This is a genomic window from Streptomyces sp. NPDC107517, from assembly GCF_055582645.1.
Genome location: NZ_JBVJPM010000008.1, coordinates 113770 through 158504 on the forward strand (window position 1 = coordinate 113770; position 44735 = coordinate 158504).

The following is a 44735-nucleotide window of genomic DNA, read 5'->3' on the forward strand; positions in this document are numbered from 1 at the left end:
GCGCGGTCTGCCGGTAGATCTCCACTTCGAGGGTGGAGAAGGTCGGCCCGCCGAGGATCTGGACCACGCCGAACGACGTGAACGTGAAGAGGAAGACCATCAGCGCGGCGGCCGCGACGGCCGGTCCGAGCGCGGGCAGCGTCACCTTCCGCCAGGCCGTCCAGCGGGAGGCGCCCAGCATCCGCGCGGCCTCCTCCTGCCGCGGGTCGAGCTGCGACCACAGTCCGCCGACGGTGCGGACGACCACGGCGTAGTTGAAGAAGACATGGGCGAGCAGGATGGCCCACACGGTGGTGTCGAGGCGTACGCCCCACAGGCTGTCGAGCAGCCCGCCGCGGCCGAGCAGCGCCAGGAACGCCGTGCCGACGACGACGGTCGGCAGCACGAACGGCACCGTGACGGCGGCCTTCAGGACCTGCTTGCCCCTGAACTCGAAGCGCGCGAAGACGTACGCGCCGGGGAGCGCGATCAGCAGCGTGAGCGCCGTCGACGCGAGCGCCTGCCAGGTCGTGAACCACAGGACATGCCGGATGTCGGGCTGCCCCAGCACATCGGCGATCCGCCCCACCTGCCAGTGGCCGCCCGCCTTCAGGCCGCGGGAGACGATCGCCGCGACCGGATAGGCGAAGAACAGCACGAAGAACGCGACGGGCACGGCCATCAGGCCGAGCCGCACCGCGCGCCCGCGCCCCTCGAGGGACTTCACCGAGGACTTCACCGAGGTCTTTGCCGGGGGCTTTACCGGTTTCTCCACCGCAGGCCCCGCGGGCGGCGTCACTTCAGTACGAGTGAGGTCCACGACTTGACCCAGGCGTCACGGTTGTCGGCGATCTTCTTCGGCGCCATGGTCTTCGGGGCGTCGACCTTGACGTCGTACTTCGCGTAGTCGGCGGGCAGGGCTGCGTCCTTCGTCACCGGGTCCACGAACATGTTCAGCGGCATGTCCTGCTGGAACTCCTTCGTGATCAAGAAGTCGAGGAGCGCCTTGCCGCCCTTCTCGTTCTTCGCGTTGCTCAGCAGGCCGGCGAACTCGGTCTGGCGGAAGCAGGTGCCGGTCGCGACCCCGGTCGGGGCGGTCTTCGGCTGCGGGTCCGAGTAGATCGCCTCGGCCGGCGGCGACGACGCGTACGACACGACGAGCGGCCGGTCACCGCCCGCCTTCCGGCCGCCGGCGGAGCCCGAGAACTCCTCGTTGTACGCCTGCTCCCAGCCGTCGACGACCTTCACGCCGTTGGCCTTGAGCTTCTTCCAGTAACCCTGCCAGCCCTCGTCGCCGTACTGGGCGGCGCTGCCGAGCAGGAAGCCGAGGCCGGGCGACGACGTCGACACGTTCTCCGTGACGAGCAGGTTCTTGTACGCGGGCTTCGCGAGGTCGTCGAACGAGGCCGGCGGCGTCAGCTTGTGATCGGCGAAGTACTTCTTGTCGTAGTTGACGCAGATGTCGCCGGTGTCGATCGGGGTGACGCGGTGCTTGTCCCCGTCGAGCTGGTACTCGGGGCGGACCCGGTCCAGGCCCGTGGCCTTGTACGGCTGGAAGAGACCGTTGCCGAGGGCTCGCGACAGGAGCGTGTTGTCGACGCCGAAGAGGACGTCGCCCTGCGGATTGTCCTTGGACAGGATGGCCTTGTTGACGGCCTCGCCCGCGTCACCGTCCTTCAGGACCGTGACCTTGTAGCCGGAGCTCTTCTCGAAGTCCTTGAGCACGCTCTTAGAGACGGCCCACGAGTCGTGGCTGACGAGAGTGACGGTCTTGGAGTCCGCAGAGTCCTTGCCGGACCCGGATCCCCCGCACGCGGAGAGTGTGACGAGTCCGAGACCGGCCGCCACGGCGACGGCCGTGGCCTTGATGGTGGTGCTCACTTAAGTTCCCTCCTGGGTGACCAGGAAGAGACGCGGCCCTGCCCGGGATCGCGGACGATTCCGGGCAGGGCACAACAGCTTGAGTGATGACCGAACTTCCTACCCAGAATGACCTGGGCAAGGTTCAGAGGGTCTGCGGCCGATGCCGCACTCTCAGCGCTGTGGCGCTCCCCTGTCGGAATATGAAGATGTAAGTACGCCGGTCAGGTTACCGCTCGGTGGCGGCGAGCTGACCGCACGCCCCGTCGATCTCCTGGCCACGGGTGTCGCGGACGGTGACCGGGACGCCATGAGCCGCGATGGCCTCGACGAAGGCCTTCTCGTCCTCGGGGCGCGAGGCCGTCCACTTCGAGCCCGGCGTCGGGTTCAGCGGGATCAGGTTGACGTGGACGCGCTTGCCCTTGAGCAGGCGGCCGAGCCGGTCACCACGCCAGGCCTGGTCGTTGATGTCCCGGATGAGCGCGTACTCGATGGAGATGCGGCGGCCCGACTTCTCCGAGTACTCCCACGCCGCGTCGAGGACCTCGCGGACCTTCCAGCGCGTGTTGACCGGGACGAGGGTGTCGCGCAGCTCGTCGTCGGGGGCGTGCAGCGAGACGGCGAGACGGCACTTGAAGCCCTCGTCGGCGAACCGGTGCATGGCGGGGACCAGACCGACGGTCGAGACGGTGATCCCGCGCTGCGAGAGGCCGACGCCGTCGGGCTCGGGGTCGGTGAGCGCGCGGATGGCGCCGACGACCCGCTTGTAGTTGGCCAGGGGCTCGCCCATGCCCATGAAGACGATGTTGCTCAGGCGGGCCGGACCGCCCGGGATCTCGCCGTCGCGCAGCGCGCGCATGCCGTCGACGATCTGGTGCACGATCTCGCCCGTCGACAGGTTCCGGTCGAGGCCGGCCTGTCCCGTGGCGCAGAACGGGCAGTTCATTCCGCAGCCCGCCTGCGAGCTGATGCACATGGTGACCCGGTCCGGGTAGCGCATCAGGACGGACTCGACGAGCGTGCCGTCGAAGAGCCGCCACAGGGTCTTGCGGGTGGTGTCCTGGTCCGTCGACAGATGCCGGACGACCGTCATCAGCTCCGGAAGCAGCGCCTCCTGCAGCTTGCCGCGCGAGCCGGCGGGGATGTCGGTCCACTCCGCGGGGTCGTGCGCGAACCGCGAGAAGTAGTGCTGCGACAGCTGCTTGGCGCGGAACGGCTTCTCACCGATCGCGGCAACGGCCTCCTTCCGCTCGGCGGGCGAGAGGTCGGCGAGGTGCCGCGGCGGCTTCTTGGCTCCGCGCGGGGCGACGAAAGTGAGTTCTCCGGGCTTAGGCATATCTCCTCCAGTGTCGCAGATCCATTTGCGTGACCTGGGGCACATGAAGTGCGGGGTGGTCGTCGCCGGCCGCCGCTGACCGCCGTAGGCCACCCTCGGACGTCCGCGGCCCACAGAAGGCCCGGCCTCTCGCCTCGGGGCTCTCCTCTCTCGCGGCTCGCGGCTCGCGGCTCGCGGCTCGCGGCTCGTGGCTCGTGGCCACGCAAGTTGGCGCGCTACTGGCCACCTCGCACCTGAGGCCTCCCGCACACAGCGAGGCGGAACCATGAGGGCTGCTGGCCGACTCAGTGGACGGTGACCGAACGGCAGATCCACCGTCACCGTGCCGCCGGCGGGACGAGGCCCCTAGCCCCCGGCCGGCTTCCGGCCTTCCGCCACAGGGACGGCTCGAGTGGCCGGCTACGGCACACAGGCCCGCCGGAGTCCGGTGAGTCCACTTGCCCAAGAAATCGAACACGCGCTCTAATTTGAGCCATGGACCACCCCATCCCTGATGACGTTCTGAACACACAGCGCGAGTGGGCCGCTACGTACGAACGGCTCGCCGGGCAACCGGGCCGCACCGCACTGCGACGCCGCTTGTACCGCCTGTCTGTGCGACTGGCGGCCTACCCCCTCAGCCCCGCGGAGCGCGTGGAACTGCGGCGGCAGGCCCGACGCGAGGAGGGCCCGTCGTGATCGACCATCCGACCGGGCGGCACGGACCGTGAGTCAGCGCCTCGGACACACCGACCCGGCACTGACGCCACGGGCGCACGCGCACCTCATGCCGCCGAGCCATGAACGTACGACGAAGGCCATTGACCAGTTGTTCCTGCCGCCCCGCGTGAGCCCGACCGCCCAGAGGCAGGCCCCGTAGCGCAGAAACAGCCCCCGGTCAGCGCCGAACGCGCAGGTCGGGGGCCATTTCGGATCCCCGCCGGATCACCGCCAGATCCCTGTCGGATCACCGCAAGTTCTCCGGCCCGAGGCATGACCCTTCCAGTGGCGCAGACATACGACAACGGGCCCGCCGCCCCATGGACAACGAGCCCGTCACCTGAATCCGCGCAGGTCAGCCGGGATGGTCGGGCCGGTCAGCCGGCTCCGACGAAGATCACCAGGAGCAGCCAGACCACCGGCGCCGTCGGGAGCAGCGAGTCGAGGCGGTCCATGATCCCGCCGTGCCCGGGAAGGAGCGTGCCCATGTCCTTGATGCCCAGGTCGCGCTTGATCATCGACTCGCCGAGGTCGCCGAGCGTGGCGCTGGCCGCGACCGCGAGCCCGAGCAGGAGACCCTGCCACCAGGCACCGCCGTCGATCAGGAACTGCATGCACAGCGCGCCGGCGGCCATCGCGAACGTCACCGCTCCGACCAGCCCCTCGCGGGTCTTGCCGGGGCTGATGCGCGGGGCGAGCTTGTGCTTGCCGAAACGCCAGCCGATCGCGTACGCGCCGGTGTCGCTGACGACCGTCAGCAGCAGGAACGTCAGAACGCGCCGCGGCCCGTCGTCCGCGGTGAGCATCATCGCCACGAAGGTCGCGAGGAACGGCACGTAGAACGCTGCGAAGACACCGGCCGTGACGTCCCTGAGGTAGCCCTCGGGGGGCTCCGTCATGCGCCAGACCAGGACCGCGAGCGCGGTGAGCGCCATCGCCACCCAGGCGCCCTCGGTGCCACGGACGTATCCGGCGACGACCATCGCCGCGCCGCCGATCGCGAGCGGCACGAGGGGCGCCTTGATGCCCTTGCGCTCGTCGAGCCGCGAGGTGAGCTCCCAGAGCCCGACGACGACGGCCACCGCTATCACGCCGATGAACACGGCCTTGACGATGAAGAGCGACGCGACGATCACCGCGCCGAGCCCCACCCCGACTCCTATGGCGGCCCCGAGGTCACGGCCCGCGCTCTTCTTCGGCGGTGCGGGGGCGGGCTGTGCGGCGCTAGGCATGGGCTCCTGCCGGCTCTCGTGCTGCGCCTCGTGCGGCGTCACATACGGCGTCTGGTGCTGCGTCGGGCGGTGCGGGCGGTGCTGCGGTTCGTGCTGTGTCTGGTGCTGCGGTTCGTGCCGCCCCGCGCGAGGGTCCTCGTGCCGGCTTCCGCTCTGAGACTCGTCGCGGAACAGGGGACCGCTCGGCCGAGCAGCCCCCCGATCGCCGTCCTGGTCACGACCACCGGCGGGTACCTCGGGCATTTCGGGCACGATGGGCATGGGCCGAGTCTCCTCAACCGCATGCTGTTCGTACGCGGGACCCGCCGGGGAAGCCCCCTGGGAGGGCCCCTGGTCGGGCAGCCCCCAGTACCCGGCTCCGGTCGGCGCTCCCCAGGAAGAGTCGTTCACGGAATTCCTCAGACCTCGAGCAGCTCGGCTTCCTTGTGCTTGAGCAGCTCGTCCACCTGGGCGACGTACTTCGCGGTGGTGTCGTCGAGCTCCTTCTCGGCGCGGCGGCCCTCGTCCTCGCCGACCTCGCCGTCCTTGACCAACTTGTCGATCGTCTCCTTGGCCTTGCGGCGGATGGAGCGGATCGAGATCTTGGAGTCCTCGGCCTTGGTCTTGGCGACCTTGATGTACTCCTTGCGGCGGTCCTGGGTCAGCTCCGGGAACGTCACACGAATGATGTTGCCGTCGTTGCTCGGGTTGACGCCGAGGTCCGAGTCGCGGATCGCCTGCTCGATGTTGCGCAGCGCGCTCTTGTCGAACGGGGTCACCACGGCCATCCGCGGCTCCGGCACGGAGAACGAGGCCAGCTGGTTGATCGGGGTCAGCGCACCGTAGTAATCCGCCACGATCTTGTTGAACATCGCCGGGTGCGCACGGCCGGTGCGGATCGCGGCGAAGTCCTCCTTGGCGACCACGACGGCCTTCTCCATCTTCTCCTCGGCCTCGAGGAGGGTCTCTTCGATCACCACTTGCTCCTGCGTGTCTTGAGTGAGGCCCGGCATGCGCCCAGGGCGGCCGGCTGCGTCGTGTGTCTTTCCTGCACGGTGTCCGACCGGCAGGACATTGTCCATCCCCTGGCGGGGGTCGTGTCAGGCCCGCGTTCCGTGGTCGCCCACGAGCGTGCCGATCTTCTCACCCTTGACCGCTCGCGCGATATTGCCCTCGGCGAGCAGTTCGAAGACGAGGATGGGCAGCTTGTTGTCGCGGCACAGGGTGATCGCGGTCATGTCCGCGACCTTGAGGTCGCGGGTGATGACCTCGCCGTAGCTGAGCGCGTCGAACTTCACGGCCTCGGGGTTGGTCTTCGGGTCGGAGTCGTAGACCCCGTCCACCCCGTTCTTGCCCATGAGCAGCGCCTCGGCGTCGATCTCCAGGGCACGCTGGGCGGCGGTCGTGTCGGTGGAGAAGTACGGCATGCCCATACCGGCGCCGAAGATGACGACGCGGCCCTTCTCCAGGTGGCGCACGGCGCGCAGCGGGATGTACGGCTCGGCGACCTGCCCCATGGTGATGGCGGTCTGCACACGGCTGTCGATGCCCTCCTTCTCCAGGAAGTCCTGGAGCGCGAGGCAGTTCATGACGGTGCCGAGCATGCCCATGTAGTCGGAGCGGGCCCGGTCCATGCCGCGCTGCTGGAGCTCGGCGCCGCGGAAGAAGTTGCCGCCGCCGATGACGACGGCGATCTGCGCGCCGTCGCGCACGACGGCCGCGATCTCACGGGCGATCTTGTGCACCACGTCGGGGTCGACGCCCAGACCCCCGCCACCGGCGAACGCCTCGCCGGACAGCTTCAGCAAAAAGCGCCCCGCGCCTTTGCCGTCGTCGCTCTTGTCGCCCTTGTCGGCCTTGGTGGTGGTCATGGTGATCTCGCCTCTTTACTTGGCACACATACAAAGAAGGCCATTGCCGGTGGGGTGTTGTTCGCATCCCATACTCGGCAATGGCCTCCTCGTCACATCTGCGGTCGCCCGGCGCGTACGCGCGTGGCGGCGTACGCGGGAGACTGCTGTCGACCCTACTGGGATCTCGTCGACCCTAGCGGTGTCTTCCGGCTGTCGCGGTACGGACTCAGATGCCGACCTTGATGCGCGAGAAGCGCTTCAGGGTGACACCGGCCTCGTCCAGGACCTTCTGCACGGACTTCTTGTTGTCCAGCGCGTACGGCTGGCCGAGGAGGGTGGCCTCCTTGAAGAAGCCGTTGACGCGACCCTCGACGATCTTCGGGAGAGCGGCCTCGGGCTTGCCCTCGGCGCGCGTGGTCTCCTCGGCGACGCGACGCTCGGACTCGACGACCTCGGCCGGAACGTCCTCACGGGAGAGGTACTTCGGCGCGAAGGCGGCGATGTGCTGCGCGATGCCCTTGGCGAGGTCGGCGTCGGCCTTGTCCAGCTCGACCAGAACACCGATCTGCGGGGGCAGGTCGGGCATGGTGCGGTGCATGTACGCGGTGACGTAGGCGCCGGAGAACTGCGCGAAACGGTCGAGGACGATCTTCTCGCCGAGGTTGGCGTTGGCCTCGTCGACGTACGCCTGGACGGTCTTGCCGGGCTCGATCTCGGACGCGAGGAGCGCCGCGATGTCGGCCGGGTTCGTCTTGGCGGCGTGGGCGGCGAGGGAGTTCGCGACGGCCTGGAACTTCTCACCCTTGGCGACGAAGTCCGTCTCGCACTTCAGCTCGAGGATGACACCGGAGGTGTTGTCGTCGGCGATGAGGGACACGACAGCGCCGTTCTCGGCGGAGCGGCCCTCGCGCTTGGCGACGCCCTTCTGGCCCTTGATGCGCAGGGCCTCGACGGCCTTGTCGACGCTGCCGTCGGCCTCGTCGAGCGCCTTCTTGCAGTCCATCATGCCGGCGCCCGTGAGCTCGCGGAGCTTCTTGACGTCAGCGGCGGTGTAGTTCGCCATGATCTGAAATTCTCTCTCGAAGTCTGAAAGATCTACGGGTGGACGGCGGGGGCCGAGTCGGCCCCCGCCGTCAACTACCGAACCGGTGAGGTTCAGGCCTGCTCGGCGTCCGCGGCCGGAGCCTCGGTGGCGACCTCGGTGACAACCTCGGCCTCGGCGTCGGCGACCTTCTCGGTCTCGGCGGAGGTCTGGACCTCAGCCTCGGCGGCCGGCTTCTCGTCGGCCTTCTTCTCGCCCTCGAGCAGGTCGCGCTCCCACTCGGCGAGCGGCTCGCCCGCGGCCTTCTCGCCCGGCTTCTGGTCGCCAGTGGCGGCACCGGAGCGGGCGATGAGGCCCTCGGCGACGGCGTCGGCGATCACGCGGGTGAGCAGGGTGACGGAGCGGATCGCGTCGTCGTTGCCCGGGATCTTGTAGTCGACCTCGTCGGGGTCGCAGTTGGTGTCGAGGATGGCGACGACCGGGATGTTGAGCTTCCGGGCCTCACCGACCGCGATGTGCTCCTTCTTGGTGTCCACGATCCAGACGGCGCTGGGCACCTTGGACATCTCGCGGATACCGCCGAGGGTCTTCTCCAGCTTGGCCTTCTCGCGGGAGAGGACGAGCAGCTCCTTCTTGGTGAGGCCGGACGCGGCCACATCCTCGAAGTCGATCTGCTCAAGCTCCTTGAGGCGCTGCAGACGCTTGTAGACGGTCGAGAAGTTGGTGAGCATGCCGCCCAGCCAGCGCTGGTTGACGTAGGGCATGCCGACGCGGGTCGCCTGCTCGGCGATCGCCTCCTGCGCCTGCTTCTTCGTACCGACGAACATGACCGTGCCGCCGTGGGCGACGGTCTCCTTGACGAACTCGTAGGCGCGGTCGATGTACGACAGCGACTGGAGCAGGTCGATGATGTAGATGCCGTTGCGCTCGGTGAAGATGAAGCGCTTCATCTTCGGGTTCCAGCGACGGGTCTGGTGACCGAAGTGGACGCCGCTTTCCAGCAGCTCCCGCATCGTGACGACGGCCATGGCCGTACTCCTTGGGTTCTCGGTTGCCGCGACCGCAGGATTGCTGTCGCGCCTGACGCCCCGCGCGCTGTGCCACGAGGGACCGAGGAGCGCGGACACCGTCACGAATGACCTGGTGTTGGGGCGTGCGAAGTCGATCGGGTGACCCCGATCGCCATCAGAAGTGTACGGGACCCGCGAGGTGCCGGGTGACGTCGCTGTCCACAACCGGTCGGTAGTCCACAGTTCCGGTCCATGATCCCCGCGGATCGCGTCGGGACGGGACCGTTCGGTGCATGCGACTGATGCTGATGTTGACGATGACCGCGGCGCTGGCGGGCCTCGTGCCGCCCCCGCCGGTACCGGCCGTGGGCGCCGCCTGGCCGGTGGGGACGCGGCCCCCGATCCTACGGGGCTGGGCCCCGCCGGCGACGGAGTACGGGGCGGGCCACCGCGGCGTGGACCTGGCCGCGCCGGTCGGCGCCCCGGTCAGAGCGGTGGCGCGGGGCCGGGTGTCGTTCGCGGGCCGCGTGGCGGGCAGAGGGGTGGTGGCGGTGGAACTGTCAGGAACGGGCGATCCGCCCCTACGGACTACGTACGAACCGGTGACGCCATCGGTGAAGAAGGGCGCCCGGGTGGCACCGGGCGAGGTACTGGGCGCACTGGAACCCGCGACAGACCATTGCGGCCCGACGCCCTGCCTGCACTGGGGCCTGCTACGGGGTGACACCTACCTCGACCCGCTGTCCCTGCTGCCACCCCGGCTGTTGCGCCGGTGTCCGTCGCGCCTGCTGCCGGTGCCGGGGGCGGGTGGCGCGGGGGCGGGGACGGGTGGCGCGCCCTGGGCCGACCCGCCGTTGCTGGTCCCGCTGTTGCCGGTTCGGTCGGCCGTTCGTACAGGTGCCGTTCCGGCCGGCGCGTCGAGGACCTTCTCGCCGCTGCTGAGCGGGGCGACGCCCGGCGTCGGTACGGCGATGGGTGCCGTGCCGGGGCCGGTCCCGCCTGCGCTGGTCCGCCGGCCCCTGGGGCTCGCGCCCTGGATCAGCCGCTGACGCCCCGCAGGGCCATGCTCACGGCCGCTTCGGTGATGGCCGAGGGGTCTTCCGCCGCGCCCAGTTCGATGCGCCGGACCGCCGCGTCCACCACCCCCTGAAGGAGCATCGCCGCGAGGCGCGGTTCCGCGTGGCCCATGTCGGCGAGCGCCTCGACGATCATCGCGACCAGCCCGCCGTGGGCGGCGCGGATCTTCTCGCGCGCCCCTGAGTCGAGTTCGCTCGCCGAGATGGCCACGACGGCGCGGTGCCGGCGGTCACCCACCAGCGAGAGCTGCTCCCGCACATACGCCTCGACCTTGCCCTCGGGGGTCCCGGCGCGCTCCATCGCCGTGGAGACGTCCGCCGCCCAGACGGGGAAGTCGACCTCGCAGAGCTCTTCGACGACCGCGGCCCGCGACCGGAAGTACTCGTACACGGAGGACCGGGCGAGCCCGGTGCGCTCGGCGAGCGCGGGGAAGGTCAGCGCCTCCGTCCCGCCCTCGGACAACAGGGAGCGCGCCGCGTCCAGAAGGGCGCCGCGCTGCATCGACCGGTGCTCGGCCACTGAGGCCGCTCGAATCCTTGGCACGTCACCACTTTACGGACGGGAGGCGCGCCGCGGGAGTCGTCCTGCCCCCACGCACGGCCCGGCAGGGACGATTCCGCATCGTCAGCGCCGGAAGCCGGCCAGCTTCGCGCGGAGCTGGAGGACGGACTTGGTGTGGATCTGGCTGACGCGACTCTCGGTCACGCCGAGCACATTGCCGATCTCCGCGAGGGTGAGGCCCTCGTAGTAGTAGAGCGTCACGACGGTCTTCTCGCGCTCCGGCAGCGTGTTGATCGCTCGCGCCAGATACCGCCGCAGCTCCCGGTCCTCGGCCACTTCGACCGGGTTGTCGGCGGCGTGGTCCTCGAGCGTGTCCATCAGGCTGAGCCGGTCGCCGCTCTCGCCACCTGCGTGCAGCAGCTCTTCCAGGGCCACCACGTTGGCGAGGGACAACTGGCTGAAGACCGCATGCAGTTCCTCGACCCTGATGCCGAGCTCCGCGGCCACCTCGGTCTCCGACGGAGTCCGCCGCAACTGCGCCTCGAGCGTGGCGTAGGCCCGCTCGACGTTGCGCGCCTTCTGCCGCACGGAGCGCGGGATCCAGTCGAGCGCCCTGAGCTCGTCGATCATGGCGCCGCGGATCCGGGTGATCGCGTACGTCTCGAACTTGATCTCGCGCTCGATGTCGAATTTCTCGATCGCGTCGATCAGTCCGAAGACCCCCGAGGACACGAAGTCGGCCTGTTCGACATTGGGCGGCAGCCCGACGCTGACGCGGCCCGCGACGTACTTGACCAGCGGCGAGTAGTGCAGGATGAGCTGCTCGCGCAATCGCCCGTCGCCCGTCGTCTTGTACGACCTCCACAGCTCCTCGAGCGACGAGGGAGCCGGAGGCCGCACGCTGCCACGGGCAGCGGGGGGAACCGCAGCCCGGTCAGACCCGGAGGTGTGCTGGGGCATTCGTCGCCTTGTGCCGTTCTGCCGTGAACTGGGGATTTGTGCGCCTGGCGCCGGACTGATGACAAAGATCCCAAGTTACCTGTCTGATGCTCGGTTGCCGATCTGATCGTGGTTGTTCTTCGTTGCCGGGCTGATTCCGGATTGAACCGAACGAGCCGGAATCCTGGTGAGCGTAGCGTGACTGGAGTGTCGCAGTGTGCGAAGACTATTGGATCGCACGTGCGCGGATGCGTTCCGTTGGGCGACTTGCGGGGTCACACCCGTCGCTGTACGTGACCGGGCTGAAACGCCAACGCCCCGTAATGCCAAGGGGTTCGGCCGTCATCCGGACGGCGCAACACCCTCCGTCACCGATCATCTCCTTCCGGCAAGACAGGCCGGATCGCCTGGCGTGTCAACTGCCAGCCATCGCTGTGTCGTTCGACGAACCCCAGTGAGCGCAGTTCGTACAACCTCCCGATCGCGTCGTCGACTCCGGTGCCCGCGGCCCGGGCGATGTCCCCCGCCCCGACCGTTCCGCCGGCGGGCAGCGCCGCCAGTACCGCCGCGGCACCCGGCGCGAGCAGGTCGTGCGGCAGTACGGGTCCGCGCCGCGCCGGGGCGAGGTCCCCCATGTCCCCGACCAGCTCCATGACTTCCGCCGCGTCGGTGACGAGAACCGCTTCCCCGCGCAGTAGTTCGTGCACTCCTTCGGAACGGGTACTGGTGACCGGCCCAGGAACCCCCATCGTGTGACGGCCGAGGCGCTGCGCCCACCGCGCCGTACCGAGAGCACCGCTGCGGTAGGCGGCCTCCACGACGACGGTCCCCCGGGTGAGCGCGGCGATCACGCGGTTACGGAGGATGAATCTGCTCCGCGTCGGATGATCACCGGGCGGCAACTCCGCGATGACGAGCCCCTGTTCGGCGATCCGCTCGATCAACTGGACATGGCCGCGCGGATAGGGCCGGTCGACCCCGCAGGCCAGGACCGCCACGGTGGCGCCGCTCGCACCGAGGGTCCCGCGATGGGCCGCCGCGTCCACCCCGTACGCCCCGCCCGACACGACGACGCTGCCGCGCTCCGCGAGCCCCGCACCGAGGCTCGCCGCCACCCGTGCCCCGTAGTCCGTGCAGGCCCGCGCCCCCACGACGCCGACGGACCGCAGCGCCCACATCCGCAGGGACGGCCGCCCCCGCACCCACAGGGCGACGGGCCGCGCGTCGCCGAGATCGTCCAGCTGGGCCGGCCACTCCGGGTCCCCGGGACACACGATCCGCGCGCCCACGCCCGCCGCCAGTTCCAGGTCACGCTCGGGCAGCACATCGGCCGCTCTGGCCCGCAGCCCCGCCCAGCGGTCCCCGCTCACCCCGGGCAGCGGCTCCCCGTCCTCGACGATGCGCCGCGCGACCTCCACCGCCCCGAACTCCCTCAGCCACCGCCCCGCCCTCTCGTCGCCGGGCTCGACGATCCTGGTGAGGGCGGCCCTCGCGAGCCGGATCCCGTCGGAGACCTCCGCTCCGCTCATGACGACCCCCCGAGGGCCATGGCCACCCCGCGCGAGATCCCGGTGCGCAGCTGAAGGGCCAGCGCCACGTCCTGTGCGCGTGGCCGGTCCCGGCCGCAGAGGTCCGAGACGGTCCAGGCCACCCGCAGCACACGGTCGACACCGCGGGCGGTCAGGAAGCCTCGCTCCAGATCGGTCTCGACCTCGGCCATGGCCCCCGACGCGGCGGGCCACCGGGTGCGCAGGGCGTGCCCGGGCACCTCGCTGTTCGTCCGCCAGGGCGTGTCCGCGAGCCGTGCCGCGGCCCTCTCCCGGGCGGCCCGCACCCGCTCACGGACGACGACAGTGGCCTCACCCTGTGCGCCGCTCCCGGTCAGCTCCGTACGCGTGACGGGCTCCACGTCCACCTTGAGGTCGACCCGGTCGAGCAGCGGCCCGGAGAGGCGCGCCTGATAGCGGCGGACCGCGGCCGGCGGGCACTCGCAGCCGCCGCCCACGAGCGAGTGGTTGCCGCACGGGCACGGATTGGCGGCCAGGGCCATCAGGAAGCGGGCGGGCAGGCGCACCACCCCGGCACTGCGGGCGATGACCACGTGGCCCGACTCCAGCGGCTGGCGCAGGGCGTCGAGTGCCTGGCCGCTGAATTCCGGCGCCTCGTCCAGAAAAAGCACCCCTCTGTGGGACAACGACACGGCGCCCGGCCGCGGCATCCCCTGTCCGCCGCCGACGAGAGACTGCATCGTCGCCGAGTGGTGCGGCGCGCAGTAAGGGGCGGCGTCGACCATGGGTTTGCCTGGCGGCAGCATGCCCGCCACCGAGTGGATGGCCGTCACTTCGAGGGCTTCCTCGCGGGTGAGTGGCGGCATGACCAGTGGCAGCCGCTCGGCGAGCATGGTCTTTCCGGCACCTGGCGGCCCCTGGAGGAGGATGTGGTGGGCCCCGGCGGCGGCGACCTCGATCGCCGTGCGTGCGGCGCGCTGGCCGACGACATCGGCCAGATCGAGCATGTGGGCGTCGTGCGGCATCCCGGCAAGGCCCACGCCGAGGCCCTGGCCCGGGACGCTCAGGCCCGCGAGCATCGGGTCGGGGCGTCCGGTCTCGTCGGGCGGCTCGTCCGGGACCGGCTCGTCCGTCAGGACCGCGATGAGCTGTCGCAGGCTCCGTACGCCGAGGACGGAGACGCCCGGGACGAGCGCGGCCTCGCCGGCCGAGCACTCCGGGACCACGACCTGCTCGTACCCCGCGTCGGCCGCCGCGAGGACGGCCGGGAGCACCCCGCGAACGGGCCGTACGCGGCCGTCGAGTCCCAGCTCGCCGATCATCACGACCTCGGAGAGGACTCTCGGATCGACCCGCTCGGCCGCTCCCAGCACGGCGCTGGCGATGGCCAGGTCAAATCCGCTGCCGCTCTTCGGCACGGACGCCGGGCTGAGCCCCACCGTGAGCTTCTTCTGCGGCCATTCCCCGCCGGAGTTGACGACGGCTGCCCTGACCCGGTCGCGGCTCTCCGACAGGCTCTTGTCCGGCAGTCCGACCAGCGTGAAGGCGGCGACTCCGGGCTCCAGGTCGGCCTGGACCTCGACGACCACCCCCTCGACCCCGACGAGGGCCACGGAGCATGTGCGCGCGAATCCCATCAGGCCACACCCCGCGCGTGCTCGACGACGGGGGCGCCGCGCTCCGGCACAAGAACCCCGACCAGATCGATGCGTACGCCGCCGGGTGGCGCTCCCCCGTGTTCCTGAACCCAGCGCTCCGCCAGGTCGCGCAGCCGCTGGGCCTTGACGGGGGTGACCCCGGCCATCGGATGCTCGAAGGAACCGGCGGGGCCGCCCGCCCTGCGGGTCTTCACCTCGCAGACGACGAGCGCGTCGCCCTCCCGGGCGACGATGTCGATCTCACCGGTCCTGCCCGCGCGCCAGTTGCGCTCGATGACCGTCATTCCGGACTCGGCCAGCCGCCGTGCGGCCAGCTCCTCGCCGTACTTTCCGAGTGCGCTGCGTGCCTTGGACGCGTTCATGTCGCCACCACCTCCGACGCCCACGCTGAGGCATGGACGCCGAAGAAGTGGATCTTGGTGAACTACTCACGGGTTGTGGATAACCCGGCCACCCAATCCGGCGAGCCCCACCCGCTCAAGGGCTCCGGATCACCCACCGAGCAGCCCTGGCTCACCCACCCGGCAGCTCCAGATCGCTCTTGTTCAGCTCCTCGATGTTCACGTCCTTGAACGTGAGCACCCGGACCTGCTTCACGAACCGTGCGGGCCTGTACATGTCCCACACCCAGGCATCCGCCATGGATACCTCGAAGAAAACCTCACCCTGGACCGAGTGCACCTGCATCTCGTAGTCGTTGGTGAGATAGAAGCGCCGTTCGGTCTCGATCACGTATTTGAACAGACCGACGACGTCGCGGTACTCCCGGTAGAGCTTCAGCTCCATCTCGGTCTCGTACTTCTCGAGGTCCTCGGCACTCATGGCATGTTCCCCTTCAGCCGTGCGTCCCCCTATTGTGCGTCAGCCCCGTACGCCTCTAGACGATTTCCGTGTCGAGGACTTCGGGACGACTCGGGGGACCCTCGTCGAGCAGCCGTTCCAGCAGCCCGGCGAGCCTGGTCGGATACACCGTCTCATGTGCCTCGGTCAGTTCCCGGCACGTCCACCAACGTGCTCCGGCGACGCTGCGCCGTTCCAGCTCGGTCAGGCCCGCCCCGGCGATCTCCGCCCCGGCCACCGCGGCCGTCGTGCGGGCCAGGAAGTACCACTCGTCCTGGTCCCAGCGCCGCCCGTCGAACGGGAAGGAGCAGGTGCGCCGCCACAGGACCGGGCCGAGCTCGACGTCCGTGATGCCGGTCTCCTCCGCGAGCTCGCGCAGGGCGGCCTGCTCACGGGTCTCGTCGCCCTCCAGGCCGCCGCCCGGGGTGAACCACCAGTCGTCGGCGGCGTCCCCCGGCTCGTGGCCGTGCAGCAGCAGAATGCGGTCGTCGGGATCGAGCAGTACGACCCGTGCGACCTTCCGCAGCTCCCGGCCGGCGCCGGGAGGCTCAGCCCGCAAGAGCCCGCTCCCCCGCCGACGCGCGCGACCGGCCGCGGCCCTTGCTCGCGCGCTTGGCGATCGGCCCGTACGCGGCACCGCCGAGCACCAGCACGGCGCCCGCGACGACCGCGGCCAGGACCAGCTTCAGGGGACCCGGCTGGGAGAGCCCGCCCGGCAGCGCCTCGAAGCCGGTGGGTCGCGCGAGCATGCCGTCCATCGGCCAGGCCACGGCGTCGACCCGGGCGGCGACCGCGCTGCGCGGCACCGTTCCGTGGCTGGAGTCGCCGATGTGGACGCTGGAGTCGAGAGAGCCGCTGCGCTCGTCGCCGAGCAGGAAGAGGCGGCCCTCAGGGACCGTGGTGGTGGGGATGCCCGTGGCCGAGGGGCCCTGTCCCTTGGGGAGATACGGTTCGGCAATCTCCTTGCCGTTGACGGTCAGCTTGCCGGCCTCGCAGCAGGCGATCTTGTCGCCGCCGATGCCGACGACCCGCTTGACCATCGGCATGTCGCCCCACGCCGACTCCGTGAAGACGACGACGTCCCCGCGCTTGACCTCACTGCCGTCGATGCGCTGCGCGAGGACCCGGTCGCCCGCACCGATCGTCGGCGTCATCGACTCGGTGGGCACGGTGTACGGCTGGTACACGATGGCACCCCACACGAACCCGCCCAGGAACAGCACACAGCCGAGGGCCACGGCCAACCCCGACAGCGTGCTGCCGAGCCGGCCCTGGCCCTCGTCCGTACGACGTGTCCTGCTCATCCCAGTTGCTCCCCGCCTCGGAGACTCGCCGTGGAAGATCGGCGATCTGGGACGGCACCCTACCCGGCGGTCTTCGCCTCAGAAACCCGGGTGTTCCCCTGGGTAAGCCGACGCCTGCGCCACAGCACGAGCGGTGCGGCGCCCGCGAGCCCGAGCGCGCCCGGGGCCGCTCCCATCGCCGCGTTGAGGCCCGGCTGGTCGAACGTGTCCGGCACCGGCAGGGTCGTCCAGCGGGTGGGCGGCCAGGCGACCACGATCGCGCGGCCCACGACGTTGTCCACGGGCACGAAGCCCTGGTTGCTGTCCTGCTGGTGGTACCGGGAGTCCATGGAGTCCTGGCGGTGGTCACCCATGACCCAAACTTTGCCAATGGGTACGGTGACCTTGAACTTGCCGCCCACATTGTCGTCGCTGCACGAGGTGTTCCCCGGGTAGACGTACGGCTCGTCGAGCGCCTTGCCGTTGACCTGGAGCGGTCCCGTCCCGTTGCACTCGATGGTGTCGCCGCCGACACCGATGACACGCTTGATGAGGTCCTTCTCGTTGGTGGACGGCATCAGGCCGATCCAGCCGAGGAGGCGCTGCACCGGATTCGGCTCGGCCGTCGGCTCGTCCCGCAGCCAGCCGTCCGGGTCGTGGAAGACGATGACCTCGCCGCGCCCGGGCTCGGAGCCGAACCACGGCGTCAGCTTGTCGACGAGCACGCGGTCGCCGATCTGCAGGGTGTTCTCCATCGACGCCGACGGAATCGAGAACGCCTGCACCAGGAACGTCTTGATCACCAGCGCCAGGACCAGCGCGATGACGATCAGGAGCGGAAGCTCCTTCCAGAAGGAGCGGGGCTTCTTCGCCCGGCCTCCCGCCCTGCCGCCGTCGCTGTGGCCGTCACCAGGGCCGTCGCCCCGTCCACCACCGTGCCCGTCGCCGTTCGCGTCGCCACTGTCGAGGTTCACGGCGCCCGTCGCGGCCGATGCCGCTCCGTCGTCGGATCGCCCGGGCTGCTCGTCGGGCCCTTGCCCTGACCGTGCGCCGACCGCCAAGTCCCCCACATCCACTCCTCACTCCGTGCCGCTGCCTGTCGTCCCATACGCGATGCAGGCCCACCACTCCCATAACGAGCGGGAGTTCCGCAGGGCTCGGGAGAGGGATCAATCCGTTCAGATCCTCGGAGGCCACCCTATGCGACGGTTGCCGGGCCGCGGCCGATCTGTTCTGCGCGGCGGCCACCGTCGCGTAAGTGTCCGGTTCCGGGAGCGTGGTCCAGTGACCGACCGGCCAGGCGATGACGCGGGCGCGGCCGACGACCGACTTCTCCGAGACGGTGCCGCTGAACGCCTCGGTGCGGTGGAAGCGCGAGTCGGCCGAGTTGGAGCGGTGGTCACCCATCACGAACAGGCGCCCCTTGGGCACCTTGACCTCGAACTCGAACTTAGACGGTACGTCACCGGGGTGGATGTACGGCTCGTTCAGGGGCGTCCCGTTGACCGTCACGCGGCCCTGCTTGTCGCAGCACTTGACGGTGTCACCGCCGACCGCGATGACCCTCTTGATGAGGTCGCGCTCGTCGTCGGAGGGCAGAAGGCCGATCCAGGTGAGGCCTTCTTTCACCTGTTTGACGCCGACGGGTGCGTCCTTCTTCGCGCCCTGTTCCTGTTCCAGCCACTTGCCGGGGTCCTTGAAGACGACGACGTCGCCGCGGTGCGGCTTCGCGCCGAACCACGGGGTGAGCTTGTCGACCAGGACCCGGTCGCCGATCCTGATCGTCTGCTCCATGGAGCCGGACGGGATCACGAAGGCCTGGACGAGGAACGTCTTCAGGACGAGTGCTATCAGGAGCGCCACGCCTATGAGGAGCGGGATCTCCTTGAGCGCGGAGCGCTGTCGGCGCCGCTTGACCTTGCGCGCCAGCCTGCGCCGCTCGGCACGGCCCGGCAGCGGCGGGGTGCCGGCGCGGCGCGTCCCGGTGGGCAGGCGGGTGTCGCCGCCGCCCCTGCGCGAGTGGGAGCGTCCGCGGTTACCCATGGGCACCGCCGGGTGCGGGCACGCGCGCGTAGACGTCGTTACGGGACAGGGAGCCCCAGTGGCCCGTCGGCCAGGCGATCCACTGGGCCCTGCCGATCACTTCGTCCACGGGGACCATGCCGCCGCCGGGCGCGCCCAGGTAGTCGCGTGAGTCCCGGGAGTCGCCCCGGTGATCGCCGAGCAGGAAGAGGGTGCCGTCGGGCACGACGAGGTCGAAGGGGACCTTCGAGGGGGTGTTCCCGGGGTACAGGAACGAACTCTCGTCCACCGGTTCACCGTTCACCCCGATCCTCCCCTTGCTGTCGCAGCAGACCACATGGTCTCCCCCCACGCCCACGACCCGCTTGATGTAGTCGGCGTCGCCGAAGTACCCGGTCCCGTCGAAGACCACGACGTCGCCCCGCTGCGGCTCAGCACCGAAACGGTACGCCAACTTGTTTACGAGAACGCGGTCCCCGACCCTCAATGCGCGCTCCATGGAACCGCTGGGGATCTGGAAGGGCTGCATCACGAAGATGCTCAGCAGGAGCAGCAGAACGAGGCAGAGCAGGGCCGACAGGGTCAGGCGGCCACCGGGGAGCCAGGACGCGGCCCACGACACAAACGCGAAACGCGACCGCTCCTCCTCGCCCTCGTGTACGGAGGGGTGGGAGGCGCGATCGCGTTCCGTTGTCTGTGCTTCGGTGTCCATCGAGGCCAGATGCTATCCGGCCCTGCTGTGACCCCGTGCGCGAGCTCAGTTGTCGCGCTTCTCCTTGATCTTCGCGGCCTTGCCGCGCAGGTCGCGCAGGTAGTAGAGCTTCGCGCGACGCACGTCACCGCGGGTGACGAGCTCGATCTTCTCGACGATCGGGGTGTGCACCGGGAAGGTGCGCTCGACGCCGACGGAGAAGGAGACCTTGCGGACCGTGAAGGTCTCGCGGACACCGGCGCCCTGGCGGCGGATGACTACGCCCTTGAACTGCTGCACACGGGAGCGGTTGCCCTCGATGACGCGGACGTGGACGTTGACGGTGTCACCCGGACGGAAGGCCGGGATGTCGGTGCGCAGCGACGCGCTGTCGACGGAGTCGAGCAGGTGAGACATGATCGTCTGCTTTCTTCACCGATGCCACAGGTCATCGGCGGGAGTGTTCGAAATGAGGATTCGGTAGCTGATCGCGTCGGGCGGGCGTCGTTCCCCCTGTGGCAGGGGCGCACGCTGGACGTACAGCAGCGGCCTATTCTTCCACGGCTTCGGGGTCTCGCCCAAATCGGCCGTCGGGGCCCGGCCGCCACCCGAGGATGGAGAGCATCTCGCGGTCCTTCTTGTCGAAGACCGAGGGGTCGCAACGCTCCACGAGATCGGGCCTGTTGCGGGTGGTGCGCCGCAGCGCCTCGTCCCGGCGCCAGCGCGCGATCTTGCCGTGGTGACCGCTGAGCAGCACGTCGGGGATGCCCTGTCCGCGCCACTCGGGGGGCTTGGTGTAGACGGGCCCTTCGAGGAGGTTGGCCATGGCGCCGGGCGCGAAGGAGTCGTCCCGGTGGGACTCGGCGTTGCCGAGGACTCCGGGCAGCAGCCGCGCGACGGCCTCCGTGACGACGAGTACGGCCGCCTCTCCGCCGGCCAGCACGTAGTCGCCGATGGAGACCTCGTAGACCGGCATCCGGGTCGCGTACTCGTCGATGACGCGGCGGTCGATGCCCTCGTAGCGCGCGGGCGTGAAGACCAGCCAGGGGCGCTCGGAGAGCTCGACGGCGAGCTCCTGGGTGAAGGGGCGGCCGCTGGGCGTGGGGACGACGAGGGCGGGGCCGTGGGACCCGGTCTCGTAGCCTTCGGCGAGCACGTCGTCGAGGGCGTCGCCCCAGGGGCCGGTCTTCATGACCATGCCGGGGCCGCCGCCATACGGGGTGTCGTCGACCGTGTTGTGCCGGTCGTACGTCCACTCCCTGAGGTCGTGCACCCGTACGTCGAGCTGCCCGCGCGCGCGGGCCTTGCCGACGAGGGAGACGTTCAGCGGGTCGAGGTACTCGGGGAAGATCGTGACGACGTCGAGCCGCATCAGGCGCCGCCCGCCTCGGAGCCCTTGCCGGAGTCCTCGTCAGAGCCCTCGTCGGAGCCCTCGTCGGCGTCGCGGCTGGAGACGATCTCGGCACGGTCGTCGATGAGACCGGGCGGCGGGTCGATGATCGCCCGCTGCTCCTCGAGGTCGATCTCGGTGACGATCTCCTCGACGAAGGGGATCATCACCTCGCTGCCGTCGGGGCGCTCCACGATGAACAGGTCCTGCGAGGGCAGGTGCGAGATCTCGGTGATCCGGCCGACCTCGACGCCGTCCGTGGTGACCACGTCCAGGTCCATCAGCTGGTGGTCGTAGAACTCGTCCTCGTCCTCCGGCAGCTCCTCCGGGTCGACCTCGGCGATCAGGAGCGTGTTGCGCAGGGCCTCGGCGCCCGTACGGTCGCGTACGCCCTCGAAGCGCAGCAGGAGGCGGCCGCTGTGCACGCGGCCGGTCTCGATCGTCAGCGGCCCCGTGGAGGCGGGGTCGGTGGCGAGCACGGCACCGGGGCCGAGCCGCAGCTCGGGCTCGTCGGTGCGTACCTCGACGGTGACCTCGCCCTTGATGCCGTGGGCGCGGCCGATGCGCGCGACTACCAGCTGCACGTGAACAACTCTCCTGTCATACGGCCTCGGGCCGGGGACGGCCCTGAGGCCCTCCCCGGCCCGAGCCGGTGCTTCATTTGTCGCCGAACCGTTGGTCCGGCTCAGCGAACCTGGTCCACGTCGACGAGGTCGACGCGGACACCGCGGCCGCCGATGGCGCCCACGACGGTACGCAGGGCACGCGCGGTGCGGCCGTTGCGGCCGATCACCTTGCCGAGGTCATCGGGGTGAACCCGGACCTCGAGTACGCGCCCACGGCGCAGGTTGCGCGAGGCGACCTGCACATCGTCGGGGTTGTCGACGATGCCCTTCACGAGGTGCTCAAGAGCCTCCTCGAGCATGCTCAGGCCTCGGTGGACTCGGTGGACTCGGCCGGGGCCTCGTCCGCCTTCTTGTCAGCCTTCTTGGCCTTCGGGGTGATGGCCTCACCCTTGGCGTCGTCGCCCTCGAGACCCTTGGTGAAGGCCTCGAACGCGGCGCGCTTGTCCTTGGGCTCCGCGACGAGCAGCGGCGCGGGGGCCGGGAGGCCCTTGTGCTTCTGCCAGTCACCGGTGAGCTTCAGGATGGCCATGACCGGCTCGGTCGGCTGGGCGCCGACGGACAGCCAGTACTGGGCACGCTCCGAGTTGACCTCGATGCGCGAGGGGTTCTGCACCGGGTGGTACAGGCCGATCTCCTCGATGGCCCGGCCGTCACGGCGGGTACGGGAGTCGGCGACGACGATGCGGTAGTGAGGCGAACGGATCTTGCCCAGACGCTTCAGCTTGATCTTGACTGCCACTGGAGTGGTGTCTCCTGGTCTTGACGTGGTTGGGCACAACGGGATGCCACGTGGGGTTGCGGTACTCGGAGTGCCCGATGGACGCGTCAGCCGGAGGCGAGAGGGTTCCTATGCGGCTGTCGAGTACAGCTAGCCATTGTGCCATACGCGGACGGGGCGGCCGAACCCTCCCCCGAGCTCCGAACGAGCAGGGAGGTGCCCCCATCGAACGCCCCGCAGCAGGTCGCGCGCCCTCACCGAAGATCGGCCGGAGATCACCCGACGCCCGCGCCGACGGCCTCCGGGATGCGGAACGGCTTGCCGCAGCCGCCGCAGACGATCGGGGCCTGGGCGAGGACCGAGGGCACCACGCGCACATTGCGCCCGCAGTCGCAGACCGCCTTGACGCGGACGCCGCCCCCGGAGGAGCCGTGCCGCGCGGCCGGGCCGCGGAAGCTGCGCTTGGTGTCCGCGGCCGTGGCCACGGTGTGCGCCTTGAGGGCGCTCTTGAGCCGCTCGATCGTCGGCCGGTAACGCTGCTTCGCCTCGGGGTTGAGCGTCACCAGCGAGAAGCCGCTGCTGGGGTGCGGCTCCTCGGGGTGATCGAGGCCCAGCTCTTCGGCGATGGCGAGGAATCTGCGGTTGTGGTACCGGCCGGCGCGGGAGGTGTCGCGGACTCCTCGGGCGGCGGCGATGCCATGGACTGCCTCATGGAGGAGTCGCTCGAAGGAGAGCTCGTGTCCGCAGGCGGACGACGACTCCCCGATCAGGGATTCGGGCGCGGCTAGATCTGGCAGCTCAGGGTGGTGCCGCTGAATGTCGGCCCACGCCTGTGCCAGCTCTGCGGCGAGAACAGGTGGTGTCGTGCTCACGTCGTGACAACGAGCCGGGATGCCTCTGTGTTCCTATTCCGGGGCATCCCAAATAATTTGCACGTACCAGTCAGTTGCCGCTCATGCGTCCGGACGAGGGCGGGTGCGCTGATCTGCGGAGAAGCCTCACAGCTCACACCAAGGTGGTGCGTAGGTATACGTACGCCCCGGCGCGTAGACGATGTCCGCACGCCGGGGCGACTGTGTCCGTCTGATGCGCAAGAGGCCTTTCGGCCTTCTCGCGCCGCTCGCTTCGCTGGCGCGGTGGCTCAGTACGCGCGTGCCACGACGGCGACGTTACCGGCCGCGTCATCCGCGTCCGGCACCGCCCCGTCCTCGGTGACCAGACACCGTACGGAGACGGAGTGCTCGGCCAGCGCGGCCTCGCCCGCCGCGCCGAGCGTGGCCCACGGGATGCGGGCCCAGCCGCCCGAAGTGGCGGCCTCGACGGCCTCGTCGACCGTCGTCACCTCGCTCGTACGGGACTCGCGGCGCTCGCGGGCCTGCTTGAGGAGCAGCGCCTGGTCCTCCTCGAGGACAGTGGGCAGCAGCGCGGCGAGCGCCTCGATGACCACCGGCTCCTTGCCGCCCGGGATACGCCTGGCCAGCATCGCCGTGCCGTTCTCCAGGTCGCGCGGGCCGATCTCGACGCGTACGGGCACTCCCTTGAGTTCCCAGTCGACGGCCCGGCGGCCGAACGGGGTGTCCGTGCGGTCGTCGACATGGACACGGATGCCCGCCGCCTCGAGGGCGGCGCCGATCTCGTGGACCTTGGCCAGAACGGCGTCGTCCCCCTTGATGGCGAGCACCACGACCTGGGTGGGGGCGAGCCGGGGCGGGATCCGCAGACCGTTGTCGTCGCCGTGCATCATCACGAGGGCGCCGATCATGCGGGTGGTCGAGCCCCAGGAGGTCTGCCAGACCAGCTCCTGCTTGCCCTCCTTCGACAGGTACTGGGTGTGGAAGGCCCTGGCGAAGTTCTGGCCGAGTTCGTGGCTGGTACCCAGCTGGAGGGCCTTGCCGTCGCCCATCATGCCTTCGAGCGTGAGGGTGTTGATGGCGCCGGCGAAGCGCTCCTGGGCGGTCTTGCGGCCGAGGACGACGTCCATCGCGAGGACGTCCCGCATGAAGTCCGCGTACACGTGCCGGTGGATGCGGGCCGCGAAGTCGCGGGCCTCCTCGTACGTGGCGTGCGCGGTGTGGCCCTCCTGCCAGAGGAACTCCGTGGTCCGCAGGAAGAGGCGGGGCCGCAGTTCCCAGCGGACGACGTTCGCCCACTGGTTGATGAGGAGCGGCAGGTCGCGGTAGCTCTGCACCCACTTCGCGAAGTACTCGTTGATGATCATCTCGGAGGTGGGGCGGACGACGGCGGGCTCTTCCAGCTCCTTGCCGCCGCCGTGCGTGACCACGGCGAGTTCGGGCGCGAACCCCTCGACGTGCTCGGCCTCCTTGTGGAGGTACGACTGCGGGATCAGGAGCGGGAAGTACGCGTTCTGGGTGCCCGTCTCCTTGATGCGGGCGTCCATGTCCTGCTGCATCCGCTCCCACAGGCCGTAGCCGTACGGTCGGATGACCATCGTGCCGCGCACTGGACCGTTGTCGGCCAGTTCGGCCTTGTTGACGATGTCCTGATACCAGCGCGGGAAGTCCTCGGCCTGAGGCGTGAGAACGGGTGTCTTGGCCATGGCGCGCATGCTACGGCGCGATGACGCCCTCGAGGCAATGCAATTACGCCCGTACGGCCGCGCGTCGCGGGGGCGCGCGCGGCGATCCAAGGCCCTTGGGAACACCCCCTAGACGTGACGACGGATGCGGAGTTCTCTGGCATACGGGGGAACTGCGAGCGCACATGTACGGGGCGGGATGAACCGCAGGAACACGCCACAGCAGTAACTCTCGGCGGATTGGGGCGCTTTCGATGACACCTACGCTCGTGCAGCGGCACCTCCCCCAGGCGGGGCGCGTGCCCCGAGTGGACCTGTGCGCACGCGCGCGTGACTGGGCGGAGATACAGGAACGGATGCTGGTCCCGCTCTACGAAGCGGTCTACGAACGACTGGAGGTCGGCGAGGGGGCCGCCGGCACCCGGCTTCTCGGCCTCGGCTGCGGCTCGGGGCTCGCCCTTTTGATGGCGGCCTCGCGGGGCGCCGCGGTCACGGGCGTCGAGGCGGCCGAGCCGGAGCGTCTCGCACTGGCCAGAGAGCGTCTCCAGGGCGAGACGCGGGGCACACGCGCGCGTGGCGACACGCGACTGACCGAAGGAGGCCCCGAGGACGCGGCACGGCCGGACGATCCGCCGTACAACCTGATCACCGCGTTCCAGCCGATCGGGTGCACGGCAGGCGACTCCGAAGGGCTCGGCGCGCTCCTGGAGTCGGCGTCGCCGTTCGCCGAGCGGGGTACTCCCGTGGTGCTGGCCGGCTGGGGTCCGCCGGAGCGGTGCGCGACGTCGTCGGTCCTGCGGGTCGCGACGAAGCTCGCCGATCCGCTGCGCAGCACGGGCAGTTGGCGGCCCGCGCTCCGCGACGACCTGGAGGAGGTCACCCACCGGGCGGGGCTCAGGCCGGACGGCTCCGGCCGGGTCGCCTGTCCGTTCGGCTACGCGGACGTGGACAGCGCCGTGCGCGGGCTGCTGTCGACGGGGCTGTTCGACGCGGCGATCGGCGCGACGGACCGGTCCCAGGTCGAGAAGGAGATGACGGAGGCACTGCATCCGCATCAGCGGAGGGACGGGACGGTGTGGATGCCGAACGTGTTCCGCTATGTGATCGCGCGCACCCCGTGACGGGCATCACCGGTCCGTCTCCGTCTCCCGGCCGTCCGTGTCCTGAGTCCCCTGCGCCTCCTCGTCCTTGGTGAGGCGGATGACGCCGGCGACGCGGTAGGCCTCCGCCTCGTCGAGGGTCTCGTTCGCGAGGAGCGCCGCGGCCAGGGCGTCCAACTGGCCGCGGTGGTCGCGGAGTTTGGTGCAGGCCTCCTCGTAGCACTCGTCGACGATGCGGCGCATCTCGTGGTCGATGGTGTCGAGAGTGTGCGGCGCGGCGGAGAGCCCGTACGCCTGCTGGGCGTCGCTCGGCAGCGCGGAGAGGCGGCCGATGCGGTCGCTCATGCCCCAGCGGGCGACCATGCCGCGCGCGATGTTCGTGACCTGTTCGAGGTCGTTCTCGGCGCCGGTGGTGACGACCCCGTATACGACGTGTTCGGCCGCCATGCCGCCGAGCGCGCCGATGATGCGGCCCCGCAGGTACTCCTCCGTATAGGCGTATCTGTCGGCGTCGGGCGTGGAGAGGGTGACGCCGAGCGCGCGGCCGCGCGGCACGATGGTGATCTTGCGGACGGGGTCGGCGCCGGGCTGGAGCATGCCGAGCAGGGCGTGGCCGCTCTCGTGGTAGGCGGTGCGGCGGCGCTCCTCGTCCGGCATGACGAGGGGCCGTTCGGCGCCGAGCTGGACCTTTTCCAGCGCCTGGGAGAGGTCGGCCTGCGTGACGGCCTTCTGCTGGCGTTTGACGGCGAGGAGGGCGGCCTCGTTGGTGAGGTTGGCGAGGTCGGCGCCGGTCATGCCCGGGGTCGTGCGGGCGACCTGCAACAGGTCCACGTCAGAGGCGAGGGGGATCTGCCGGGTGTGGATCCTGAGGATCGCCTCGCGGCCGCCGCGATCGGGCGGGCTGACCGTCACGACGCGGTCGAAGCGGCCGGGACGGGTGAGGGCCGGGTCGAGGACGTCCGCGCGGTTGGTGGCCGCGATGACGATGACGCCCTCGGATCCCGAGAAGCCGTCCATCTCGGTGAGGATCTGGTTGAGGGTCTGCTCGCGTTCGTCGTGGCCGCCCATGGCGGAGCCGCCGCCGCGGGCCCGGCCGATGGTGTCGATCTCGTCGATGAAGATGATCGAGGGCGCCACCTTGCGGGCCTCGGCGAAGAGTTCGCGTACGCGCGAGGCACCGACTCCGACGATCATCTCGATGAACTCGGAGGCGGACGCGGAGAAGAACGGGACGCCGGCCTCGCCCGCGACGGCCCGGGCCAGGAGCGTCTTGCCGGTTCCCGGCGGGCCCGACAGGAGGACGCCGCGGGGCATCTTCGCGCCCATCTCGCGATAGGCGTCGGGGTTCTTGAGGAAGTCGACGACGTCACTGAGCTCGCCCTGCACCTCGTCGATGCCGGCGACGTCCGCGAACGTGGTGCGCTGCATGCCGGGTTCCAGCTCGACCGGCTTGGGCGGCTGCTTGCGCCCGAGCATGCCTCCCCCCATGCCACCGCCCATGCCCTGCCGCATCCGCCGCGCGATGAAGATCCACAGCACGACGAGCAGGAACATCGGGGCGAGCGAGATGAGGAGGTTGGCGAGGAAGCTGCGCTCCTGGACGACCGGTGAGGCCGTCACGGTGACGTTGTGCTTCTCCAGGTTCGCCCAGAGGTCGTCGTCCGCGAAGGACGGCCGCTGGGTCTTGAACTTGGTGTAGTTCTTGCTCGAACTGTCACTGTCGTCGGGCGTGGGCTGCTCCTTCTTCAGCTGGCCCTGGATCGCGTCGCCCTTGGAGTAGATCTTGGTGACGTTGTTGTCGGCGACCTGCTTGCTGAACTCGGTGTACGAGATCGTCGGCTCGTTGCCCTGGTTGAAGAACGACAGCACGAGGTTGGCGATGACGTAGACGATCAGGGCGGTGAGGATGAGCCCGCCCCAGCCGCCCGGCATCTTCTTCCTGGGCGACTTCGTGGGCTGTGGAGGCGGAGCTCCCTCGGAGCGCCACGGCTGGTCGGTGCGGTCGCGCGGGGGTACGGGGTTGGCCACGCCTGCTCTCCTCCTGCCGTCACGCCTCCCGCCCATGACCGCACAGATCCGGGACCCTTGCCAGTATCCAGAATCCTGGTTACTGTCCGGGCCGTGAACGGTTTCGACGAGCGTTTCCTTACGCGCAACGGCCTCGCGGCCCGCCAGCTCGCGGTCCTGCTGCTCAACCACGAGCCCGACACACGGCTGCCCCGGGTCCGCGACTTCGCCGAGGAACTGGGGTGCGGAAACGGCACGGTTCAGGCCGCCCTGCGGCTCCTGGAGGAGTCCGGCGCCATCGAGACCGCCGCGCGCGGCCACCTCGGCACCTTCCTGGTCCGCTCCGAGCGCTCCATCCTGTGGCGCCTCTCCGGCCTCGGCACCCTGCTCGCCGCGATGCCCCTCCCCTACTCCCGCCGCTACGAGGGCCTGGCCACCGGACTGCGTACGGCCTTCGAGGAGGCGGGCACCCCCTTCGCGATCACGTTCATGCGTGGCGCGGGCGCCCGGACCACCGCCCTGCTCGAAGGCAAGGTCGACCTCGTCGTTCTCTCACGGTTCGCCGCCGACCGGCTGATCGAGGAGCATCCGGTGGAGCTGGTCGCCGACCTGGGCCCGGCCACGTACGTCGGAGCGCACGGGCTGCTGCTGCGCGAGGGCGCCTCGCTCGACGCGCCCGGCCTGCGGGTCGCCGTGGACCACACCTCCGAGGACCAGCGGATGCTCGCCGAGCGCGCGTTCGCCGGGCGCAGCGACATCGAGTGGGTCGAGTGCTCGTACATGCAGCTGCGGGATCTGTTCGCGCAGAACCTGGCCGACGCCACCGTCTGGAATCTCGACGAGGTGCAGGGCCGGACAGGGATGGGCGGGGAGGTGCTGCCGCTGGGCGACGAGGTCACCCGCGATCTGTCCCTGCGCAACTCCAGCGCGGCGATCATCGGCAGGACCGAGGGAGCCAAGGCACTCTCCGCCGTACGGGACGCGGTCGACCTGTCGACCGTGACGTCGCTGCAGGCCGAGGTGTTGCGGGGCGAGCGCGTGCCGTCGTACTGAGCCGGCGGGGGCGCGGCCGGAAGGACTCGCCCGCTCCTCCCTCCGAATATCCAGAATCCCGATCATTGTCGAAGTGTGAGTGGAACCCGGAAGGAGATCCCATGGACGACCAACTCGCCCTCCGTATCCGGCTGTTCCGCGAAGGCGGTCAGGTCAGGCCCGAGGTCGCCGACTTCGTGACCGCCGAGCTAACCGCCCTCGCGGAACGCGGAAACGAGGTCACCGAGCAGACCGCCGGCATGCTCACCAGCCATCTGATGATGGCGCTGACCCGGCTCGTCGACGGGGAATCGATCGAGCAGTTCCTCACCGACGAACAGGTGGCCGCGGAGCTGGCCGGCCACCCCCGAGCCGTGGCCGGCGCCCGCGAGGTCGCCGCCCGCGCCCGCGAACAGCTCGGCGCCGCCCTGCCCGACTCCGAAGTCAACTTCCTCGCCATGCATCTTGCGGTGCTGGCGGGACGTCCGTCACCCGACTCCCGACCCCCAAGGACCACTCCATGACAAAGATCCTCACCGGCGGCGTAGGCAAGGTCGAGGTCGCCGGGACCGTCAAGGCGCTCGCCCTCGACGGCGTGGACATCGTCGTCTCCAGCGACATGGACGCCGCGATGAAGCTCCGTGTGGGCCAGGCCGACTTCTACCTCGGCACCTGTCACACCGGCGCCGGCGCCTCGCTCGGCGTCCTCGTCGGACTCATGGGCCGGACCGCGTGCCACACCTTCGGGCGTTCCGTGCCGACCGAGGACCAGGTCAACTCCCTGCTCGACCAGGGCAAGAAGGTCTTCGGGTTCTCCATGGACCAGATCGACGTCATCGCTCCGCTGATCGCCCGCGCCATCGCCGCGCGCGCCTGATCACACCAGGCACCTCCGCCCCGGGCACGAAGGAGATCCCGTGAGCCCCGTGAACACCACTCTCGCCGCAGGTGCGAACCTCGACTTCTCTCTGGCGCAGCAGTTGACCGTGATCGCCCTGTGCGCGCTGACCGCGTTCATCTCGCACATGGCACTGGCCGTCTTCAACGACGGTGTACGCCCGTTCATGCTGGACTTCATCCAGGGCCGGTCCACCCGCAGCGCCACCACCGCGGTCTCCTTCGGGCTCTCCGCCGGGTTCATCTTCGGTCTCGGCGCGCCGATGGCGCTCTCCAGCGGCGTACTCAACCCGTGGCTGCTGTTCCTGCCCACGGACATCCTCGGGCTGCTCGCCCCGAAGAAGTGGATCGCGCCGGTCCTGGGCGGTGCCTGGGGCGCCGTCGTCGTGTTCGGCCTGAAGGGCGCGAACAACGCGGCCCACGACCTGCCGGTCGACTTCCTCACCGCGATGCAGCAGATGTCGACGCCGATCCTGTTCCTGTTCACGCTGTTCCCGGTGCTGGCGATCACCAAGCAGTTCGGGCGCAAGTGGGGCGGCGCCGCGGGCGTCCTCGAACTGGCCCTGGTCGTGATGACCATGAAGATCTGGCCGAAGATCTTCGCGGGCGCGCTCGCCATGGCGGTCGGTGTCCTGATGCTCATCGGCCTCGCCGTCGCCAAGGACGTCCGGGAGCGCAGGGCCGCGCGGGCCGAGGGCGGCGGCGTCGAGGAAGTGGTCCTCGCGGACGACCCGATGGCATCGCTTTTCAGCGCCAGCGCGGACCGCCTGCGTAAGTTCCTGCCGCTGTTCATGGTGCTCGGCGCGGGTGTCTGTGTGCTCGCGCAGATGCACATATTCGGCGGTGGTGAGGCCACCAGCTTCCTGATCGCGAAAGGACACTACAGCGAGGCCGCCCAGGTGGACTTCTACCGGGTGTTCGGCTTCATCCCGCTGATCGCGACGACGGCGCTCGCCTCGGGGGCGTACGGCATCGCGGGCTTCACGCTCGTCTACCCCATCGGCTATCTGCTGCCGAACCCGTTCCTCGCGGCGATCGTCGGCGCGGCCGTGTTCGCCGTCGAGGTGCTCGCCCTCTCCTACATCGGCACGTTCCTCGGCAAGCTGCCGAGCGTGCGCGACTCGTCGGAGCAGCTGCGCAGTGCCATCACCGACACGCTCCAGCTGGCGATCCTCTTCGGTTCGCTGATGGCGGCCAACGCCATGGGCGCCGGTCTCGGCATCCTCGTCGTCGGCGGGCTCTATCTGCTGAACGAGGCGATGGGCCGGCCGGTCGTACGGATGGCGGCCGCACCCGCCGCGGTGATCGTCGGCGGCATCCTGCTCAACCTCCTGTACTGGCTCGACCTGTTCACCCCGATCAAGAGCTGAGGCCGGGTACGTACGCCGGGAAGGAAACCCACCGCACCATGCACTCCCCGCCCCTCATCCACACCGTCACCGGCCCGCTCCCGGCAACCGCCGTACGTGGCCCGGCCCTGGCCCACGAGCATCTGGTGCTCGACCTCGACCGGCACGGCAACGGCGGAGCGGTCCTCGACGCCGAGGCGCACGGACCGGCCGTCACGGCCGAACTGGCCGCCCTGCGCGAGGAGTTCGGCCTCTCCCTGGTGATCGAGCTGACCTGCCGCGGCATGGGGCGCGACCCGCGCGCCCTGGCCCGGATCTCCCGGGACGCGCAGGTCGCCGTCGTCGCGGCCACCGGCTGGTACTACGAGCCGTTCCACACACCCGAGCTGGCCGGCGCGGAGGTCGGGCAGCTGGCCGACACCCTGGTCCGCGAGATCGACGGCGGTCTCGGCACAAGCGGCATCCGGCCGGGTGTGCTCGGCGAGGTCGGCAGCCACGGTGACGTGCCCAGCGAGCCGGAGTCGCGTGCGCTGCGGGCGGCGGCGCGGGCCGCCGTCGCCACCGGTCTGTCGGTCGCCACGCACGCGCAGCTCGGCCGCGGCGGGCTAGCCCAGCTGGAGCTGCTCACCGGCGAGGGCCTCGCCCCGCACCGGATCTCGGTCGGCCACCAGGACCTCCTCGACGATCCGGCCGTGCACAAGGAGCTGGCCGCGAGCGGCGCGTACGTCGCGTTCGACACCGTCGGCAAGGAGAGCTACCAGCGCGACGGCGTCCGGCTCCGGCTGCTGCTCGCCCTCGTCGAGGCCGGCTACGCCGACCGTGTCCTGCTCAGCTGCGACATCTCGCGCCACGGCTATCTGGAGCGTGAGGGCGGTCAGGGTTACGGGCATCTGTTCCGGTCGTTCCTGCCCCGGGTCCGTGCCGCGGGCGTGGACGACGGCCTGGTGGACCTGATGACGCGCCGCAATCCGCTGCGCTTCCTGACCGGCGCGAGCGTGGAGGAGATCTGACGATGACACCCGCCCACTCGGCCGCACCCGCGCTCCCCGAGACCTTTCCGCTCGCCACGATCCCGGTCGACGAGGCGATGGCCCGGCAGTTCCGCCTGATCGAGTGCACCGCCGCGCACTTCACCGGCGAGGAGCTGTTCGGCGCCGACGTGGGTGTCGTGCCGGGGCTCGGCCGGCCCCGCACGACCGCCAAGGCCGAGGCGGTGCTCGCCGGCTTCTTCGGGGCCGAGGACGCCGCCTTCGTCCAGGGCGCGGGCACCGGAGCGATCCGTGCCGCGCTGAACGCCGCGGTGCGCGCGGGTGACCCGCTGCTGATCCACCGCGCGCCGGTGTACCGGACCACCGAGGTCACGCTGCGCGGCCTCGGCGTCCGTACCGAAGAGGTCGACTTCAACGACCTGGGCGCGCTGCGCGAGGCCCTCGCGTCGGGGCGCTTCCGGTGGGCGTACGTCCAGCACACCCGGCAGCGGCTCGGCGACTCGTACGACCCGGGCGAGGTGCTCGCCGCCTGCCGGGCCGCCGGAGTGCGCACGGTCGTCGACGACAACTACGCCGTGCTGCGTGTGCCCGCGTCGGGCGTCGAACTCGGCGCGGACGCCTCCTGTTTCTCGCTGTTCAAGCTGCACGGTCCCGAGGGCGTGGGCATCGTCGTCGGGGCGCGTGACCTCGTCGAGCGGGTCCGCGCGGACAACTACTCGGGCGGCGGCCAGGTCCAGGGGCATCAGGCGCTTGACGTGCTGCGCGCCCTGACGCACGTGCCGGTGATGTGGGCGGTGCAGTCGCGGGTGGGCGCCCAGGTCGCCGAGCGGCTCGCCGCCGGCGAGGTGGACGGCGTCGCCGAGGTGCGGCTCGCGAACGCGCAGGACCGGTGCCTGCTCGTGCGCCTCGACCGGCCAGTGGCGCGTGAACTCCCCGCTGTCGCCGCCCGGTTCGGCGCCGCGCCCTATCCCGTCGGCTCCAACTCCCGTTACGAGATCGCGCCGCTGTTCTACCGCATGTCCAGCTCGTCCCTCGACGACTCCCCCGGGCTCGCGGAGTGGACGGTGCGGATCAATCCGATGCGGGCGGGCGCCGACCTCGTGATCGACATCCTGCGCCGCTCCCTCGACGTGCTGAAGCACCACGCAAAGGACGACTGACCGTGTTCCTCGACAGTCTGCTCACCCGCAACCCCGAGCTCGTCGACGCCGCGGCCGACCTCCACCGGCGGGGCGCGATCCCGCCCGACACGTACGTCATGGATCTCGACGCGATCGAGTCGAACGCCGCACTGCTCGCCGCCGGGGCGGACCGGCTCGGGCTCACCCTCTGGTTCGTCGTGAAGCAGCTCGGCCGCAACCCCGAGCTGATCAGGGCCATCGCCCGCCACATCCCGAAGTACGCGGCCATCGACGCGCAGGAGGCCCGCACCCTGCACGCGGCGGGCGCGCAGGCCGGAAACCTCGGCCACCTCGCACAGATCCCGCGCCGCTCGCTGCCCGGGATGCTGGCCTGGCGCCCGGAGACCGTGACCGTCTTCGACGTCGACAACGCCCGCGCGGTCTCGGATGCGGCCCGCGCGCAGGGCTTCGTCCAGGACGTCCTCGTACGCCTCGAAGGGGCGGAGGGCGCCGTCTATCCCGGGCAGGAGGGCGGCGTTCCACTCGGTGCGCTCGACGACTTCGCGGCGGCCTCAGAGGAGTTGCCCGGGGTGCGGATCGCGGGCGTCACCGCGTTCCCGTGCGTGCTGTGCGACCCGGCGACGGGCACACCACGCCCCACCGAGAACTTCGAACTGGCCGTCAAGGCAAGGGATTTGCTCACCTCACGCGGGCACGAAGGCCTGAAGCTGAGCGCCCCGAGCGCCACCTCCATGGCCAGCCTCCCTCTCCTCGCCGAGCACGGCGCGACCCACGGCGAGCCGGGCCACTCGCTCACCGGCACCACCCCCCTGCACGCCCGCGACGCCGGCCAGCCCGAGAAGCCCGCCTACGTCTACGTCACCGAGGTCGCCCACACCCTCGCCGACGGCCGGCCCGCCGTGTTCGGCGGCGGTTTCTACCCCCGCGCACACATCGGGTCCGCGCTGCTGCCCCGCACGGGCCGGCGCCTCGCGGTACAGGACGCGCCCGCGGAGAACATCGACTACTACCGGCTGCTCGACGCGCCCGGCCCCGGCCACGCGCCCGCGGCGGGCGACACGGCGCTGCTCGCGTTCCGTACGCAGATCTTCGTGACCCGGTCGACGGTCGCGGTGGTGGCGGGCCTGTCGTCCGGCTCGCCGCGCCTGACCGGCCTGTACGACGCGCAAGGAAGGGCCCTGTGATGAGCAAGACCGTCATCGTCGTCGTCGACGGATTCGGTGTCGGCGCCATGCCGGACGCGGGCGCCCTGCGCCCCGGCGACCTGGCGGCGGACACCTGCGGGCACGTGCTCGACCGGTGCCGCGAGGCGTTCGGGCGGCCGCTGCGGCTGCCCGCGCTCGGTGCGCTCGGGCTGGGCCTGGTGCACCCGCACCCGGACCTCGCGCGGCGCACCCCTCTGCCGGTCGCGGCGGGCCGGGCCGGGCTCGGCTACCCCGGCGCGGACACGTACGCCGGCCACCAGACGATGATGGGCGCCGACTTCAGCCGGGTGACGGTGGCGCGGCTCGGCGACCACCTCGACGAGGTCACCGCGGCCCTGGAGGCCGCGGGCCACCGGGTCGAACTCCTCGACGACAGACCCTTGCTGGCGGTCGACGGGGTTGTCCTCGTGCACGACAACCTGGAGGCCGACCCGGGCATCAACTGGAACGCCTCGGGCCGCCTCGACGACCTGGACTTCGACGGGATCGTCTCCGTCGCGCGTACCGTGCGCGCGGTGGCTCCCGTCGCGCGGGTCATCGCGGTGGGCGGCCGCGCGAGCGGCCCGCTGTGCGACTTCGTGCGCGAAGGGGACGGCGGCACGGTCGGCCTCGACACCCCGGCTAGCGGCTTCTACCGCAACGGCGGCCTCGAGGTGCGGCACCTCGGCGCGGGCCTCGACCACACGCGGCAGCTGCCGGACCTGGCGGCGCGGGCCGGGATTCCCGTCACGCTCGTCGGGAAGGCCGCGGACATCCTGGCCTGCGACGACGCGGTGCGGCGCCCGGCCGTGCCGACCGCGGACGTGCTCGCGCACACGCTCGAAGCCGTTCGCGCGGAGGGCGACGCACTGGTCGTGGCCAATGTGCAGGAGAGCGATCTGGCCGGGCACCAACAGGACGTGGAACGTTACGGGCACGTCCTGGAGCAGGTCGACGCGGGGCTCGCGGCGCTCGTCTCCCTGCTCGACGCGGACGGCGACCGACTGATCGTGACCGGCGACCACGGGAACGACCCGACGATCGGCCACGCCTTCCACACCCGGGAGTTCGTGCCGGTGCTCGTCCACCGCCCCGGCGCGGCCGGTGTCGAGCTGCTGCCGGACGCGGGCAGCCTGGCGGACGTGGGCGCGACGGCCGCGGCGGCGCTCGGCCTCGATCCGGCGGGGCTCGCGAACGGCACGGAGATCAGTCGGGCGGCGGCGCGGGCAGCCTGACCCGCTCATGCGTAAGGGGCGCCCGCAACGGCGGGCGCCCCTTACGCATGTCTACGAAGTGGCCGGTCAGCCCATGAACTTCTTGAACTCGTCGGGCAGTTCGAAGTTCTTGTCCTGGTCGGCGGCGGGCAGACCGAACGCGTTGCCGCTCTGACCGGCGGCCTCCCGGCGCGCCGCCTCTTCCTCTTCCTGCTGCTTGCGCTTCATCGGGTTGCCGGAGCGCTGCTTGCCCTTGGCCTGCTTCTGCTTCTTCTTCTGCCGGCCGGGGCCGCCGCCCATGCCCGGCATCCCGGGCATCCCCGGCATGCCGCCGCCCTGCGCCATGCGGGACATCATCTTGCGGGCCTCGAAGAACCGCTCGACGAGGTTCTTCACCGCGCTGACCTCGACGCCCGAACCGCGGGCGATACGGGCACGGCGCGAGCCGTTGATGATCGTGGCGTCCGCGCGCTCGGCCGGGGTCATCGACTTGATGATGGCGGCCGTGCGGTCGACGTCGCGCTCGTCGAGGTTGTTGATCTGGTCCTTCATCTGCGCCATGCCGGGCAGCATCCCGAGCAGCTTGGAGATGGAGCCCATCTTCCTGACCTGTTCCATCTGGGCCAGGAAGTCGTCGAGCGTGAAGTCCTGGCCCTTCTTGGAGGCCAGCTTGGAGGCCATCTTCTCGGCCTCCTGCTGCGAGAAGGTCTGCTCGGCCTTCTCGATCAGCGTGAGCATGTCGCCCATGCCAAGGATGCGGGACGCCATGCGGTCCGGGTGGAACGCGTCGAAGTCGTCCAGCTTCTCGCCGTTCGAGGCGAACATGACCTGGCGGCCGGTGACGTGCGCGATCGACAGGGCGGCACCACCACGGGCGTCACCGTCGAGCTTGGAGAGCACCACGCCGTCGAAGCCGACGCCGTCACGGAAGGCCTCGGCGGTGTTGACCGCGTCCTGACCGATCATGGCGTCGACGACGAAGAGGACCTCGTCGGGCGAGACGGCGTCGCGGATGTCCGCGGCCTGCTGCATCAGCTCCTGGTCGATACCCAGGCGGCCGGCGGTGTCGACGATGACGACGTCGTACTGCTTCTGCCGGGCGAACTCGATGGAGTCCTTGGCGACCTGAACCGGGTCGCCCACGCCGTTGCCCGGCTCCGGGGCGTAGATGCCGACGCCGGCGCGCTCGGCGACGACGGACAGCTGGTTCACGGCGTTCGGGCGCTGGAGGTCACAGGCGACGAGCAGCGGCGCGTGGCCCTGCCCCTTCAGCCAGTGGCCGAGCTTTCCGGCGAGCGTCGTCTTACCGGCACCCTGGAGACCCGCGAGCATGATCACGGTGGGCGGGTTCTTGGCGAACCGCAGGCGCCGGGTCTCGCCGCCGAGGATGCCGATGAGCTCCTCGTTGACGATCTTGATGACCTGCTGGGCCGGGTTCAGCGCATGGGAGACCTCCGCGCCGGCCGCACGCTCCTTGACCTGCTTGATGAAGGCGCGGACGACGGGCAGGGCCACGTCCGCTTCGAGCAGGGCGATACGGATCTCGCGCGCCGTGGCGTCGATGTCCGCCTCGCTGAGGCGCCCCTTGCCGCGGAGGTTCTTGAATGTCGCTGCGAGGCGGTCGGAAAGAGTGTCGAACACGGCGGTCGCGAATCCTCGGGTTGAAGGGCGGGCGGACAGGTCGTCCTCCAGGGTATCCGGAGGTGTCCAGTGGGGTCTCCACCCCATTCGTACGAAGCGCTCCCGAGGCCGTACGAAGCGCCCCGGGGAGACCAGCGCCACACAAAGCCGGTCTCCCCGTAGGCCCCGCTACCCCCGCAACGCCCCCTCCAGCGCGCCCGCCACAGCGGCGGCGTCCGGCGTGGGGAGCGGCTTTCCCTCGGCGCCCGTGACATAGAACGCGTCGACCGCGTTCGCCCCGAGGGTCGACACATGCGCGGACCGCACCCGTACGCCCGCCGTCTCGAGCGCCCGGCCGATGCGGTGCAGCAGGCCCGGTGCGTCCTGTGCCCGCACCTCGATCACCGTCGCGTGCCGCGAGGCGGCGGGGGCGACCGTCACCCGGGGCGGCGGCGCGACGGTGCCGCCGCGCCGCCGCGGATAGGCGGCGTCCCGCTCGGCGAGCCGGGCGGCGATGTCCAGGGAGCCGTCGAGGGCCCGTACGAGATCCGCGCGCAGCCGTGCGGCCTGGGGCAGGGACCCGTACTCGGCGGCGACCCTCCAGTCGAGGAGCAGGACCGAGCCCGGCATCTGGGCGGGCAGGTCGAGGGCGCGCAGCTCCGCCGTGCGGACCGTGAGCCGGTGCATGGCGAGCACCCCGGCGACGGCGGGCAGCACGCCGGGCTGGTCGGGGACGGCGATCAGCAGTTCGACGCCGAGGGGCTCCGGATCGGCGGGCGCGGCCTCGGCGCCCTCCGCGTCCCGGTCGACGGGAGCCTCGGTCTGCGCGCGCAGGGACAGCACCGGGCCGCCCGTGCGGAAGGCCTCGACGGCCAGCCGCTCCTGCTCGGCTGTCGGCTCGGCGGCGGGGCCGTCGCCGTCGGCGGGGGCCTCCCCCGCGAGGACGGCGGCGACCCGCTTGACCAGGTCGGTGACGAGCGAGCCGCGCCACGAGGACCAGGCCGCGGGCCCGGTGGCGAGCGCGTCCGCCTCCGTCAGGGCATGCAGCAGTTCGAGCGTCCCCACGGACCCGACCGCGTCCGCGACGGCCCGCACCGTAGCCGGGTCGTCCAGATCGCGCCGCGTCGCCGACTCGATGAGGAGCAGATGGTGGCGTACGAGGGTGGCGACGACGGCGACGTCCGCACGGTCGAAGCCGATGCGCGCGGCCACGTCCTTCGCGATGATCTCGCCGGCCACGGAGTGGTCGCCGGGCCAGCCCTTGCCGATGTCGTGCAGGAGCGCGGCGACGAGCAACAGGTCGGGGCGGCCGACGCGGCGCGTGAGGTCGGCGGCGCGCACGGCGGTCTCGACGAGGTGCCGGTCGACCGTCCAGGTGTGCACGGCGTTGCGCTGGGGCCTGCACCGCACCCGCTCCCAGTCGGGCAGCAGCCGCGTGATCAGGCCCTCGGCCTCCAGCGCCTCCCAGACCTCGACGGTCGGCCGGCCCGCGCCGAGCAGCGTCACGAGCTGCTCGCGGGCCTCGGCGGGCCACGGCGTGGGCAGCGGGCGCGCGGCGGCGGCCAGCCTGCGGACGGCGTGCAGGGACAGGGGCAGACCGGCCTGGGCGGCGGCCGCCGCGGCGCGCAGCGGCAGCACGGGGTCGCGCTCGGGCCTGGCCGCGCGGGCGAGGACCGCCTCGCCCTCCTGCTCGACGACGCCCTCGGCGAGCGGCGACCGCTCGGCGACGGGCTTGCTCCCGCCGCCCAGCATGGCGCGCAGCCGCGGACGCACGGCCCGCGACTTGAGCACGCGCCCCACCTCGCGCCAGGTGACGTCACTGGCGTACGACACGGTGCGCGCGGCCTCGTAGACCTGGCGGAGCAGGGTGTCCGCGTCGAGGAGGCCGAGTCCGGCGGCGACCTGGTCCTGTTCCTGGAGGGCGAGGCGGTCGGTGGCACGGCCGGTGGCCAGGTGCAGGGCGTCCCGCACGTCGAGGAGCCTGCGCCGCGCGTCGGCGAGGCCCTCCCTGGGGGCGTCGGCGAGCCACGACGCGGCGACGGCGCGCAGCGCGGTGGCGTCCCGGAGGCCGCCCCTGGCCTCCTTGAGGTCGGGTTCGAGCAGGTACTGCAACTCGCCCTGACGTTCGGCCCGTTCGTCGCACAGGTCGCGCAGTTCGGGCAGGCGTTTGGGCGCCTGGTTGCGCCAGTCGGCGAGGACGGCGGTGCGCAGGCCCGCCGTCAGGCCGAGGTCGCCGGCGATGTGCCGGGCGTCGAGGAGGCCGAGCTGCACCTTGAGGTCCTCGCCCGCCGTCTTACGCGCCTCCGCCGGAGTGCGGACGGAGTGGTCGAGGGCGAGCCCCAGGTCCCAGACGGGGTACCAGACGCGGTCCGCGAGGGAGGCGATGGCGCCGGGCCCTGCGCTGCCGTCGTGCAGGAGCAGCAGGTCGAGGTCGCTGCGCGGGGAGAGCTCCCCGCGCCCGTAGCCGCCGACGGCGACGAGTGACACCCCTGTCAGCTCGCGCGCCCCGGCGGTGAACAGTTCGGCGAGCCAGTCGTCGGTCAGCCCGGCGAGGGCCGAACGGCGCGGCGGCCCGGACTGCGCCTCGTCCTGGAGGAGGCGCAGCCGGGCCGCCGCATAGCCGCTGGGTGCTGAATCGTCGTCGTCCGCTTTTCCGGTCTGCACATCCACACTCGTCACCCAGCGACTCCTCTGTTCCGTTTACAGCGCGTCCGGCCCACGCTCACCGGTGCGGACCCTGACGGCGGTCTCCACCGGGACGGCCCAGACCTTGCCGTCCCCGATCTTGCCGGTCCTCGCGGCCTTGACCACGACATCGATGAGCTGTTCGGCGTCGTCGTCCTCCACGAGGACCTCAATGCGGATCTTCGGTACGAGGTCGACGGTGTACTCGGCGCCGCGGTAGACCTCGGTGTGGCCGCGCTGGCGGCCGTATCCGCTGGCCTCGGTGACGGTCAGGCCCTGGATGCCGAAGGCCTGGAGGGCTTCCTTGATCTCGTCGAGCCGGTGCGGCTTGACGACCGCCGTGATGAGCTTCATGCGTCCACCTTCTTGATCTGGTCTGCCGGCTCGTGGACGGCGCCCGGGCCCGGCGCGGCCGAGCGGAGGACCGTGCCGCCGCCCGCGCCGCTGAAGTCGTACGCGGTCTCGGCGTGCTCGACCTGGTCGATGCCGGAGACCTCGTCGTCCTCGCTGACGCGCATGCCGATCGCCTTGTCGATCAGGAAGGCGAGGATCGCGGAGGCGACGAGCGAGTACGCGAGAACCGCGCCGACGCCCGCGAGCTGCTTCCACAGCTGGGTCAGGCCGCCGCCGTAGAAGAGGCCCTGCGCGTCGGACTGGCCGCCGCCGGTGGCGAAGAAGCCGATGAGGAGCGAACCGATGACTCCGCCGACGAGGTGGACGCCGACGACGTCGAGCGAGTCGTCGTAGCCGAACCGGTACTTGAGGCCGACGGCCATGGCGCACAGGACACCCGCGACGGCACCGATGGCGATCGCGCCGAGCGGCGAGCAGGAGCCACCGGACGGGGTGATCGCGACGAGGCCGGCGACCGCGCCGGAGGCGGCACCGAGAGTGGTGAACGCGCCGTGCCGGATCTTCTCGTAGATCAGCCAGGCAAGCATCGCGGCGGCGGTGGCGACCTGCGTGTTGACGAACATCAGCGCGCCGACACCGTCGTCGTTGCCGAGCCACGAACCCGCGTTGAACCCGAACCAGCCGAACCACAGCAGACCGGCGCCGAGCATCACCAGCGGCAGCGAGTGGGGCCGCATCGGGTCCTTCTTGAAGCCGACGCGCTTGCCGATCACGAGGATCACACCGAGGGCGGCCGCACCCGCGTTGATGTGGACCGCGGTGCCGCCGGCGAAGTCGATGACTCCGAGGTCGAACGCCCAGCCACCGGTGCCCCATACCCAGTGCGCGACGGGGAAGTACACGAGCGTGGCCCACAGGGTGATGAACAGCGCCCAGGCGCTGAACTTCACGCGGTCGGCCAGCGCGCCGCTTATCAGGGCGGGCGTGATGATCGCGAACATCAGCTGGAACACGGCGAAGACGTAGATCGGGATGGTGTAGCCGTCCCACAGCTGCGTCAGGCCGATGCCGCTGAGCCCGACGTAGTCCGAGGACCAGCCGATCAGGCTGCCGTGGTCGGTGCCGAAGGCGGCGGAGAAGCCGTAGAGGACCCACAGGATCGTGACGATCCCGAGGCTGATGAAGCTCATCATCAGCATGTTCAGGGTGGACTTGACGCGGACCATGCCTCCGTAGAAGAAGGCCAGTCCCGGCGTCATGATCATCACCAGGGCGGAACAGATCAGCATGAACCCTGTATTGGCGGCAGACAGCGTGTGCGTGTCTGCGGCAAGCATGATGCCTGGGGGCATCGGCGTCTCCTCGTCGTTGGTACGGCCCCGTGCGGGCGAAGCCTGTGCGGTCAAGAGGGGTGGGCCGGTTATGCGCCAAGAGAATGGTGCAGCGCCGTTTCCGTGGACGCCCCTCGATGTTTCGCCGCAGTGACGAAGAGGTCGTGCGTGTTACGCGTCAATGAACTGCCTGATTCGGGGTGAGGCGATCGTTATCGTGACGCAACCAACAAAGACCGGCCGCGGCGGCCATCCGGTTGACCTGGCAATGGGGGAGCCGAGTCGGGCAGTCCGGGAGGGCCGACCGCGGCCGGGGACAAGGATCAGACCGCTTCGGCGGTCTCCGGCAGATGGATCGCGAGCTGGTCGGTGAGGTGCGTGACCTCGGCGACGTCCCCGAACTCGCGGACCGCGGTGTCCACGGTCTTGCGGATACGGGTGTTAACCCGCTCGGAGCGCACCTTCTTGGCGATGATCATGGCCTGCTCGGCAAGCACCGTGGACTGCTCGGGCTCGCGCTGGAGCAGATGCACCGTGGCCATCCCGATCAGGTTCAGCGCGTACGACCGCTGGTGCTCGGCGTCCTTCTCGAAGAGCTCGACGGCGCGCCGCATGACGGGCTCGGCCATCGAGGCGTACGTGGGGCTGCGGCCCGCCACATAGGCGAGGTCGCGGTACGAGTGGGAGTTCTCCCCGTGCAGCTCGGCCTCGGAGAAGAAGCGGATCCAGTCGGGGTCCGGGTCGTCCCAGTCGTCGGCGTCGTGGAAGGTCTCCTCGGCCATCCGGACGGCCCGCTTGCACTTGCCGGGCTGCCCGATGTTCGCGTACGCGCGGGCCTCCATCGCATACAGCATGGCCTGCGTGCGCGGGCTGGCGCAGTCGCGGCTGCCGTACTGCGCGAGATGGACGAGTTCCAGCGCGTCGTCGGGCCGGCCGAGGTGGATCATCTGCCGGCTCATGCTGGACAGGATGTACGAGCCGAGCGGCTTGTCGCCGGCTTCCTTGGCCGCGTGCAGGGCGAGGACGAAGTACTTCTGGGCGGTGGGCTGGAGGCCCACGTCGTAGCTCATCCAGCCCGCCAGCTCGGCCAGCTCGGCCGCGACTTTGAAGAGCCGTTTCGTCGTGTCCGCCGGCTGGGGCTCCTGGAGCAGGTCGGTCACCTCGTGCAGCTGGCCGACGACGGCCTTGCGGCGCAGCCCGCCGCCGCACTGCGCGTCCCACTGCCGGAACATGACCGTCGTCGACTCCAGGAGGTCGAGCTCCGGCTTCGAGAGCCGGTTCCCCCGGCGCAGGGCCGCCGGGTCGGGCTCCACCGCCGACGTCCCGGGTGTGGGCACGAGCCAGCGCTGCATGGGCTCGATGAGCGCGGGGCCCGCCGAGAGCGCGAGGGCGCTGCCGAGGAATCCGCGGCGCGCCAGCATCAGGTCGCTGCGGGAGAACTCACCGATCAGCGCCACCGTCTGCGGACCCGTCCACGGCAGGTCGACGCCGGACACGGAGGGTGCCTGGTGCGCGGCGCGCAGGCCGAGGTCCTCGACCGCGACGACGCAGCCGAAGCGCTCGGAGAACAGCTCGGACAGGATCCGCGGGATCGGCTCGCGCGGGTTCTCGCCGTCGAGCCAGCGGCGCACGCGCGAGGTGTCCGTGGAGATGTGATTGGCGCCCAACTGCCGTGCCCGGCGGTTCACTTGGCGCGCCAGCTCGCCCTTCGACCAGCCGCTGCGCAGGAACCACGAGCTCAGCAGCTCGTTGGGGCGCTTCTCAGCGTTCGTCACGCTTCCGTCGCTGCCGCCCACTGGAACGCCCCCATCCCTGAAGCCACCTCTTCGCCACCCCGCCGCTGCGGGGTGCGATGTGCGTCAAGCCCTACCAGCATGCCGTCAACTGAGGCCGCCCGTCCGGTGGTTGTCACTCCTCGAACAGGAAACCGACTTGCCTCCGGCATACCCAAGAGTGCTCTCGTCCCAGGGCTTGTGTACCGAAAGTAACCCTACGATCACCCCTCCGGCCATGGCGAACCCGGAAACGCCACCATTCGCCACCCCTTCGAATGAACTAGGGGAGCGCCACACACGATTCACTTGACATAGGACGGCCGAAAGTGGGCGGAGCGGTGTACGCCGGGGCGTGCGACACCGGGCGCACCACCCCCGAAGCTACCGAGGGCCGCCCCGAGCCGGCGTTTCACGGCCCCGCGGAAACAGAGGGTCACGATCCGATTCCGTCTCGTAACCACCGGTGCGCAGGACCCGTTGGAGGGGGCATGGGCTTCACGATCGGCGGCAGCCGCGGGATTCTCGACATCCGGTCCGGTGCGCGGCGCCGCGGCCGCACTTCAGGCCGTGCGTCGGACTGCACCTCGGTGGCCGAGTTCACCGGGCTCTGGGGCTGGGAGGTGGTGCCGGGGGCACGCGCCTCGGGCGGCGCCTGCTCGTGCGGCAGGGCGGGCTGCATCCAGCCCGGCGCCCACCCCATCGACCACGCGCCGACCGTCCCGGCGGGGGCCACGCTCGACGAGGTGACCGAGACCTGGGAGCAGTTCCCCGGCGCCGCGGTGATGCTGCCGGTCGGCAGCGCGTTCGACATCATCGACGTACCCGAGGCGGCCGGCCGTCACGCGCTCGTCCGCCTGGAGCGGATGGGCCTGCCGCTCGGCCCGGTGACGGCGACGCCCGAGGGACGCGCCCACTTCTTCGTCGCACCGGGCTCCGCCGCCGAACTCGGCTCGCTGCTCTACCGGATGGGCTGGGACGACGCGACCCTCGACCTGCACGCCCTCGGCCCCGGCACCCACATCACCGCCCCGCCCTCCGACCGCGGCGGCCTCGGCCCGGTCCGGTGGCTGCGCGCCCCCGGACTCGACTCGGCGACCGAACCCCCGCAGGCCCGCCTCGTCCTCGGCACCCTGGCGTACGTGGCCCATCGTTCCCCGGCGGTCTAGCGACGGCCCACGCACATGGAAGCGGCCGGTCCCCTCGGAGGGGGGGGTTTCCCGTGCGCAAAGAAGTCCGTCCGACTCCCCGCCCACCCGCACATCCACAAAAGACCCCAG

At 70.6% G+C, this 44735-nt stretch carries 42 protein-coding genes and 1 pseudogene (1 of these 43 running past the window's edge); 11 read left to right on the plus strand and 32 right to left on the minus strand.

Translation table 11 applies throughout. The features are described from left to right. The 8 genes from ACZ67T_RS20140 to rpsB all read right to left on the minus strand — a co-directional run. Positions 1 to 661, minus strand: partial view of an ABC transporter permease gene (locus tag ACZ67T_RS20140; RefSeq protein WP_469985931.1) — the start only. The gene continues 986 nt to the left of window position 1, outside the view; only the first 661 of its 1647 coding nucleotides appear in the window; its start codon is at positions 659 to 661; its stop codon lies off the left edge, out of view. A 113-nt stretch (positions 662 to 774) separates the two neighbouring features. Next, positions 775 to 1860, minus strand: a complete 1086-nt coding sequence (locus tag ACZ67T_RS20145) for a thiamine ABC transporter substrate-binding protein (protein ID WP_469985674.1) — start codon at positions 1858 to 1860, stop codon at positions 775 to 777. A 208-nt stretch (positions 1861 to 2068) separates the two neighbouring features. After that, positions 2069 to 3175, minus strand: coding sequence for a dual-specificity RNA methyltransferase RlmN (gene rlmN / locus ACZ67T_RS20150; protein ID WP_453656120.1), 1107 nt, complete (start codon positions 3173 to 3175; stop codon positions 2069 to 2071). A 1076-nt stretch (positions 3176 to 4251) separates the two neighbouring features. After that, positions 4252 to 5496 (minus strand): phosphatidate cytidylyltransferase, encoded by a 1245-nt coding sequence (locus tag ACZ67T_RS20155; protein WP_469985675.1) that lies wholly within the window; start codon positions 5494 to 5496, stop codon positions 4252 to 4254. A gap of 8 nt (positions 5497 to 5504) precedes the next feature. Next, positions 5505 to 6062 (minus strand): ribosome recycling factor, encoded by a 558-nt coding sequence (gene frr, locus ACZ67T_RS20160; protein WP_093780078.1) that lies wholly within the window; start codon positions 6060 to 6062, stop codon positions 5505 to 5507. 123 nt (positions 6063 to 6185) lie between these two features. Beyond that, the gene (gene pyrH, locus ACZ67T_RS20165; RefSeq protein WP_100595086.1) at positions 6186 to 6956 is read right to left on the minus strand and encodes a UMP kinase; all 771 of its coding nucleotides are present in this window, start codon (positions 6954 to 6956) and stop codon (positions 6186 to 6188) included. Between the two features lie 208 nt (positions 6957 to 7164). Next, the gene (gene tsf, locus ACZ67T_RS20170) at positions 7165 to 8001 is read right to left on the minus strand and encodes a translation elongation factor Ts (protein WP_100595085.1); all 837 of its coding nucleotides are present in this window, start codon (positions 7999 to 8001) and stop codon (positions 7165 to 7167) included. 92 nt (positions 8002 to 8093) lie between these two features. Continuing rightward, entirely contained in the window at positions 8094 to 9008 is a 915-nt protein-coding gene (rpsB, locus tag ACZ67T_RS20175; RefSeq protein ID WP_469985677.1) for a 30S ribosomal protein S2, read from the minus strand. Positions 9009 to 9292: 284 nt separating this feature from the next. Here rpsB and ACZ67T_RS20180 point away from each other — a divergent pair. Further along, positions 9293 to 9793: pseudogene (locus tag ACZ67T_RS20180) on the plus strand (M23 family metallopeptidase); the annotation flags it as partial. A gap of 235 nt (positions 9794 to 10028) precedes the next feature. Here the strand turns inward: ACZ67T_RS20180 and ACZ67T_RS20185 are convergent. From ACZ67T_RS20185 to proS, 18 genes are all read right to left on the minus strand, one after another. Further along, positions 10029 to 10586, minus strand: coding sequence for a TetR/AcrR family transcriptional regulator (locus ACZ67T_RS20185; protein ID WP_469985933.1), 558 nt, complete (start codon positions 10584 to 10586; stop codon positions 10029 to 10031). A 105-nt stretch (positions 10587 to 10691) separates the two neighbouring features. Then, complete coding sequence (whiG, locus tag ACZ67T_RS20190) at positions 10692 to 11528, minus strand: RNA polymerase sigma factor WhiG (RefSeq protein WP_469985679.1); 837 nt, start codon at positions 11526 to 11528, stop codon at positions 10692 to 10694. Positions 11529 to 11875: 347 nt separating this feature from the next. Then, entirely contained in the window at positions 11876 to 13036 is a 1161-nt protein-coding gene (dprA, locus tag ACZ67T_RS20195; protein ID WP_469985680.1) for a DNA-processing protein DprA, read from the minus strand. Continuing rightward, the gene (locus tag ACZ67T_RS20200) at positions 13033 to 14652 is read right to left on the minus strand and encodes a YifB family Mg chelatase-like AAA ATPase (RefSeq protein ID WP_469985682.1); all 1620 of its coding nucleotides are present in this window, start codon (positions 14650 to 14652) and stop codon (positions 13033 to 13035) included. The genes dprA and ACZ67T_RS20200 overlap by 4 nt, the downstream gene beginning before the upstream one ends. Beyond that, positions 14652 to 15035: a YraN family protein gene (locus ACZ67T_RS20205; protein WP_469985684.1), complete on the minus strand. Its 384-nt coding sequence runs from the start codon at positions 15033 to 15035 to the stop codon at positions 14652 to 14654. Before ACZ67T_RS20205 ends, ACZ67T_RS20200 begins: the two co-directional genes overlap by 1 nt. Before the next feature lie 151 nt (positions 15036 to 15186). After that, positions 15187 to 15495, minus strand: a complete 309-nt coding sequence (locus ACZ67T_RS20210; protein WP_003965949.1) for a DUF2469 domain-containing protein — start codon at positions 15493 to 15495, stop codon at positions 15187 to 15189. Positions 15496 to 15550: 55 nt separating this feature from the next. Then, complete coding sequence (locus ACZ67T_RS20215) at positions 15551 to 16072, minus strand: NUDIX hydrolase (protein ID WP_469985686.1); 522 nt, start codon at positions 16070 to 16072, stop codon at positions 15551 to 15553. After that, positions 16062 to 16817, minus strand: coding sequence for a signal peptidase I (gene lepB, locus ACZ67T_RS20220; protein ID WP_383091552.1), 756 nt, complete (start codon positions 16815 to 16817; stop codon positions 16062 to 16064). The genes ACZ67T_RS20215 and lepB (ACZ67T_RS20220) overlap by 11 nt, the downstream gene beginning before the upstream one ends. A 59-nt stretch (positions 16818 to 16876) precedes the next feature. Further along, positions 16877 to 17770 (minus strand): signal peptidase I, encoded by an 894-nt coding sequence (gene lepB, locus ACZ67T_RS20225; RefSeq protein WP_469985688.1) that lies wholly within the window; start codon positions 17768 to 17770, stop codon positions 16877 to 16879. Next, positions 17703 to 18839: a signal peptidase I gene (lepB, locus tag ACZ67T_RS20230; protein ID WP_469985689.1), complete on the minus strand. Its 1137-nt coding sequence runs from the start codon at positions 18837 to 18839 to the stop codon at positions 17703 to 17705. The genes lepB (ACZ67T_RS20225) and lepB (ACZ67T_RS20230) overlap by 68 nt, the downstream gene beginning before the upstream one ends. Beyond that, positions 18832 to 19530, minus strand: coding sequence for a signal peptidase I (gene lepB / locus ACZ67T_RS20235; protein ID WP_469985691.1), 699 nt, complete (start codon positions 19528 to 19530; stop codon positions 18832 to 18834). The genes lepB (ACZ67T_RS20230) and lepB (ACZ67T_RS20235) overlap by 8 nt, the downstream gene beginning before the upstream one ends. 45 nt (positions 19531 to 19575) lie before the next feature. After that, positions 19576 to 19926 (minus strand): 50S ribosomal protein L19, encoded by a 351-nt coding sequence (gene rplS / locus ACZ67T_RS20240; protein WP_037741626.1) that lies wholly within the window; start codon positions 19924 to 19926, stop codon positions 19576 to 19578. A 133-nt stretch (positions 19927 to 20059) separates the two neighbouring features. Beyond that, on the minus strand, positions 20060 to 20881 hold the full coding sequence (gene trmD / locus ACZ67T_RS20245; protein ID WP_100595073.1) for a tRNA (guanosine(37)-N1)-methyltransferase TrmD: 822 nt from the start codon (positions 20879 to 20881) through the stop codon (positions 20060 to 20062). After that, a complete protein-coding gene (gene rimM, locus ACZ67T_RS20250; protein ID WP_469985693.1) occupies positions 20881 to 21483 on the minus strand; it encodes a ribosome maturation factor RimM in 603 nt (200 codons plus the stop codon). The genes trmD and rimM overlap by 1 nt, the downstream gene beginning before the upstream one ends. 101 nt (positions 21484 to 21584) lie before the next feature. Then, complete coding sequence (locus ACZ67T_RS20255; RefSeq protein WP_014176063.1) at positions 21585 to 21824, minus strand: RNA-binding protein; 240 nt, start codon at positions 21822 to 21824, stop codon at positions 21585 to 21587. Between the two features lie 2 nt (positions 21825 to 21826). Continuing rightward, complete coding sequence (gene rpsP, locus ACZ67T_RS20260; RefSeq protein ID WP_116509370.1) at positions 21827 to 22264, minus strand: 30S ribosomal protein S16; 438 nt, start codon at positions 22262 to 22264, stop codon at positions 21827 to 21829. 254 nt (positions 22265 to 22518) lie between these two features. Continuing rightward, entirely contained in the window at positions 22519 to 23115 is a 597-nt protein-coding gene (locus tag ACZ67T_RS20265) for a hypothetical protein (RefSeq protein WP_266559563.1), read from the minus strand. Positions 23116 to 23384: 269 nt separating this feature from the next. Beyond that, positions 23385 to 24800, minus strand: coding sequence for a proline--tRNA ligase (gene proS / locus ACZ67T_RS20270; RefSeq protein ID WP_469985695.1), 1416 nt, complete (start codon positions 24798 to 24800; stop codon positions 23385 to 23387). 233 nt (positions 24801 to 25033) lie between these two features. On the opposite strand from proS, the gene ACZ67T_RS20275 reads away from it, so the two are divergent. Further along, positions 25034 to 25900 carry an SAM-dependent methyltransferase gene (locus ACZ67T_RS20275; protein WP_469985697.1) on the plus strand — a complete coding sequence of 289 codons (867 nt, stop codon included), beginning with the start codon at positions 25034 to 25036 and terminating at the stop codon, positions 25898 to 25900. 6 nt (positions 25901 to 25906) lie between these two features. Here ACZ67T_RS20275 and ftsH read toward each other — a convergent pair whose 3' ends face one another. Further along, positions 25907 to 27907, minus strand: a complete 2001-nt coding sequence (ftsH, locus tag ACZ67T_RS20280; protein ID WP_469985698.1) for an ATP-dependent zinc metalloprotease FtsH — start codon at positions 27905 to 27907, stop codon at positions 25907 to 25909. 93 nt (positions 27908 to 28000) lie between these two features. On the opposite strand from ftsH, the gene yhfZ reads away from it, so the two are divergent. The 8 genes from yhfZ (at position 28001) to ACZ67T_RS20320 (ending at position 35714) form a co-directional block, all read left to right on the plus strand. Continuing rightward, complete coding sequence (gene yhfZ / locus ACZ67T_RS20285) at positions 28001 to 28939, plus strand: GntR family transcriptional regulator YhfZ (RefSeq protein ID WP_469985700.1); 939 nt, start codon at positions 28001 to 28003, stop codon at positions 28937 to 28939. 101 nt (positions 28940 to 29040) lie between these two features. After that, positions 29041 to 29442, plus strand: coding sequence for a PRD domain-containing protein (locus ACZ67T_RS20290; protein ID WP_469985702.1), 402 nt, complete (start codon positions 29041 to 29043; stop codon positions 29440 to 29442). Then, positions 29439 to 29795, plus strand: coding sequence for a DUF2620 domain-containing protein (locus ACZ67T_RS20295; RefSeq protein WP_469985704.1), 357 nt, complete (start codon positions 29439 to 29441; stop codon positions 29793 to 29795). The genes ACZ67T_RS20290 and ACZ67T_RS20295 overlap by 4 nt, the downstream gene beginning before the upstream one ends. Positions 29796 to 29844: 49 nt before the next feature. Next, a complete protein-coding gene (locus tag ACZ67T_RS20300) occupies positions 29845 to 31185 on the plus strand; it encodes a YhfT family protein (RefSeq protein ID WP_469985934.1) in 1341 nt (446 codons plus the stop codon). Between the two features lie 38 nt (positions 31186 to 31223). Further along, positions 31224 to 32174 carry a phosphotriesterase family protein gene (locus tag ACZ67T_RS20305; RefSeq protein WP_469985705.1) on the plus strand — a complete coding sequence of 317 codons (951 nt, stop codon included), beginning with the start codon at positions 31224 to 31226 and terminating at the stop codon, positions 32172 to 32174. Positions 32175 to 32176: 2 nt separating this feature from the next. Further along, entirely contained in the window at positions 32177 to 33313 is a 1137-nt protein-coding gene (locus ACZ67T_RS20310; protein WP_469985706.1) for an aminotransferase class V-fold PLP-dependent enzyme, read from the plus strand. 2 nt (positions 33314 to 33315) lie between these two features. Beyond that, positions 33316 to 34479: a YhfX family PLP-dependent enzyme gene (locus ACZ67T_RS20315; protein WP_469985708.1), complete on the plus strand. Its 1164-nt coding sequence runs from the start codon at positions 33316 to 33318 to the stop codon at positions 34477 to 34479. Beyond that, positions 34479 to 35714, plus strand: a complete 1236-nt coding sequence (locus ACZ67T_RS20320; protein ID WP_469985709.1) for a phosphopentomutase — start codon at positions 34479 to 34481, stop codon at positions 35712 to 35714. Before ACZ67T_RS20315 ends, ACZ67T_RS20320 begins: the two co-directional genes overlap by 1 nt. A gap of 66 nt (positions 35715 to 35780) precedes the next feature. Here ACZ67T_RS20320 and ffh read toward each other — a convergent pair whose 3' ends face one another. From ffh to nsdA, 5 genes are all read right to left on the minus strand, one after another. Further along, entirely contained in the window at positions 35781 to 37334 is a 1554-nt protein-coding gene (gene ffh / locus ACZ67T_RS20325) for a signal recognition particle protein (protein ID WP_469985710.1), read from the minus strand. 168 nt (positions 37335 to 37502) lie between these two features. Next, positions 37503 to 39992, minus strand: a complete 2490-nt coding sequence (locus ACZ67T_RS20330; protein WP_469985711.1) for a [protein-PII] uridylyltransferase — start codon at positions 39990 to 39992, stop codon at positions 37503 to 37505. 21 nt (positions 39993 to 40013) lie between these two features. Next, complete coding sequence (locus ACZ67T_RS20335; protein WP_100595057.1) at positions 40014 to 40352, minus strand: P-II family nitrogen regulator; 339 nt, start codon at positions 40350 to 40352, stop codon at positions 40014 to 40016. Then, complete coding sequence (locus tag ACZ67T_RS20340; protein WP_469985713.1) at positions 40349 to 41704, minus strand: ammonium transporter; 1356 nt, start codon at positions 41702 to 41704, stop codon at positions 40349 to 40351. Before ACZ67T_RS20340 ends, ACZ67T_RS20335 begins: the two co-directional genes overlap by 4 nt. A gap of 302 nt (positions 41705 to 42006) precedes the next feature. Further along, positions 42007 to 43479 carry a transcriptional repressor NsdA gene (nsdA, locus tag ACZ67T_RS20345; RefSeq protein WP_469985715.1) on the minus strand — a complete coding sequence of 491 codons (1473 nt, stop codon included), beginning with the start codon at positions 43477 to 43479 and terminating at the stop codon, positions 42007 to 42009. Between the two features lie 467 nt (positions 43480 to 43946). On the opposite strand from nsdA, the gene ACZ67T_RS20350 reads away from it, so the two are divergent. Continuing rightward, positions 43947 to 44624 (plus strand): bifunctional DNA primase/polymerase, encoded by a 678-nt coding sequence (locus ACZ67T_RS20350; RefSeq protein ID WP_469985716.1) that lies wholly within the window; start codon positions 43947 to 43949, stop codon positions 44622 to 44624. Positions 44625 to 44735 lie beyond the last annotated feature (111 nt).

Bases quoted from the DNA above. Each gene is read 5' to 3' on its own strand.
- pyrH (WP_100595086.1), bottom strand. From the start codon at position 6,956: ATGACCACCACCAAGGCCGACAAGGGCGACAAGAGCGACGACGGCAAA.
- whiG (WP_469985679.1), bottom strand. From the start codon at position 11,528: ATGCCCCAGCACACCTCCGGGTCTGACCGGGCTGCGGTTCCCCCCGCT.
- ACZ67T_RS20205 (WP_469985684.1), bottom strand. From the start codon at position 15,035: ATGAACGCGTCCAAGGCACGCAGCGCACTCGGAAAGTACGGCGAGGAG.
- lepB (WP_383091552.1), bottom strand. From the start codon at position 16,817: ATGAGCAGGACACGTCGTACGGACGAGGGCCAGGGCCGGCTCGGCAGC.
- ACZ67T_RS20305 (WP_469985705.1), top strand. From the start codon at position 31,224: ATGCACTCCCCGCCCCTCATCCACACCGTCACCGGCCCGCTCCCGGCA.
- ACZ67T_RS20340 (WP_469985713.1), bottom strand. From the start codon at position 41,704: ATGCCCCCAGGCATCATGCTTGCCGCAGACACGCACACGCTGTCTGCC.
- ACZ67T_RS20295 (WP_469985704.1), top strand. From the start codon at position 29,439: ATGACAAAGATCCTCACCGGCGGCGTAGGCAAGGTCGAGGTCGCCGGG.
- ACZ67T_RS20320 (WP_469985709.1), top strand. From the start codon at position 34,479: ATGAGCAAGACCGTCATCGTCGTCGTCGACGGATTCGGTGTCGGCGCC.
- ACZ67T_RS20275 (WP_469985697.1), top strand. From the start codon at position 25,034: ATGACACCTACGCTCGTGCAGCGGCACCTCCCCCAGGCGGGGCGCGTG.
- proS (WP_469985695.1), bottom strand. From the start codon at position 24,800: ATGGCCAAGACACCCGTTCTCACGCCTCAGGCCGAGGACTTCCCGCGC.
- ACZ67T_RS20350 (WP_469985716.1), top strand. From the start codon at position 43,947: ATGGGCTTCACGATCGGCGGCAGCCGCGGGATTCTCGACATCCGGTCC.
- trmD (WP_100595073.1), bottom strand. From the start codon at position 20,881: ATGCGGCTCGACGTCGTCACGATCTTCCCCGAGTACCTCGACCCGCTG.
- lepB (WP_469985689.1), bottom strand. From the start codon at position 18,839: ATGGGTAACCGCGGACGCTCCCACTCGCGCAGGGGCGGCGGCGACACC.
- ACZ67T_RS20200 (WP_469985682.1), bottom strand. From the start codon at position 14,652: ATGGGATTCGCGCGCACATGCTCCGTGGCCCTCGTCGGGGTCGAGGGG.
- tsf (WP_100595085.1), bottom strand. From the start codon at position 8,001: ATGGCGAACTACACCGCCGCTGACGTCAAGAAGCTCCGCGAGCTCACG.
- rplS (WP_037741626.1), bottom strand. From the start codon at position 19,926: ATGTCTCACCTGCTCGACTCCGTCGACAGCGCGTCGCTGCGCACCGAC.
- dprA (WP_469985680.1), bottom strand. From the start codon at position 13,036: ATGAGCGGAGCGGAGGTCTCCGACGGGATCCGGCTCGCGAGGGCCGCC.
- lepB (WP_469985691.1), bottom strand. From the start codon at position 19,530: ATGGACACCGAAGCACAGACAACGGAACGCGATCGCGCCTCCCACCCC.
- ACZ67T_RS20335 (WP_100595057.1), bottom strand. From the start codon at position 40,352: ATGAAGCTCATCACGGCGGTCGTCAAGCCGCACCGGCTCGACGAGATC.
- rpsB (WP_469985677.1), bottom strand. From the start codon at position 9,008: ATGGCCGTCGTCACGATGCGGGAGCTGCTGGAAAGCGGCGTCCACTTC.
- rlmN (WP_453656120.1), bottom strand. From the start codon at position 3,175: ATGCCTAAGCCCGGAGAACTCACTTTCGTCGCCCCGCGCGGAGCCAAG.
- ACZ67T_RS20255 (WP_014176063.1), bottom strand. From the start codon at position 21,824: ATGCTCGAGGAGGCTCTTGAGCACCTCGTGAAGGGCATCGTCGACAAC.
- ACZ67T_RS20210 (WP_003965949.1), bottom strand. From the start codon at position 15,495: ATGAGTGCCGAGGACCTCGAGAAGTACGAGACCGAGATGGAGCTGAAG.
- ACZ67T_RS20290 (WP_469985702.1), top strand. From the start codon at position 29,041: ATGGACGACCAACTCGCCCTCCGTATCCGGCTGTTCCGCGAAGGCGGT.
- ACZ67T_RS20310 (WP_469985706.1), top strand. From the start codon at position 32,177: ATGACACCCGCCCACTCGGCCGCACCCGCGCTCCCCGAGACCTTTCCG.